Origin of the sequence: Aequoribacter fuscus, from assembly GCF_009910365.1 — a bacterium.
In the GTDB taxonomy this organism is placed as follows: Bacteria; Pseudomonadota; Gammaproteobacteria; order Pseudomonadales; family Halieaceae; genus Aequoribacter; species Aequoribacter fuscus.
Window position 1 is genome coordinate 2992678 of record NZ_CP036423.1, and the last position, 57671, is coordinate 3050348.

At 52.8% G+C, this 57671-nt stretch carries 48 protein-coding genes (2 of these 48 only partly in view); 22 read left to right on the forward strand and 26 right to left on the reverse strand.

Annotated features, from left to right (window positions below):
• A protein-coding gene (locus EYZ66_RS13740) for a sarcosine oxidase subunit gamma (protein ID WP_009574350.1) crosses the window boundary here: on the forward strand, positions 1–448 show its 3' portion. It extends 233 nt beyond the left edge of the window; 448 of the gene's 681 nt are visible here — the last part of the coding sequence; its start codon lies off the left edge, out of view; the stop codon is at positions 446–448.
• On the opposite strand, the gene EYZ66_RS13745 is transcribed toward EYZ66_RS13740, so the two are convergent.
• The 5 genes from EYZ66_RS13745 to EYZ66_RS13765 all read right to left on the reverse strand — a co-directional run bounded on the left by EYZ66_RS13745 (position 445) and on the right by EYZ66_RS13765 (position 5689).
• Entirely contained in the window at positions 445–1425 is a 981-nt protein-coding gene (locus EYZ66_RS13745) for a GlxA family transcriptional regulator (RefSeq protein ID WP_009574351.1), read from the reverse strand. The two genes, EYZ66_RS13740 and EYZ66_RS13745, sit on opposite strands and share 4 nt — an antisense overlap.
• 119 nt (positions 1426–1544) lie before the next feature.
• Positions 1545–2789 (reverse strand): MFS transporter, encoded by a 1245-nt coding sequence (locus EYZ66_RS13750; protein ID WP_009574352.1) that lies wholly within the window; start codon positions 2787–2789, stop codon positions 1545–1547.
• A 6-nt stretch (positions 2790–2795) separates the two neighbouring features.
• Positions 2796–3833 (reverse strand): beta-keto acid cleavage family enzyme, encoded by a 1038-nt coding sequence (locus tag EYZ66_RS13755; protein WP_009574353.1) that lies wholly within the window; start codon positions 3831–3833, stop codon positions 2796–2798.
• Positions 3834–3853: 20 nt separating this feature from the next.
• Positions 3854–4699 carry a TauD/TfdA dioxygenase family protein gene (locus EYZ66_RS13760; protein ID WP_009574354.1) on the reverse strand — a complete coding sequence of 282 codons (846 nt, stop codon included), beginning with the start codon at positions 4697–4699 and terminating at the stop codon, positions 3854–3856.
• Between the two features lie 9 nt (positions 4700–4708).
• Complete coding sequence (locus EYZ66_RS13765; RefSeq protein WP_009574355.1) at positions 4709–5689, reverse strand: quinone oxidoreductase family protein; 981 nt, start codon at positions 5687–5689, stop codon at positions 4709–4711.
• A gap of 125 nt (positions 5690–5814) precedes the next feature.
• On the opposite strand from EYZ66_RS13765, the gene EYZ66_RS13770 reads away from it, so the two are divergent.
• A complete protein-coding gene (locus EYZ66_RS13770; RefSeq protein WP_009574356.1) occupies positions 5815–6861 on the forward strand; it encodes an AraC family transcriptional regulator in 1047 nt (348 codons plus the stop codon).
• Here EYZ66_RS13770 and EYZ66_RS13775 read toward each other — a convergent pair.
• Both EYZ66_RS13775 and EYZ66_RS13780 read right to left on the reverse strand, forming a co-directional pair.
• Positions 6844–8172 (reverse strand): nucleoside recognition domain-containing protein, encoded by a 1329-nt coding sequence (locus tag EYZ66_RS13775; protein ID WP_040815690.1) that lies wholly within the window; start codon positions 8170–8172, stop codon positions 6844–6846. The genes EYZ66_RS13770 and EYZ66_RS13775 overlap by 18 nt on opposite strands.
• A gap of 79 nt (positions 8173–8251) precedes the next feature.
• The gene (locus EYZ66_RS13780; RefSeq protein WP_009574358.1) at positions 8252–9034 is read right to left on the reverse strand and encodes an SDR family oxidoreductase; all 783 of its coding nucleotides are present in this window, start codon (positions 9032–9034) and stop codon (positions 8252–8254) included.
• 124 nt (positions 9035–9158) lie between these two features.
• Between EYZ66_RS13780 and EYZ66_RS13785 the strand changes: the two genes are divergently transcribed.
• Positions 9159–9668 carry a nuclear transport factor 2 family protein gene (locus EYZ66_RS13785; RefSeq protein ID WP_009574359.1) on the forward strand — a complete coding sequence of 170 codons (510 nt, stop codon included), beginning with the start codon at positions 9159–9161 and terminating at the stop codon, positions 9666–9668.
• Here the strand turns inward: EYZ66_RS13785 and EYZ66_RS13790 are convergent.
• Positions 9665–10492, reverse strand: a complete 828-nt coding sequence (locus EYZ66_RS13790) for an ATP-grasp domain-containing protein (protein ID WP_040815704.1) — start codon at positions 10490–10492, stop codon at positions 9665–9667. The genes EYZ66_RS13785 and EYZ66_RS13790 overlap by 4 nt on opposite strands.
• Before the next feature lie 257 nt (positions 10493–10749).
• On the opposite strand from EYZ66_RS13790, the gene EYZ66_RS14320 reads away from it, so the two are divergent.
• Positions 10750–10848: a hypothetical protein gene (locus tag EYZ66_RS14320; protein ID WP_235714587.1), complete on the forward strand. Its 99-nt coding sequence runs from the start codon at positions 10750–10752 to the stop codon at positions 10846–10848.
• Positions 10849–10856: 8 nt separating this feature from the next.
• On the opposite strand, the gene EYZ66_RS13800 is transcribed toward EYZ66_RS14320, so the two are convergent.
• The 3 genes from EYZ66_RS13800 to tviB are packed head-to-tail and all read right to left on the reverse strand — an operon-like array spanning position 10857 to position 14050.
• Positions 10857–11654, reverse strand: coding sequence for a polysaccharide deacetylase family protein (locus EYZ66_RS13800; protein ID WP_040815692.1), 798 nt, complete (start codon positions 11652–11654; stop codon positions 10857–10859).
• Entirely contained in the window at positions 11651–12751 is a 1101-nt protein-coding gene (locus EYZ66_RS13805) for a glycosyltransferase family 4 protein (protein ID WP_160195708.1), read from the reverse strand. Before EYZ66_RS13805 ends, EYZ66_RS13800 begins: the two co-directional genes overlap by 4 nt.
• Before the next feature lie 18 nt (positions 12752–12769).
• Entirely contained in the window at positions 12770–14050 is a 1281-nt protein-coding gene (gene tviB / locus EYZ66_RS13810) for a Vi polysaccharide biosynthesis UDP-N-acetylglucosamine C-6 dehydrogenase TviB (protein WP_009574363.1), read from the reverse strand.
• A gap of 244 nt (positions 14051–14294) precedes the next feature.
• Here tviB and EYZ66_RS13815 point away from each other — a divergent pair, with 244 nt between their 5' ends.
• From EYZ66_RS13815 to EYZ66_RS13835, 5 genes are read left to right on the forward strand one after another with little or no spacing between them, the layout of a single operon-like run.
• Entirely contained in the window at positions 14295–15137 is an 843-nt protein-coding gene (locus EYZ66_RS13815; protein ID WP_009574364.1) for a sugar phosphate isomerase/epimerase family protein, read from the forward strand.
• A gap of 9 nt (positions 15138–15146) precedes the next feature.
• Positions 15147–16154, forward strand: coding sequence for a fatty acid desaturase family protein (locus tag EYZ66_RS13820; RefSeq protein ID WP_009574365.1), 1008 nt, complete (start codon positions 15147–15149; stop codon positions 16152–16154).
• A 10-nt stretch (positions 16155–16164) separates the two neighbouring features.
• On the forward strand, positions 16165–16977 hold the full coding sequence (locus tag EYZ66_RS13825; RefSeq protein WP_009574366.1) for an ABC transporter permease: 813 nt from the start codon (positions 16165–16167) through the stop codon (positions 16975–16977).
• A gap of 27 nt (positions 16978–17004) precedes the next feature.
• A complete protein-coding gene (locus tag EYZ66_RS13830; RefSeq protein ID WP_009574367.1) occupies positions 17005–18024 on the forward strand; it encodes an ABC transporter substrate-binding protein in 1020 nt (339 codons plus the stop codon).
• Complete coding sequence (locus tag EYZ66_RS13835; RefSeq protein WP_009574368.1) at positions 18024–18839, forward strand: ABC transporter ATP-binding protein; 816 nt, start codon at positions 18024–18026, stop codon at positions 18837–18839. Before EYZ66_RS13830 ends, EYZ66_RS13835 begins: the two co-directional genes overlap by 1 nt.
• Here EYZ66_RS13835 and EYZ66_RS13840 read toward each other — a convergent pair.
• Positions 18836–19447, reverse strand: a complete 612-nt coding sequence (locus EYZ66_RS13840) for a TetR family transcriptional regulator (protein ID WP_009574369.1) — start codon at positions 19445–19447, stop codon at positions 18836–18838. The genes EYZ66_RS13835 and EYZ66_RS13840 overlap by 4 nt on opposite strands.
• A 55-nt stretch (positions 19448–19502) precedes the next feature.
• Positions 19503–20855 carry a type III glutamate--ammonia ligase gene (gene glnT, locus EYZ66_RS13845; RefSeq protein WP_009574370.1) on the reverse strand — a complete coding sequence of 451 codons (1353 nt, stop codon included), beginning with the start codon at positions 20853–20855 and terminating at the stop codon, positions 19503–19505.
• Between the two features lie 107 nt (positions 20856–20962).
• Here glnT and EYZ66_RS13850 point away from each other — a divergent pair, with 107 nt between their 5' ends.
• The 8 genes from EYZ66_RS13850 (at position 20963) to EYZ66_RS13885 (ending at position 31547) form a co-directional block, all read left to right on the forward strand.
• Complete coding sequence (locus tag EYZ66_RS13850) at positions 20963–21964, forward strand: alpha/beta fold hydrolase (RefSeq protein WP_009574371.1); 1002 nt, start codon at positions 20963–20965, stop codon at positions 21962–21964.
• A gap of 90 nt (positions 21965–22054) precedes the next feature.
• The gene (locus EYZ66_RS13855) at positions 22055–23449 is read left to right on the forward strand and encodes an aminotransferase family protein (RefSeq protein ID WP_040815709.1); all 1395 of its coding nucleotides are present in this window, start codon (positions 22055–22057) and stop codon (positions 23447–23449) included.
• Between the two features lie 9 nt (positions 23450–23458).
• A complete protein-coding gene (locus EYZ66_RS13860) occupies positions 23459–24442 on the forward strand; it encodes a YeiH family protein (protein WP_050793341.1) in 984 nt (327 codons plus the stop codon).
• A 24-nt stretch (positions 24443–24466) separates the two neighbouring features.
• Positions 24467–25987: an alanine/glycine:cation symporter family protein gene (locus EYZ66_RS13865; RefSeq protein ID WP_009574374.1), complete on the forward strand. Its 1521-nt coding sequence runs from the start codon at positions 24467–24469 to the stop codon at positions 25985–25987.
• A 37-nt stretch (positions 25988–26024) separates the two neighbouring features.
• Positions 26025–27491 (forward strand): MocR-like pyridoxine biosynthesis transcription factor PdxR, encoded by a 1467-nt coding sequence (gene pdxR / locus EYZ66_RS13870; protein WP_009574375.1) that lies wholly within the window; start codon positions 26025–26027, stop codon positions 27489–27491.
• 97 nt (positions 27492–27588) lie between these two features.
• On the forward strand, positions 27589–29352 hold the full coding sequence (xsc, locus tag EYZ66_RS13875; RefSeq protein WP_009574376.1) for a sulfoacetaldehyde acetyltransferase: 1764 nt from the start codon (positions 27589–27591) through the stop codon (positions 29350–29352).
• A gap of 85 nt (positions 29353–29437) precedes the next feature.
• On the forward strand, positions 29438–30580 hold the full coding sequence (locus tag EYZ66_RS13880) for a citrate/2-methylcitrate synthase (protein ID WP_009574377.1): 1143 nt from the start codon (positions 29438–29440) through the stop codon (positions 30578–30580).
• Between the two features lie 10 nt (positions 30581–30590).
• The gene (locus EYZ66_RS13885; protein WP_009574378.1) at positions 30591–31547 is read left to right on the forward strand and encodes a phosphate acyltransferase; all 957 of its coding nucleotides are present in this window, start codon (positions 30591–30593) and stop codon (positions 31545–31547) included.
• 52 nt (positions 31548–31599) lie between these two features.
• Here the strand turns inward: EYZ66_RS13885 and EYZ66_RS13890 are convergent, their stop codons facing one another.
• From EYZ66_RS13890 to EYZ66_RS13915, 6 genes are all read right to left on the reverse strand, one after another.
• Positions 31600–32040, reverse strand: a complete 441-nt coding sequence (locus EYZ66_RS13890; protein ID WP_040815696.1) for an allophanate hydrolase-related protein — start codon at positions 32038–32040, stop codon at positions 31600–31602.
• A gap of 121 nt (positions 32041–32161) precedes the next feature.
• Positions 32162–33718 carry a sodium/sugar symporter gene (locus tag EYZ66_RS13895; protein WP_009574381.1) on the reverse strand — a complete coding sequence of 519 codons (1557 nt, stop codon included), beginning with the start codon at positions 33716–33718 and terminating at the stop codon, positions 32162–32164.
• 17 nt (positions 33719–33735) lie between these two features.
• Positions 33736–36177: a glycoside hydrolase family 3 protein gene (locus tag EYZ66_RS13900; RefSeq protein ID WP_009574382.1), complete on the reverse strand. Its 2442-nt coding sequence runs from the start codon at positions 36175–36177 to the stop codon at positions 33736–33738.
• A gap of 30 nt (positions 36178–36207) precedes the next feature.
• Positions 36208–37566 (reverse strand): family 16 glycosylhydrolase, encoded by a 1359-nt coding sequence (locus EYZ66_RS13905; RefSeq protein ID WP_158026989.1) that lies wholly within the window; start codon positions 37564–37566, stop codon positions 36208–36210.
• Positions 37567–37678: 112 nt separating this feature from the next.
• Entirely contained in the window at positions 37679–38449 is a 771-nt protein-coding gene (locus EYZ66_RS13910; RefSeq protein ID WP_009574384.1) for a LytR/AlgR family response regulator transcription factor, read from the reverse strand.
• Positions 38446–39594, reverse strand: a complete 1149-nt coding sequence (locus EYZ66_RS13915; RefSeq protein ID WP_040815698.1) for a sensor histidine kinase — start codon at positions 39592–39594, stop codon at positions 38446–38448. The genes EYZ66_RS13910 and EYZ66_RS13915 overlap by 4 nt, the downstream gene beginning before the upstream one ends.
• Before the next feature lie 169 nt (positions 39595–39763).
• On the opposite strand from EYZ66_RS13915, the gene EYZ66_RS13920 reads away from it, so the two are divergent.
• Complete coding sequence (locus EYZ66_RS13920) at positions 39764–40483, forward strand: SIMPL domain-containing protein (protein ID WP_009574386.1); 720 nt, start codon at positions 39764–39766, stop codon at positions 40481–40483.
• Here the strand turns inward: EYZ66_RS13920 and EYZ66_RS13925 are convergent.
• From EYZ66_RS13925 to malQ, 7 genes are read right to left on the reverse strand one after another with little or no spacing between them, the layout of a single operon-like run.
• On the reverse strand, positions 40480–42018 hold the full coding sequence (locus EYZ66_RS13925) for a glycogen synthase (protein ID WP_009574387.1): 1539 nt from the start codon (positions 42016–42018) through the stop codon (positions 40480–40482). The genes EYZ66_RS13920 and EYZ66_RS13925 overlap by 4 nt on opposite strands.
• Before the next feature lie 10 nt (positions 42019–42028).
• The gene (locus tag EYZ66_RS13930; RefSeq protein WP_009574388.1) at positions 42029–43669 is read right to left on the reverse strand and encodes an alpha-D-glucose phosphate-specific phosphoglucomutase; all 1641 of its coding nucleotides are present in this window, start codon (positions 43667–43669) and stop codon (positions 42029–42031) included.
• Between the two features lie 17 nt (positions 43670–43686).
• A complete protein-coding gene (gene glgC / locus EYZ66_RS13935) occupies positions 43687–44949 on the reverse strand; it encodes a glucose-1-phosphate adenylyltransferase (RefSeq protein ID WP_009574389.1) in 1263 nt (420 codons plus the stop codon).
• Positions 44950–44966: 17 nt separating this feature from the next.
• The gene (locus tag EYZ66_RS13940) at positions 44967–47423 is read right to left on the reverse strand and encodes a glycogen/starch/alpha-glucan phosphorylase (protein WP_009574390.1); all 2457 of its coding nucleotides are present in this window, start codon (positions 47421–47423) and stop codon (positions 44967–44969) included.
• 20 nt (positions 47424–47443) lie between these two features.
• Positions 47444–49522 (reverse strand): glycogen debranching protein GlgX, encoded by a 2079-nt coding sequence (glgX, locus tag EYZ66_RS13945; protein ID WP_083814303.1) that lies wholly within the window; start codon positions 49520–49522, stop codon positions 47444–47446.
• Positions 49474–51651: a 1,4-alpha-glucan branching protein GlgB gene (glgB, locus tag EYZ66_RS13950; protein WP_009574392.1), complete on the reverse strand. Its 2178-nt coding sequence runs from the start codon at positions 51649–51651 to the stop codon at positions 49474–49476. The genes glgX and glgB overlap by 49 nt, the downstream gene beginning before the upstream one ends.
• Positions 51652–51666: 15 nt before the next feature.
• Positions 51667–53718 (reverse strand): 4-alpha-glucanotransferase, encoded by a 2052-nt coding sequence (gene malQ, locus EYZ66_RS13955; protein WP_160195709.1) that lies wholly within the window; start codon positions 53716–53718, stop codon positions 51667–51669.
• A gap of 165 nt (positions 53719–53883) precedes the next feature.
• Here malQ and EYZ66_RS13960 point away from each other — a divergent pair, with 165 nt between their 5' ends.
• From EYZ66_RS13960 to EYZ66_RS13975, 4 genes are all read left to right on the forward strand, one after another.
• Positions 53884–55512, forward strand: a complete 1629-nt coding sequence (locus tag EYZ66_RS13960) for a S41 family peptidase (protein ID WP_009577096.1) — start codon at positions 53884–53886, stop codon at positions 55510–55512.
• Between the two features lie 63 nt (positions 55513–55575).
• Positions 55576–56220 (forward strand): guanylate kinase, encoded by a 645-nt coding sequence (gene gmk, locus EYZ66_RS13965; protein WP_009577095.1) that lies wholly within the window; start codon positions 55576–55578, stop codon positions 56218–56220.
• A gap of 55 nt (positions 56221–56275) precedes the next feature.
• Entirely contained in the window at positions 56276–56533 is a 258-nt protein-coding gene (gene rpoZ / locus EYZ66_RS13970) for a DNA-directed RNA polymerase subunit omega (protein ID WP_009577094.1), read from the forward strand.
• Between the two features lie 10 nt (positions 56534–56543).
• Positions 56544–57671: the 5' portion of a RelA/SpoT family protein gene (locus tag EYZ66_RS13975; RefSeq protein ID WP_009577093.1), read on the forward strand. Its footprint extends 981 nt past the window's final position; the window shows 1128 of its 2109 coding nt (coding positions 1–1128); the start codon lies at positions 56544–56546; its stop codon lies beyond the right edge, outside the window.

The window sequence follows — 57671 nt, forward strand, 5'->3', positions numbered from 1 at the left end:
TCTACCGCTGCGTCCTCTCACCAGTGTAGAAGGGGCGGATGTTGTCATTCGCTGGATAGCACCCGACGAGTGGCTTATCTCGCTGCCCAACGACAAGGTGTTTGAGCTTGAAACCAGGTTTCGCGCTGAGATGACAGGCCATTATTCTCTGGTCAATGGCAGTGGTGGGATGACGGTCTTTATCCTGAGCGGTGAACATGTCGTCGACGTTCTCAAGAAGTCCACGCCGATCGACGTGCACGAGTCTGTTTTTCCTGTAGGGAAAGTGGTTTCTACGGTGTTTGCCAAATCGAGTGCTGTAGTTCGCCGGTTGGGGCCCCAAGAGTTCGAGCTGGTAGTGCGTCGTAGCTTTGCCGATTACCTCTGGTTGTGGCTGCAAAGTGCGAGCCAAGAGTTCGGACTCGCGATAGCCGATGCGGGCACCTCTACACCACAGCGGCAATTTTAAGATTCTGCTGCGGTCTTGCCGGCGACAGATCGTGCTCGGCTGGCACCGGGGGTCATGCCAAAGGAATCTTTAAAGCAGTTGTTAAAATGGCTAATGCTGACAAAGCCACAGGCAATAGCAACGTTCGTTATCGATTCATTAGTTTGCGTAAGCAGCCGTTTCGCGTGCCTCAAACGTAACTCTAAATAGTAGCGTGAAGGGCTACTATCTAGGTGAGCGTGAAACAGCCGTTCCATTTGCCGCCGTGATACCTGACTGTGATCGGCGAGCTCTACTAAGGTTAAAGGTTCTTCAATATTCTTGCGCATCAGCTCTAGAACTTCGCGCAGCGGCTCAGGCAGCGTGGGGTCATCGGCCATCTGCAGAGGAATAGCGTCCTGATCGGCACTGGTAATATCGCAGCTGAGAATTTCGCGTATCGCGCGGACAATTTCAGCGCCTCGATAACGCGCAATCAGTTTCAACATCATCTCGAGCGCGCTCGCGGGCCCGGTGCACGTTGCACGATGCTGGGTGACGACCAGCGTGTTTCTAGACACCCGCACCTGGGGAAATTGCTCTTTCATCAGCGCGTGATTGTCGGGGTGTATTGCGCATTCTTGATGACTGAGTAAGTTGGCGTGTGCCAACGCTACCGCGCCATTCCACAATCCACCCAATAAGCCACCTTGCTTGTCAAACGACTTAAGAATGTGACTGAGTGGCGAGTACTCTGACAACGAACAACGCAGACCGCCACAAACGATCAACACATCAAAGCTTGAAAAATCGGTCTCTAAGGATTTAAGAGTTCCGTTTGCAGCAATTTCAATACCGACGTCGCTCATGGTAACAGCGGATGATAAACCGTAAGTCTGATACGCAAACACGGGCTCGGGGGATACCAAATTCGCCGTGACAAGCGCATCGAGCGCGCCCGTAAAAGCAACCAACGAGAAGTTGGGTTGCAGGATAAAACCAACGTTAACCTTAGCCATTGACGTCCTAGCGAGCCACGGCATCGGCGCGGTTAAGCGCTTCGCCTTCAATCAAACCACTACTATACACTGAGCCGTTAGCCACGCGCGATGTTTACGCCCGACAAGATGGCGCACCGCTACAAGGATGAAACTCGAGCGGCCCGCGCCATACTTTTGCGGGCAACGCCGCAAAAAGCAAATGCCGACAGCAAGCTCATTAAGGGTAGCAGAACCACGAAAGCCGAGCGCAAGCCAACAATATCAGCCAATACGCCCGTCAAATACGGCCCGGGCGCAAGCCCCAACAAGTTGTTCATCAGAGTCAGCATGGCAAAGGCTGTACCGTGTATGGCGGCCGGCGTGAGTGCTGCAACTAAAGCACCGGCAGGCCCCGTGGTCGCCGCGCAAAAAAACATAGCAATCGCTATGCTAACCAGTTGGACTGCGCCTGCGGGTACGCTAAACGCAAGCAGTAAACCAATGGCTGAACACAGGCAGTACGCCATGGCAATCTGCTCAGCTCGATAACGCCCCTGCTGCCTGATGCGATCTGCTACGTAACCGCTCACGATCATGCCGATGCCGCCAATGAATACAAGGCCGCCCGCGGTTAAACCCGCAGTTGCCGTGTCCCATTGGTATTGTCGGTTTAAGAAACTGGGCAACCAAGCCATTAACGACGCACTGACAAACAGCTGCAAACCGCTGCCAAAATAGACCCACGGTAATTGAGCACCGCGCCAGACAGATTTAAACGCCACCATCATCGGTGTAGCGGCTTCGATGGCTGATTGTGGGCGCGGGTCACGCACTAACAATGGGTAAATCAAGGCCAGCATTAGGCCAAACAATGCCATGGCCCCGAAGGCGTAACGCCAGCCTAAAACGTTGGCAAGCACCCCACCCAAGGCCAACCCAAGAACTGAGCCCATCATACCACCGGCCATAAAAGCTGCACTCAGTGTCGCGCGGAGCCGCTCTGGAAAGGCCGATAACACCAAGGCAATACCCACACTGCCATAGGCGGCTTCGCCGATACCAACCATGAACCGACCCGCAAACATCTGCGCGAACGACTGAGAGTAGGCACACAGCAGGGTGGCGAGACTCCAAAGCACGGCCATCAAGGTTAAGCTTTTTACTCGGCCCCAGCGATCTGCTAAAAATGATAAAGGCACCGTCAGCAAACCAACCATTAACGCAACGATTCCCGACAAAGACCCCAACTGCGCATCGGATAACGCCCATTCCATTTTTAACAAGGGAAAGACGGCATTCAGCACTTGCCTCGACATATAGTCCGATATCAGCAGACCGAAGGTCAGAGCGAAGATGACCCAAGCATAACGATCGTAATCTGGCGTGATGGCGCTGCGCGACATCGACGTTTACGCGCGCAAACGGTGTAGATTAGGCGCAAAACCATTGCGCGCGAGCGTCTCATCGGCCGAGCTATAGAATTCGCCCAAGCGATAGATACGCCTTGCTTCTTCGGCGGTCGCAACCTTGCGGCCAAACTCTTCGGAAATACGCACAAGTTGCTGAATTTGCTCGACCGAGGACATCTTGCGATCGCGCCGCTGAGTCCAGATATTGTCCTCAATCCCACAGCGCACATGAAGCCCCATGGCGATGGCCATCATGTTAATAGGCAGGACGTTCAACATCGATGATTCCAGCGTTAACACCGAACCGTCGGGACAAGCTCGGACAAAGTTCGCCAAGTTATAGATATTAGGCGCATCAAAGCCACCACCAATCGCCACCCACGTCAAAATCAGGGGCACGTTGGCCGCGCCGCGGCGCATCATACGCTCCACAGTTTCGAGCTGCGATACACCCGACAATTGGAAGTGCGTTTGAATACCATTGGCCGATAATCGACGAATATGTTCCTCGACCCACTCAGGGCCCGCGGGTATCGTCATTTCTTGGTAAGCGTACTTCAACTCGGGATCGGCGAGCGAGGTGCCGGCAATATCTGCATCGCACATCTGCTCGATGATGTTCATCTGATTCGTGTTAATCGCAATGGTAACTTGATCGGGCACGGGCGTAAGTTCGGCCAACATGTGGCGAGTATCATCAGACAGCCACTTCGCCGCCTCACCGTCGCTTTCAGGTGCAAACGAAATCGACCCCCCAACTTGAATAATCATTTCAGGGACCGCTTCACGAACACCAGCAATTAGCTCGTTGAACTTTGACAATCGCTTCGAGCCTTTGCCATCGAGTTCACGCACATGCAGATGCAAGACCGTCGCACCCGCTTCGTAACAATCTACGGCCTTTTGTATCTGCTCTTCCATCGTGATCGGAATGTCCGCCGGGAAGTCCTCTGGCTCCCACTCAGGGCCATAGGGAGCACAGGTAATGACCAAATCTTCTTGGTTTTCTGGAAACATCGATCCATCTTGAAAATGCATAAATCACCTCGGTTATTGTTTTAGTTCGAGTCGCCCATAATGCCGGCGCGTTCCATTTTGCGGTGGCAGGGCGGGTAATCCATGACCGCGTAGTGTTGCGTACTGCGGTTGTCCCAAATCGCAATGCTGTTGGGGGCCCATCGAAAGCGCACTTGATATTCGGGGATCATTGCTTGGCTAACTAAATACTGCAAAAGCTGGGCGCTACCCGCTGTAAAGTCCTGACCAACGCGCACGCGGTTGGGCTGGTGGTAGTTTGTGAAGTGGGTTGTGAAACTATTCACGTTCAAAATTCGTTCGCCGGTTTCTGGATGTGTACGAACAACAGGGTGCTCGGCGTCGGGGTACTGCTGGTGCAGCGCTAGACGTTGCTCGCGTGACATGGCAGCACCAAACGTTGCCTCTATTGAGTGCCGCGCGCACAAATCCTCAATCTCATCTTTAACGGCTTCGGGTAATTTGTCATACGCCAGGGCCATGTTGGCCCACAGCGTATCGCCTCCCACTGGCGGGCACTCGATACAGCGCAAAACACAACCTTTGGGTGGGATCTCACGCCACGTCGCATCGGCATGCCACGCATTTTCATAGCGGCTTGGGGGTGCATCGGGTGTTTTGTAAATTCGCACTAAACCTGGGTAATCGGGATCGGAACCCGCCACGGGGTGATCCTCTAAGGGACCTATACGCTTAGCAAAAGCGACGTGTTCGGCGCGTGTAAGATCTTGGTCTCTTAAAAATACGACCTTGTGTTCTAATACCGCTCGATAAATCTCGTTGAACAAGACTTCACTGTGAATTGCGTCTTTCAGCTGAACGTCGCTCAGCTCGGCTCCAATAGCGCATGTTAAGGGCAAGATGTTCATGTGCTTGCTTTACGCCACAAAAATCGAACAACCGGTGGTGCTTCGACTTTCAAGATCTCGATGGGCCTGCGCGGCATCCTCTAAACGATACACTTGGTTCACATCGATTTTAATTGCGCCCGAACGCACATGACCAAATATCGCATCAACCAATGCCTGTTTTTCGGCAGGGTCTGCAATATAGTCGGCCAGTGCTGGACGCGTCAGGTACAAAGACCCTTTCATCGCTAACAGCTGCGGATCAAAGGGCGGGATAGTACCCGACGCAGTGCCTACACAAACCATCAAGCCGCGTCGCCGCAAGCTATCAAGAGATTGTTCGAAAGTGGTTCGCCCCACACTGTCAAACACCACATCCACGCCTTGACCACCGGTCAAGTCACGCACTGCAGACACTACGTCAGATTCGCTGTAATTGATCACCTCAGCACAACCCGCAGTCAGCGCCGCTTGGCGTTTTGCCTCGGTTGAGACGGTGCCGATAACCCGAATTCCCAATAATGCTGCCCACTGACTGACAATCGAGCCCACACCGCCGGCGGCAGCGTGCAGTAATAGCGTATCTCCGGCTTTAAAGGGATGTATCTGGGTCATTAAATAGGCTGATGTTAAGCCTCGCATGGTCATCGCCGCCGCTGTCGTTAGCGGGATATCATCGGGTACTTTTATCAGCACAGAAGCATCGATCAGGCGCTCGGTAGAGTAGGCGCCCAGAGTATTAATGAAACCGGTATAGGTCACGCGATCACCGACCGCGACGCATTCGACGCCCTCGCCCAAGGCCTCCACCACGCCCGCGGCTTCCACGCCCAAACCGTTGGGCATCTCAATAGGGTAAGTACCATCGCGAAAGTAGGTATCAGCGTAATTAAGCCCTATGGCCTCGTGTCGGACCTTTACTTGACCCGGGCCAGGTGCACCGATGGCAACCTCAGTACAATACAATACCTCGGGGCCACCGGCGGAATCCATTCGTACAACTGTCGCCATGACGTTCGCCTTTGTTATGCCTTATGGCCACAATGTAGTACTGGATTCGAGCAGAAACTTGATTATTCGCGACAAAAACTTATCATATCGCGACGATGTATCGATAATTGTCCTTGGAGCTCTCTATGCCGGCCATGGTTCGCGCCGCCTTGCTCGGCAACTATGCCGCCACAGCCAAGCGTTTAGGGTTGGACCCGAGGGTGTATCTGGCGCAGTACGACCTGCCCATCAGCGTGTTAAACCACCCCGATAGGCGAATCCCCGCCAGCATTGTTGGTGCCTTACTTGAGCAAAGCGCACTGGACTCGGACTGTACGACCTTTGGCTTGGAAATGGCGAGCACGCGCCAAATGTCGGACTTTGGGGTCGTGGGCTTACTGCTAACACATCAACCTAGCCTACGTGCCGCACTAAAAATTACCCAAGACTACCGCTATCTGCTGAATGACTCGCTAATTATTGATGTTGAAGAAAGCGACAATCTCGCAATTATCCGAGAAGAAATCGTATCCGATAACCAACTCTCGAACCCCCAAACCAGCAACTACGGCCTGGGCGTTTTATTCAAAATGTTTCAGGCCTTTTTGGGGCCTCAGTGGCATCCTCACTCGATGTATTTTAGCCATCAAGCGCCCTCGGACCTCAAGCCCTTTCGAGACTTTTTTGGCTGTCGCTGCTATTTTGGCGCTGACTTCAATGGCTTGGTGTGTACCTCGCAAGATCTAGATACGCCCAATCAAGTCGCCGACCCAATCATGCGAAACTACCTTGAGCGATTCTTAGAGTCGATGCGCAGCGACTCGCCACTCTCACTCAGCGACGAAATACGCCAGGCTATTGCCCTACTGTTACCTTTGGGTCGTTCATCGATAGACCAAATTGCGCCCACTCTGGGGGTGCATCCGCGCACCTTGCAACGGCGCCTGCGCGAACAAGGCCTAAGCTATTCGAATCTGCTTCTGGAAACACGGGTAGAATTGTTAAAGCGGTATATGGCAAATGGTCAGTATTCGCTGGGCTCGATTGCTGAGCTCCTAGGCTACGCGTCTGCACCGGCATTTACACGTTGGTTCCAGGGGCAATTTGGCGAAAGCCCTCGCGCCTACCGTCAGCGCTTGCACCCCTCCATACACCCAGCACGCGCTGTGCCCAGCCTAGCCCGTAAAAAATAAATTGCCCCAGAATACCGCCGCGAGAACGCCAGTGAGGTCTGCGAGCAAGGCAACCACTATCACATAGCGCGTGCGCACAATACCGACGGCGCCGAAATACACGGCTAAGACGTAGAAGGTAGTCTCAGTGGAGCCCTGCATGACACTCGCGATAAACGCCGATAGCGAGTTGGGGTCTTGGTTCACGATGTCACTCATAACCGCAAAGGCACCCGAACCAGACAACGGCCTTACCAAAGCCATAGGCAGAGTGTCAGCAGGCATGCCAATAAGATTGGTCAAAGGTGCGAGTATGTTAATTAACATATCCAGTGCCCCTGAGGATCGAAACAGCGCAATCGCCACCAAGATCGCCACCAGAAAAGGAATAATGCGCAGCGCAACGTCAAAGCCTTCTTTGGCCCCATCGCACACCGACTCATACACGGCCACCTGGCGACTCAGACCATAGGTCACCAACACGCCCATCAAAAATGGAATCAACCACGTGGGCAGTACATCAATAAAAAAGGCGAGCGGGGCAGCACCGCTTTGCGCATGAGCTACAAACTGAAAGACCGCCGCACCCAAAAACACCAGTAAGTACACAGGCAGCATAAAACGGCGCCAACCCTCTGCTTGCATCTCGGGCACGATCTGATACTCGGGCTGGTCCAAATCAAGTTCAACGCTCGATGGAGAGACGCCTCCAGAATGAGCGACAGGTGGGTAGGGATCTCGGCGGGCAAATAACTTTGCCAACATAACCGCCACTAGGGTAGAGCAAGCTGTTGCCAAGATCGATGGCAACAAAATACCAGCGGGGTCGTCTGCGCCGGCGCCGGCCCGAACCGCAATCGCTCCCAGTGGGAGCAACGTCACCGAACTCGTGTTAATGGCTAAAAACAAACACATGGCATGCGTGGCGGTGCCTTTGTGCTTATTCAAGCTCTCTAAAGCCTGCATGGCTTTAATACCAAAGGGCGTAGCGGCATTACCCAGACCCAGAATGTTCGACGACATGTTCATAATCATGGCGCTCATGGCCGGGTGGTCGCCAGGAACTTCGGGAAACAGCCGCGTCATCACCGGCTGTAGCTTGCGCGCAATCACGCTTAAGAGACCCGCGTTCTCAGCAACCTTCATCAAGCCCAACCACAAAGCCATAGCACCGACTAAGCTAATGGCTAAGGTCACTGCCGTTTTAGCGGCATCAAAAGAGGCTTTAGTTAAGGACTCCATACTGCCGTTAAACAAGGCCACAAAAATGCCGCCCAACATCAGGGTCACGAAGATCGTGTTAATCGCCGAACTCTTACTTGGTTGAGCCATGACGTAAACCTATTCTGATCTAAGGCCGAGTGGCTACGGCATAAGTCTTCGGGCGGGATAGCCTCATACCTGTTTAGCGTCAGGCCAGTCCGGGATACGCACCGCCATCCAATAAGACCGTTTGCCCCGTCATGTAACCTGCGTGAGTGCTGCACATAAACGCGCAAAAATGGCCGAATTCTTCGGCGGTACCAAAACGCTTGGCAGGAACTTGGTTACGGGAAAGCTCTTCAACTTCGCCCGGCGTTTTTCCCATCATGGCTGAGCGAGCCACAAAAATACCGTCTAAGCGCTCAGTAGCGTGTAAACCGGGTAACAGGCTATTGATTGTCACATTGTGTTGAGCGAGTCCCGCCGAGATGCCCTTGCAGTAAGACACTAAGCCCGAACGCATCGCATTGGACAAATCTAAACCTACCATCGGCATTTTTACCGAGGCACTGGTAATGGTCACGATACGGCCGAAGCCGCGCTCACACATGCCGGTGACGGCGCGATTAATTAGATCTGTCATTCCATACAGGTTTGAATTTAAGGCCGCGACCCAGTCTTGCTCATTCAACTGCCGAAAGTCTTTCACCGGGGGTCCACCCGCATTAACCACCAGAATATCGGGCTGAGGGCTCGCCGCGTATACAGCGTCACGGCCTTCGGCAGTCGACAGATCGGCCGCGCAGGTCGTAATAGCGACATCCGGTGCTGCTCGGCGCAGATCCTCAGCTGCAGCTTCCAAGGCATCGGCCGAGCGCGCCACCATCAATACATTGACACCCTCAGCCGCTAGGGCTTGCGCCGAGCCCAGCCCTAAACCTTTTGAAGCACCGCAAACAATCGCTGAACGACCACGTATCCCTAAATCCATTGTTACCTCACCTCTATTGACCAGGCCCCAGCAGCAGGTGTTGGGGCGTATTTATTATCAAGCCTTGAGCTTACACCGCCCACATTCCACAATACAGTCAAATTCGCGACAGTTTGGTAACCGCATGAATAAGGCCATTGAAGATCGATTACACGCTTTAGAGTGTCGACTGGAACGCGTCGAAAGCCAACTGGAGCTGTATCAAGCGCTCAGCACTTATGGGCCCGCGGTCGACAGCTTGTCGCTGGATCTAGCCGCGTCACTTTGGACCCACGACGGAGTCTATGATATCGGCGATGAGCGCTTTGACATGGCCGGGCATGCCGACATCTTAGACACGCTAAACGCCGATTATCACAAAGACTTAGTTGCCAAGGGTTGCGCGCACACCATGAGCCTGCCGCTCATTGCGATAAAAGATCAACAAGCGATTGGTTTAGGATACCACCGCCTATACACCCACGAAGACACAGGCTTTGGTCTGCATCGATTATCGGTAAGCCGCTGGGACTGGGTCAAAGAGTCGGGGCGCTGGGTGGCTACGCGTCGAACCCATCGCCTATTAGACGGATCCCCCGAGGCGCGCGAGTTAATTCGACAAACGCTTGCCGATATGCAATCGCTAAAAGGCTAGGCAACACGTCGAAGCCGGCGTTTTCGGCGAGGGGTCGTGGGTTCTATAGGACGCTCACTGATCAAGCGCTTTTCCAGATACTCCAGAATAAACCCGGTTGTATCACCGATCACAGCCGTGACTCCCTGAGTGCCAAACAGGCGATTAAACTCGATCAGATAAGGGTGCTGACCCACCATCGCCACGTCAAAACCGGCGTGATCAACACCGGTTCGTCTGGCGAAATCCTCCACCAAACGCACCGCTTCAGGAGGTAGTTGCCCAGACATCATCGTGCCGCCTTGCGCTAGATTATTATAAAAGCCTTGCGCGGCTTGTAGGCGCCAGTACCCGCCGACCACCTTCTCGCCGAGTAACACCAAACGCAGGTCGCGGTCGATTGGCAAATACTCCTGTACGTAAATGGTATCGGTTTGATTGTAATACCGAACCCAATCCGCCGAATTTTCGATCAGGAATACGCCTTCACCACGACTGCTTTTCGGGATCTTGGCAACAAAAGGATAATCAAATACCTCCAGCACATCGTTCAGCGCATTATCGGCTTTCGACAAAATTAAGGTATCGGGCGTGTTTGCAGGACAGACCGTCTGAAACACGCGTGTCATCTCGATTTTATTGTGCCCGATGCGGTAACTGGCTTCACTTGGAAATACGCGTGCACCCAGACCGTAGACAAGTGCGTTTAGCTGCCAATAGTCAGGAAACAGCACAAAGTCGGCCGCCTGTATTCGCTCTTTATGGCGCCAATATTGATCCGGTTTTAGGTGGTCATGCGCTGGGAACGACAGTGTGCGTAGCGCATCAAAAGACAGTAGTTTCATCGCCGACAAAACAAAATTAGACAGCGCAGTGTACGTCCAGTCACGCCTTTCGGAACAGTATCCTAGAGCCAAAATAAGTGTGAATTTTGACGCAAGTCAGACACCCAAAAACACCGATTTGGTAGCCTGCAAGGCACGGCTTTACGAGCAAACTGACACATGAGTATCGACCGAGCAGTCATGGCGTTTGCAGGTATTGTGGTACCCGTCAGTCTAACGCTCAGCCAGCTTCACCACGGAGTTGGTTAACCGTATTCGTGGGGGCCAGTATGCTGCAGGCTGCTTTCACGGGCTTTTGCCCCCTGGCGCTCATTCTAAAGAAAATAGGCGTACAACCCGGAGCCGCTTTTCAGTAACACCCGGCTTACTTGCGCCTGCCCGTTCGAAGGCGTAACTTAAAGCTCCACAAGCCTTCTTTGCCTGACACTTTAATGCGCTTCAACTCTAGGGGTCTGGCGTAGGGCAGGGGGTCGATCCCTTCTTTGGTCGTCACCGCAAAGTCGTACCCCGCTTGCTCAGCTAAGCGCACATCCTCGGTATCGTAAATACCAAAGGGATAAGCAAAGCTAGGTATGCTTTGATTGAACTTTTGCTGTAAGACTGTGCGACCTTGAATAACTTCATCCGCTCGCAGCTGCGGCTCAGCTGCCGGTAAATTTGCATGCGTCAGGGTGTGCGCGCCGAGCTCCCATACACCTGACGCCAACATCGTCTCGACTTCTGTATCGGTAAGCTTGGGCTCCTGCATCAACTCGCCAGAATCGTGATGTGCCTTTTTTGCGGTCGACCAATCACGATCGAAGCGGTCCTCGACCAAGTACAGGGTGGCTTTTGCGTTATAACGTGCAAGAATGGGGTGCGCGTACTCCAGGTTATCGCGGTAACCGTCATCAAACGTCAGCACAACCGTCTTGTCGGGCAACGCGTTCTTCAGCTCAGATACGTGCGCAAAGGTCCAGCCGTTCTCCGCGAGGTACGCCACATGGCGTTCAAACTGAGCAGGAGGCACCCGCAGTTTATTAAACTTGGCGCCGCGTCGATGCCCGGACACCATGTGGTACATTAAAATTCGTGGGTGCTTGTAATCAATTGTCCGGCCCCACCAGCGATACTGCGTAGACCAGACGAGCAAGAGTAGCAGGTCTATCAGCACAAAGATCATAACGAGCCCTCGTAGACCTGTAGGGTCATATCTAACATGTTGTGTTTAAGGAATCGCGTATTGGTGGCCGGTACCGTGGGATTTTGCAGTTGTGCTAACACCGACCGCAGCAGGGCCTCTTCGTCTTGTAAAGGAACAGCACCCTCGGGGAAAAGTTCGGCTAAAATCTCAGCGACGCCGCCATGAGCATAACCGACAACGGGGCGCCCCAGACTTAATGCCTCTAAGACCGTGCGCCCAAACGATTCGGGTTGACTCGAGAGTGACAGGACCACATCGGAATGCGCAAACAACTCTCGGATATCATTACGCGCGCCGGTAAAGCAGATGTTCTGGGTCAAATCAAGCTGTGCCACCAAATCCCGTAGTTCTTGCGCGTAGGCTTTGCGCTTAGGATCTTCGCCACCCACGATCAGGCCATACACCGGCAGATGCTGTTGGTGCACCAAACGAGCCATTAGCCGAATGAAATCTGTCTGGCCTTTTAAACGGGTTAAGCGACCCGGCATGGTAATCAGCTGTTTGCCATGGGCCTCTGGAAATTCCTTGCTGAAATGCGCACTCCAATCGGCTGTGGGCGCAAAGTCTGGGTAGTAGGTGGAAGGCTCTATGCCGCGCGGAATTACGACCAATTTCGCAGTATCTACGTCGGGGTAATTAGCCATTACGTAGCCGCGTGCGGCTTGCGATACGGTAACAACGCGCTCGCCCACACACATAATTTTGCTGTACGCGTTCACTGAGTATAAGCCGTGCACGGTTGAGATCAGCCGAGGTCGCGCGTTCGCCGGTAATCCTCGCCAGGCTAAGTACACCACCCACGCGGGCATGCGCGAGCGCACATCGATTACGTCGAAGGCCTGATGCGATAGCCACGTTCGCAAGCGCCAAATATGACGCAAAGTAAGCAGACTTTTTTTGCCCAAATCCCAGGCCACATGCGTCGAGCCCTCGCGTTCTAAGCGCTCGACCATCGAGCCACCTGCCGATAAGACCCAAGAGTCATGGCCCTTGTTAACCAACGCTTGTGCAACTTCGAGCGTGCCCGTCTCGACACCCCCGCCATTCAGAGCAGGCAGTACTTGTAAAACTTTCACGACGCCATAACCATGCGCTTATAACCGCAGATCAACCAAATCTTTCGGCAGGACGTACTTCAAGTCGTAAATGACGCGTTCGGTTTGCAACCAAGTGTTTAACTGCGACTCGTCGAGCTCGTGAAATTGCTCGTGCGCTACCGCTAACAGCAAACCTTGATAAGCATTAGCATCGGGCTCATCGACCAAACGACCATGGCTTAGTTCAGTAGTTTCGATATCCACCCATGGGTCATAGACATCAACCTCGGCACCGTATTGCGCCAGTGCGGCAATAATATCCACCACTCGCGTATTGCGAACATCGCGGCAATTTTCTTTAAAAGTAAAGCCCAGAACCAAAATTCGAGACCCAGCGACGTGCAAGCGTTTGCGCAACATGGCTTTGACCAGCTCATCGGCCACATAGGCACCCATGTTCGAATTAATGCGACGACCCGCCAGAATAACGTCCGGTATGTAACCCACTGCCTGCGCCCGATAAGTTAAATAATAGGGATCAATGCCAATGCAGTGCCCGCCCACTAAGCCGGGTCGAAAGGGTAAAAAGTTCCATTTCGTACCCGCCGCTTCAAGAACTTCTTGAGTATCGATGCCGAGCCGATTGAAGATAATCGCCAACTCGTTCACCAACGCGATATTCAAATCACGCTGGGTATTCTCGATCACTTTTGCGGCTTCGGCTACCCGAATACTGCTCGCCCGATAGGTACCCGCACGAATGACAGACGCGTATAGCTGATCAACAAAATCGGCGATTTCCGGTGTCGAACCCGAGGTGACTTTGACAATGTCAGGTAACTGTCGCTGCTTATCACCGGGGTTGATACGTTCGGGGCTATAACCCACCCAAAAATCCTGATTAAAGGTAAGGCCTGAATACTGTTCAAGTACTGGGACACAATCGTCCTCGGTAGCACCGGGATAAACCGTTGACTCATAGATCACGATCGCACCCTTGGGCATGTACTTGCCAACCGTTTCAGAGGCGGCAACTAAAGGGCTCAAATCCGGCTGTTTATCGGCGTTTATCGGGGTTGGGACCGTTATGATAAACACTTGGCAAAGCCTCAGTTGCTCGGGATCAGCACTCAATGACAGCTGCGACGCCGACGCCAAAGCCTCGGCACTGGTTTCGCCGGTAACATCATGGCCTTCGGTTAACTGGGCAATCCGTTTGGGGTCGACATCAAAACCCACAACGGGCTGCTTAGTTCCAAAAGCAACCGCCAAGGGCAAGCCCACATAACCTAGGCCAATAACCCCTATTTGAACAGATTCAAGCGCCGGCAACGTCACGCAAACATCCTCGATAACAAACTGCGCCTAGTGTAACACGCTGTATCCCGAGGTCGCGCCTAATCATTTTAGGGCACTCGCTCGCACCAGCTTTGTGCCAACGGCATCGCTATGGTGCAAGGCGCACGGCAGAACACTTCGAGAAAATCCCTATATTTTTATGAAAAACAACAGCTTACAATTTACATGCTGTTTGGCATGGAAAATGCAATGCGGTATACAGCGCTTAACCAAGGAGCCAATCGTGGAACTTTTGCTGTTTAAAACATTGTGGGGACACACCAGTACTCCGAGCAGTGGCGGCGATCTTGCCGTGACTGCTGGCTTTGACGGCATTGAAGCACCAGCCGTTGGCCCACACGGACATTTGGCCGAGTTGGAATACACCCTAGACGCGAATGGGCTCGAGTGGATTCAAGAAATTTGCACGGCCGGAAGTTACGTGCCGGAACGACACGCGACGGTACGAGAGCACCTAAAGGATCTGGAAGCCCAAATTCGACTGGGTGCTGCAATACAACCGCGTTTTATTAACGTCATGGGTGGTTGCGATGCGTGGCGGATTTCGCAAAGTGTCGCATTTTTCAAAGACGCCCTAGAACTCGGTGAAAAATACGGGGTGCAACTGAGCTTCGAGACACACCGAGGACGCAGCATGTACTGCCCGTGGAATACGGTAGACATATTAGAGCAAGTCCCGGAAATGCGTATTACCTGCGATTTTAGTCATTGGGTGGTCGTCGCAGAACGTTTGATGGACAGCGAGTGGGATGCCATTACTTTAGCGGCGGAACACGCTCACCACATCCACAGCCGTGTTGGCTACGATCAAGGTCCCCAAGTACCACACCCGGGTGCGCCAGAATACGCCGAATGCCTTGCCAGTCACCAGCGCTGCTGGGAGGCAATATGGCAAGCACAGGTCCGCAGAGGCTATTCCCAGACGACCATGACCCCCGAATTTGGACCCGATGGCTATTTACATCACTTGCCGTTTACCAACGCACCCATTGCCGACTTATGGGACCTCAATCGCTGGATTGGGGCAACAGAAAAAGAGCACTTTGCTCAGGTCATGAATTCATAGGAGGTTAAAGTGGCCAAAGTGACTTTACGCGACCCTCAAGGCTGGTACTACACCGCTGGCGCTCTTGCTTACATCTGCGTGATGTACGCGCTGGGATGGTGGTCTGTTTTTCAGGACAACATAGCCCTCAATAGTCTTGGTGTGATTGCTCTCGCACACAGCATGGTTATTGCGTCGTACTTATTGCACGACTGTGGGCACAACGCTGTCTTCGTGAACGCCGAGCACAACACCAAACTTGGGTATTTTTTGAATGCCATTGCTGGCAGCAACTATGGCCGCTATGAAGATATCCGCTATAAGCACATGCGTCATCATGTCGACAATTGCGACCCCGTTAGCTTCGATTACCGGACCTTTTTGCGCGCCCATCCACTGTTAGAGCGCATCGTCTTTGCACTTGAATGGGCCTACATTCCAGCGGTCGAATTCATGATGCACGGCATGTTGATCTTGGCGCCCTGGGTGTTCCCATCTAAAGCCGCACAAAAGGCTCGCGTATTACGAGTGGTGCTCGTGCGGGGTGCTCTTTTGATCGGAGTGGGGATCCTAAGCTTCAAGGCTCTACTGCTGTACGCTCTCAGCCAAATCCTATTGCTGACCGTCTTGCGTTTCATGGATTGCTACCAGCATAACTACGAGGTCGTCTTTAACTTAGACGACAAAGATGCCAAGTTCCCTCATCGAGGTGACGCCCAATTTGAACAAGCCAATACCTACACCAACTTAATCAGTCATCGGTGGCCCATACTAAACGCCTTGGTATTAAATTTTTGCTATCACAATGCGCACCACGAAAAGCCCATTCTCGGGTGGCATCGACTACCGGCCCTATATCGCGAGATGGGCGAAAGCCCGGCTCAAACGCTCACATTTTGGGATCAGTGCCGCTGTTTTCATAAGCATCGATTAGGGCGAATTTACGCCGAAGAATACGGCAACGACGAGGTGCAGCAGTCCGTACAGCAGGGGCGCGCTGTTGGGGTCAACGCGCTGAGCTTCTTGACAGCATTCTAGCGAGACAGCCATGACAACAGCCACCGAAAAATCCAAACCACCGCGTTTCGGCAACGCCGTGCTTATGGGTCGCCTAAGCACCTTCGGACTCGGGTTGTTGGGTTGGCTCTTCTTTCTGGGCGCCTGGTATTGGGCCGCAGAAGCGGATATTGCGCCGGACCGCCTATTTCCGGGACCGGACACAGTGATCGCAAGCCTTTATGAACTGCTGGTCGAAAAGAATTTTGCCGCTGATATTTGGGCAAGCACGAAACGCATTCTAACCAGCTTTGCGATTGCCATTGCGATTGCGCTTCCTCTGGGGCTGCTGATGGGCGCACTCAAGGTTGTGGATCGAGTGCTCAGCCCGCTTGCAGGCGCGTTTCGTTACCTCCCCGCTCCCGCTTTTATTCCCCTGTTACTGATGTGGCTAGGCACCGGCGAAGCGCAAAAAATTGCGCTGCTGGTGATTGGGGTTATTTTTTTCTTGATCATCATGATTGCAGATACGACGCGGCAGGTGCCCAAGGTATTCCTCGAGACCGCGAAAACACTGGGGCTTCCAAATTACAAAATTCTGTGGTCTGTAATCTTTCGTTATTCATTACCCGCCTACATCGACCTATTCCGCCAAATGCTCGCCGTCAGCTGGACGTATTTGGTGATCGCCGAAATCGTTGCGGCGACTGATGGGATCGGCGCCATGATGATGCGCGCAAAACGGTTTGTGCACGTCGACGACATCATGGCCGGCATTTTAGTGATTGGCATTTTGGGACTGTTATTCGATGCCTTATTTAGGCTCCTGCATCGGCTGGCTTTTCCTTATCTCCACCAACGATGACATCGTAAACTCGAAAGGAGTAGTTGTATGAAATATCTGTTAAGCGTATTAGGCCTTATGGTGGCACTGACCGGCATGCCGGCAACAGCGTCCGAACCCGTTAAGTTGTCCCTTTTTTCTTGGCCAGGCTACGGATTTTGGTTTATCGCCAAAGAAAAGGGGCTCACCGAAGGGTTAGAACTCGACATCAGCATTATTGAAGATCCCTATCAAAGTTTTGGTCTCATGACGGCCGGTGCCTTGCATGCGACTTCCAGTACGGCCGAATACGGGCCCATTGCAGCGGATAAAGACGTCGGCATTAAACTTGTGACTTACACCAACCCATCGTACGGCACCGATAAAATCATCTTGGCCCCAGGTATTACCGCAGCCGAGCAGCTAAAAGGTGAAACGGTGGCCGTGCTCGAAGGCGGTCTCACTCAAATCTTCATGGCCGAGTGGTTAACCGATAACGGCGTCGACATCTCGGAAGTGAACTTCACCAACCTAATCATGGACGATGCCGTAGGTGCGATGGTTGGAGGCACGGCGGCGGCAGCTGAATTCTGGGAGCCCTTTGGTTCGCAAGTGCTTGAGGCCATGCCGGAAGCGACGGTCGCGGCTGATTCGACTCAGGAAAAGTACATCACCACTGCCCTTCTAGGTGACGCCTTATATATGGCAACCGAATTCTTGGAGTCTCGACCTGAGGATGCAGCAAAGCTGACGCGCGCCTACTTTAATGCAGTGGATTTCTGGAAAGCCAACCCGACCGAGGGCAATAAAATCATTGCCAAAGGCCTCAATTTTAATGTCGCCGACGTCGAGCAAGTATTGGGTAAGGACGGCGAAATTCTCAAGGGTGGTATTTTTGTCTTTGACCGTAAACAAGCGGCCATCTTCATGGGGCTAAAGCCGGGCACATTACCTCTGAACATCGCTAGCGATGGCATGAAGGCACACTGGGACATCACCACCGATTGGTGGCTCAAATTCGGCTTTATCGATAAGCGTATGCCAATGGAAGCGGGCGTCGATACCACCCCCTTGGCAAAGGCCTTGTAATGACGACGGTAACCTCTAAGCCCGAGATCTCTGTGTCCGGGCTTTACGTTGATTCGGTGCACAAGCAATTTAGACTGCGAGACGGTACCGAGTTCACGGCGCTTAAGAATATCTCGCTGAATTTAGAAGACAACCAAATCGGCGTTTTGCTGGGGCCTTCGGGCTGCGGCAAGTCGACGCTTTTGCGCATGATTGCCGGGCTTGAGTCGATCGAGGAGGGTACAATACGTTTGAACGGGCGCGTCATTCGCGGCGCTGGGGCGGATCGAGCTATGGTGTTTCAGTCCTACAGTTCGTTCCCATGGTTGAGTGTTCGCGACAACGTAGCCTTCGGCTTAAAGGGTCGAGGCGAGGCTCTGAGCTTGCGCGAAGGGGTCGTAGATTACTATATCGATGCGGTAAAACTTACAGCCTTCGCGAATGCTTACCCCCACCAGTTAAGTGGTGGTATGCAACAGCGAGTCGCCATAGCAAGAACCTTAGCGAGCAACCCCGAGTTACTGTTAATGGACGAACCCTTTGGCGCGCTCGACCCAGAAACTCGCTGGCAAATGCAGGCCTTGCTGCTCGATATTGTCCGCAAAGAAAAAACAACGGTTTTGATGGTGTCGCACGATATCGAAGAAGCGCTGTACTTGGGTGACGTGATATTTTTTATGGGCACGAAGCCCGGGCGTGTTTGCGATGTGATAAGGCCCAACATTGAACGTAACGGTCAAGACAGAGACGCCCTACTAGAGCTTGATCGGTACCGTGAATTAGAACGTGAAATTCGCGCGAAGATGCGTTCACAAGCGCTGGAGCTGGTGGCTTAGACCGCCTTTAACATCTCTTCTAAGCGAGCGACAACGCTCGCCTTGTGCGTTGCCAAATCCAGAATATCGGGGTTAAACAACCAGCTCTGCGTCAGACCCATGAGATAGGCGTACATCGACACGGCGGCCACATCTGCAGGCGTTGCGAAGGTCGTTGAGCCTGAACTTTCGCGATACGCAACGACCAGCTTCTTAAAGTTAGCAACCAGCGATTGCGTCAGCGCGCGTTCACGCTCAATAGTCGAGGCCATTTCCTCGGTAAACTCTGTTTTGTTCAAGAAAATTTCGAACGACTGGCGGAAGTAATGGTCACTAATTAATAAGCCAAGCCACTCGTCGGCAAAGGAGCGCGCGGTAGCAATTGGGTCGTTTAGATCAAGGTCGGATACCACTAAGGCCTCTAGCGGCCGTTGTGAATACGCCAGAATTGCTTCAAACAACTCTTGCTTGTTCGCAAAGTGCCAATAAATAGGACCGCGACTGCAGCCTGCCTCTTCAGCGATAGCACGAAAGGTTGTGCCACTGTAGCCACGGGTCGAAAACAAACGAAGCGCCGCATCGATCACGCTTTGACGTGTTTTTGCGGCGTCTTCTTTGGTTCTTCGCATCAGTGGGCTCCACGTAAAACGCTAGTGTAACTGCGTGTCACCAAGCCCACAAACGCTAGCCAAACAATCGCAGGTAACGATCGAGCTCCCACTGCGATACCGTGTTGTGATAACTCTCCCATTCCGCGCGCTTAAATTGTGTAAATGAGTTAAACATAGCGTCACCAAACACTTTAGGCGCTAGCTCATCCGCGGCAAAGGACTCGATAGCTTCCGATAAATTTTTTGGCAAACATTCAATCCCCGCCGCGGTAATATCGGCATCACTGTAGTTGTACATGTTTTCGCGATGCGGCTCGCCTGGATCAATTTGTTCGCGAATACCCTCCAGACCCGCAGCCAGCATTAGCGCGGCGCCGAGATAAGGGTTGCAGGCAATGTCTGGCGCTCGGCACTCGACGCGCCCACCCGCACTGGGTATACGCAACATATTGGTTCGGTTGTTGTTGCCGTAACAGCAAAATACTGGAGCCCAGGTTGAACCGGACATACTGCCCTGACGCACCAAGCGTTTATAGGAGTTAACCGTTGGGGCGACAACTGCCGAAATGGCTTTAGCGTGACGCAGTACACCACCAATAAAGTAGTAGGCTAACTCTGACACTCCCGCATCGTAGCGATCGGTAACAGCACTTGGCTCAAACAAATTTTTCCCGGTATTAATATCCGCTAACGACATATTGTAGTGGGCGCCACTGCCGGTGCGATTGGCAAAAGGCTTGGGCATAAAGCTCGCAAAGGCGCCGTGCTTGCGCGAAATTTCATTGGCGAGCATTCGAAAGAAAATCAAGCGATCAGACATTGTGAGTGCATTGCTATAGCCAAAGTCGATTTCAAATTGGCCGTTGGCATCTTCATGGTCAAACGAATAAACACCCCAGCCTAAATCGGTCATGGCCTGAACTAACTCATCAATAATGGGTAAGTTATCCATCATGATGGGCACGTCGTAGCAGGGCTTTCCCATACTGTCGCGATCCGAGTAGGGTACGGGCTTACCCTGATCGTCGGGGCGCAACACAAAAAATTCCGTCTCAATACCTAAGTTAAAGATGAACCCCATGTCCGCAGCTTCAGCCAACTGCCGCTTTAAAATATTACGGGAACAGGCTTCAAAGGGGGTGCCATTTAAGTGCAAGTCGCTCGGGAACCAGGCCAGCTCTTTGTTCCAAGGACAAATCATCATCCCAGCGCCATCTGGCATAGCGGCCACTTCATCATCTGAAATATCTTGTGGCACACCGTCTAGAGCGGCCCCGGTAAATAGCTCAGACCCTTTAAACATTTGTCCAAAGTGGTTTAAGGGAACAAACTTACCTTTACTTGCGCCGTGCACATCGACATAGCTTGCAATACCGTATTTTACCGACTCCGCTTCGCAGATTTTTTTCACTTCGCTGACATCCATTGTTGAGCTCCTTAAATGGGAATAAAACTTGCTTGGTCTATCTCATCCAAGAAACATGCCAAGTTGTATATTTAAGTTAAAAAGCCACGGGCCAAGGAGAATATGTTATGAAATCAACCAGTTGGCACGAAAACACCTTTGATCTTGGCGACTTTGAACTTGTCTCTGGTCAGATTTTAAAAAGCGCCAAACTGCGTTACTTCCAAATTGGTGCACTCAACGCACCAAAAAATAACTTAGTGATTCTGCCGACCTATTACGGGGGTACCGCTAAAGGCGTCATGCCATGGGTAGACCAACAAAGTTCGCCGCTAGACCCGAATCGTTATTGCATCGTCATTCCCTGCTTGTTTGGCGCGGGTCAATCGAGCTCGCCGTCCTGTGCACATCCGACACAAACTGGTGCCAACTTCCCGTTGATTGATATCGCCGACAATGTGCATGCCCAAGGGCAACTAGTGGAACGCGTGTTTGACAATGCCGAGATTTGTTTAGTCTTGGGGTGGTCCATGGGCGGGCTACAGGCCTTGCACTGGGCGGCACTGTACCCAGAGCGGATCAGGAGCGCGGTTGCAGTCTGTGCCACGGCAAAATGTTACCCTCATAACCAGTTGTTTTTAGACAGCGTCACAACCGCCTTGGCAAGCGACCCTGTTTTTGCCGATGGACACTACAGCCAAGTACCCCACGCGGGCCTGATAGCGTTTGCTCGCATCTATCTTACCTGGGCTTATAGCCAGGCATTTTTCCGAGATAGCCTGTATCACGCGCTCGGGTTTGACTCGATACAAGATCTACAATCGTTTTGGGAGCAAGACCACCTGCAACAAGACGCCAATGATCTCGTTGCGGTCGCAAAAACCTGGCGCAGCGCCAATGTCTTTCGCTATCTGGGGGACGAGCCTGCCTTGAAAGTGCCTACCATCATGCTGCCGAGCCGAACCGATCTCTACTTTACTGAAGCCGATGCGCGCAGTGACGCGCAGAGTCTAGGTGCTGAGTTTCAGGTCATCGACAGTGACTTTGGCCACATAGCCGGTGGACCCGGGCGCCTAGAATCTGAAACTCAACAGGTTTTCAGAGCCGTGCGCGATGCTCTGTGTCTGTGACTGGCTGTAGCGATTTATGCATACTGGCTCTATAAGTTTTGGCCGCATGTCGGATAAGTTACGCGTTTTACTGTGCGTGAGTTTGAACCAATGAATACGATGCTCTCTGCAACGACTGCCGCCAACGACGATATTATCGCGACCGACAAAGCGACCGTATGGCACCACCTGACCCAACACCAACAATGGGAAGAGAAAGACCCCATCGTCATATCAAAGGGTGTTGGCATGCGGGTAACCGACGTCAAGGGCAAGTCTTACCTCGACGCAACCTCAGGCGGCGTATGGTGTGTCAACTTAGGTTTTGGCCGTGAGCGTATCGCTGATGCGGTGCGCCAACAACTGATCGACCTCTGCTATTTTGCAGGTAGCTACGCCACTGAACCAGGCGCCGAGTTCGCGCAGAAACTGCTCTCAAAAATGCCAGGACTTGGACGTGTTTATTTCTCAAGCTCGGGTTCTGAAGCGAACGAAAAAGGCTACAAAATGGTTCGCCAACTCGCGCACATGAACGGCGACGGCACCAAGCATAAAATTATTTACCGCGACCGGGATTACCACGGCACGACAATTGGTGCGTTAAGCTCAACTGGGCACGAACAGCGTGTGGCTCAGTACGGTCCTTTTGCCCCAGGCTTTTCCTCGTTCTCGCACTGTTTGTGCTACCGCTGCCCTTTCGGCAAAACCTATGGCTCATGCAACATCGAGTGCGCACGCGATCTCGAAACAGCGATCCTTCGTGAAGGCCCTGATTCAGTCGGTGCCGTGGTACTCGAACCTATCACGGCGGGCGGTGGTGTTATCCCCCCACCACCTGAATACTTCCCAATCATCCAGGAAATTTGCCAGCGCTATGGCGTTCTTATCCATATCGACGAAGTGGTCTGCGGCTTGGGCCGAACAGGCGAATGGTTTGGCTATCAGCACTACGATGTAAAGCCCGATATCGTCACCATGGCAAAAGGTGTCGCCAGTGGTTACGCTGCTATTTCATGCACCGTCACCACCGAGGCCTTGTTTAACGAATTTAAACGCGCCGACGGCAATCCCTTAAACTACTTCCGCGACATCAGCACCTTCGGTGGTTGCACATCGGGCCCAGTGGCAGGTATTGAAACACTCGCGATTTTGGAAGAAGAAAACCTCATTCAAAACACGCGTGATATGGGCGACTACCTGATGGACCAGCTGTATGCCCTACAAGAAAAACACGCGGTCATCGGTGATGTGCGCGGCAAAGGGCTATTCGTGGGCATCGAATTGGTCACCGATCGCGCCACAAAAACACCTGCGTCAGAAGCTCAAACGGGGCAAGTCGCTGGACACTGCCTAGAGCATGGTGTGATGATAGGCCGCACCAATCGCAGCTTCAGCGACCTGAATAACACTCTATACTTAAGCCCAGCTCTCATCACGACCAAAACTGAGCTCGACGAAATTGTGAGCGCGATTGATGCTGGGTTGAGTGCGGTATTCAAACAATAAGGGACTGTGTTGTCTGTTCTTAAAAAAGTCAGTCAGTTTTACCCCGGTACGGCGGCGGTCGCTTTAATCGCGATCGCCAGCCAGTTTCTAGCCACTAACTACGGCGCTCCGGTTCTCGTGTTTGCCCTGCTATTGGGCATGGCGATGAACTTTCTGTATCGACAAGAGCACACTAAAGCGGGCGTTGACCTGTGCGCGACACAAGTTTTAAGAGCGGGCGTCGCAATGTTGGGCGCAGGTATTGCAGTTAGCGATATCGCTGCCATTGGCTTTGCTGGCGTGGGTGTGCTGATCGGCGGCATGTTCTTCACGATCGCGATTGGACCGGTACTTGCACGAATGCTCGGTCTCAAACGCGACATGGGCCTGCTGTCCGGCGGCGCAGTTGCTATTTGCGGCGTGTCCGCCGCTCTTACACTCTCTTCCGTGATGCCCAAAAACGAAGAGCAGTCGAAGTTCACTCTGCTGACCGTCATCATGGTGACCACCATCGGTGCCATCGCGATGGTAACCTACCCCATAGCCGTTCAAGTTTTAGAACTAACACCCCAGCAAGCGGGTTACTTTTTGGGTGGCGCTATCCACGACGTATCGCACGTTGCCGGTGCTGGCTTTGCTTTATCTGAAGCGATTGGCGTAGAAGCCATGACTGTGAAGATGGTTCGAGTCGCTATGCTCATTCCTATCGCGTGGTGTTTCTTGCTGTTATTTAATCGCGAAGGTGGTAGCGGTCAATCGCTCAAACCGCCTGGCTTTTTGTTGATGTTCATCGCGTTAGCAACCATCAACAGCTTTGGGTTCATTCCTGCGGCTTGGTCAAGCGCGCTCACGAGCTTATCTAAGTTAAGTTTTCTGTTGGCGATTGTCGCACTCGGCATCAAGACCGAGCTCAGTGGCCTTATCAGTCATGGCTGGCGCCCTGTCGCGCTAGTGTTACTACAAAGTGTGTTCCTAGGTGCAACGATGTTACTCTGGGCCGTATTCGCTATGTAAAACAACAAGAGGGGACTTGCACCAATGGCAAAAATCAGTACCAAACAAAGCGTAGAACATTTTTTACTCAGCGGCCTGCTACTGATGTTGTCCCCCGCCAGCGCTTTGGCCAGCATCGACCAAGCGATTAACGAGGCCGTAGCGCCAGCGACGGCTTTTATCTCCAGTATTATTTTTTACTCTGTAGCGCTCGGTGGCGCCAAGGTGCCATTAGTGGTTGTCTGGCTTTTAGTCGCTGCTGTTTTCTTCACCGTTTACTTCCGCTTTTTAAACTTCTCGGGCTTTAAACACGCTATTGATATCGTACGAGGCCTTAACCATAACCCCAAAGCACCGGGCGAGGTGACTCACTTTCAGGCGCTCACCACGGCAGTATCGGGTACCGTTGGTATTGGTAACATCGGTGGCGTTGCCGTGGCCATTAGCATGGGTGGCCCCGGCGCCACTTTTTGGCTCATTGTTGCCGGCCTACTGGGCATGTCGACCAAATTTATTGAATGCACGTTGGGCACGATTTACCGTAAACACAATCCCGATGGCTCCGTTTCAGGCGGCCCAATGTACTACCTTGAACAAGGCTTCCTAGAAAAAGGTCTACCCAATTTAGGCAAGTTTTTGGGTAAATTCTATGCGCTGGGCATCGTCATTGGCTGCCTAGGTATCGGCAACATGTTCCAAGCTAACCAAGCCTACCTCCAGTTTGTCACCGTCACCGGCGGCGACAGTAGCTTCTTCGCCGGAAAAGGATGGCTGGTGGGTCTGGTCATGGCGATTATTGTTGGCTTGGTGATCATTGGCGGCATTAAAAGTATCGCGCGTGTTACCAGTAAACTCGTGCCCTTCATGGCGGTGTTTTACTCCGTTAGCGCCCTAATTATTATTTTAATGAATGCTGAAGCGCTGCCTTTCGCGTTCAATGCCATTATCGAGGGCGCCTTCAGCCCCGAGGGCGTCGCCGGCGGCATGTTGGGGGTTATTGTTATTGGCGTACAACGTGCTGTATTTTCCAACGAGGCCGGTATCGGTTCAGCGCCTATCGCGCATTCTGCGGTGCAGACGAAAGAGCCCATTACCCAGGGTTACGTCTCGATGCTAGAACCCTTTATCGACACTGTCGTTATTTGCACCTTAACGGCGCTCGTCATTGTGACCACGTTTTACTATGACCCCAGCTTCAACGCCGGTCTTGATGGCATTGGTATGACCTCGGCAGCATTCGAACGCAACATTGGCTGGTCACCGCTGCTCATCGCCTTTGCTGGTATGTTGTTCGCCTTTTCAACGCTGATTGCCTGGGCCTATTACGGTTTAAAGGGCTTTACCTATTTAATGGGCGAGCATGCCTGGGCGTCCAACCTATTCAAACTGGTATTTTGCTTCTTTATCGTCGTTGGCTGCAGTATTCCACTGACGGCGGTACTGGATTTTTCAGATGCACTGGTCTTCTTGATTTGTGTACCCAATATCATTGGACTGTATGTTCTAGCACCTGTCGCCAAGCAAGCGCTACAAGCCTATAATCAAAAGGTACGTAACCAAGCTTAAGTGTCCCCTGAGGGGGCCTCAACAAGGTAGCAAGCGCATGAGTAGCGAATTACTGCTGCAGTTGGACCCCGATTCCAAAGACAGTTTACAAACACAGATTGTAGCCAAACTGTCTTTGGCGATTGCCAAAGGTACTATTCCGCTGAATTCACCCATGCCTTCGTCTCGACATTTGGCGACGCAGCTAGGTGTCGGTCGCAATACCGTAATGCTAGCCTACCAGCGCCTTTTGGATGACGGTCTCATTGTGACCCACCCCCGCCGCGGCTACTTTGTAAACCCAGACGTCGAGCGCACTCGCATTCTCGAACGCTACCAGGATATAGAACCCAGTCACCACATTGACTGGAACACCCGCTTGGCCGAAAAGCCCTCGCAGTGGCAAGCCTTGCGCAAACCCAAAGATTGGCAGCTCGCACCTTACCCCTTTGTGTATGGGCAAATGAGTGCCGATTTGTTCCCGATTCAACCTTGGCGTGAGTGCGCGCGGGATGCAGTCTCGGTGCGAGCGATCAAATCTTGGGCGGTCGATCGCATCGATCACGACGAACCACTGTTACTCGAGCAAATTCGTACCCGCTTGCTGCCCAAACGTGGCATTTTTGTCGAAGACCAGGCCATTATGTTAACGGTCGGCGCTCAGCACGCGCTTTACATGATTGCTGAGCTGTTGTGGCGTAAGGCATCAGTGTCCGTGGGTATCGAGAATCCCGGGTATTCCGATCTACGCCGTTTGATCGAGCGCCTAGGTGCGCAAGCAAAACCGCTGGCTGTCGATTCGGATGGACTCATCACTGACGCACAGCTTATTGACTGCGACTACGTATGCGTTACCCCAAGCCACCAATCGCCCACCACCGTCACGCTACCACACGCGCGGCGGCAAGAGCTGCTGCACAGTGCGTCACAGCATGACTTTGTGGTTATTGAGGACGATTACGAGAGTGAATTTAACTTTCACACCCGACCAGAACCCGCGCTCAAAAGTATGGATACTGAGGGGCGAGTCATTTACGTGGGTAGCGTCTCTAAAACCTTAGCGCCTGGATTGCGTATGGGCTATATCGTAGCCAGCCCCGAGCTCATCGAAGAGCTTCGCGGCCTACGTCGCCTCATGCTCCGACACCCAGCGGCGAATAACCAACTCTCGGTGGCCTTGTTCTTGGCGCGAGGTTACCACGACGCCTTAGTGAGCAAGTTATTCAAGATTTATCAGAAACGCCGAGCGTTGCTCGTGACCTGTTTAGAGCAAGAGCTGCCCGAACTTCAAATTCAAGCATCACTGGGTGGCTCGGCTCTTTGGATTAAAGCTCCCGACTCAATCGACACCGAACAGCTAGCGCTAAAAGCCAAAGAGCTGGGGGTGATCGTCGAACCCGGTGCCATTCATTTTGCAGAACCCAATCCGCCCAAAAACTTTTTGCGGATGGGCTTTTCCGCCATTGGTGAAGGTTCAATAGCCGAGGGCGTCATCGCCCTTCGCCGAGCCTACCGAAGCCTGTAAACATCTGGCGCAGAGCAAACTCAGCATCTGGCTCTATTAAATCCCGACAAAAAACCCTAGCATTGCGTCTCTTTCATAAATCTAAGGTGAGCAAGCTATGCCTCGTATGACCCCCAGTGAAGCCTTTGTCGAAACACTCGTCGCCCAAGGCGTCAAAAAGATTTTCGGTATTATGGGTTCAGCCTTCATGGATGCCATGGACATTTTCGCCCCTGCCGGTATCGAGTTAATCCCCGTCGTGCACGAGCAAGGCGCTGCGCACATGGCTGATGGATACTCGCGCGCAAGCGGACGCCACGGGGTTGTCATTGGCCAAAACGGCCCCGGTATTTCAAACTGTGTGACCGGTATTGCCGCGGCGTACTGGGCGCATTCACCGGTGGTGATGATCACGCCAGAGGCGGGCACCATGACCATGGGCTTCGGCGGCTTCCAAGAGTGCCACCAGCTGCCAATGTTCCAAGAATTCACCAAGTACCAAGGCCACGTAAATAACCCCAACCGTATCGCCGAATATACATCTCGCTGCTTTGATCGCGCCTTGTCAGAGATTGGCCCCACACAGCTCAATATTCCGCGCGATTACTTTTACGGCGATATCAATGTCGAAATTCCACAGCCTATGCGTCTGGACCGTGGCCCGGGTGGCGACCAGAGCCTCAATGAAGCCGTAGAACTGCTAAAAACTGCTGAGTTCCCCGTGATTGTATCGGGTGGTGGTGTGGTGATGTCCGACGGTGTTGAGGAAGTCAAAGCGATTGCAGAGTTCCTGGGCGCACCGGTTGTCAACAGCTACCAGCACAATGACTCATTCCCTGCGAGCCACCCGCTGTGGTGTGGCCCACTGGGTTACCAAGGTTCGAAAGCCGGCATGAAGCTCATTTCCAGAGCCGATGTTGTGTTGGTGATTGGCTCGCGTCTTGGCCCCTTTGGCACCCTGCCTCAGCACGGCCTAGACTACTGGCCCAAAGAAGCCAAAATCATTCAAATCGACGCCGACCACAAGATGCTGGGTTTGGTTAAGAAAATTTCTGTCGGTATTTGCGGTGACGCCAAAGCAGCCTCTGTTGCTCTGACCCAGCGCCTGCAGGGTCAAACATTGGCGTGTCACGCCAATAAAGACACTCGCGCAGCCGAAATCGCAGCTGAAAAAGCCGCGTGGGAACAAGAGCTAGACGAATGGACGCACGAGCGCGATCCTTACAGCTTAGACGTTATTGCCGAAGCGGAAGCCGAGGAAGGCAACTGGTTGCACCCCCGCCAAGTACTGCGCGAACTCGAAAAAGCCATGCCCGCAGATGTCATGGTCTCTACCGATATCGGTAATATCAACTCCGTGGCACACAGCTACCTGCGTTTTGAGCGCCCACGCAGCTTCTTCGCGCCGATGAGCTTTGGTAACTGCGGTTACGCGCTACCGACGATCATTGGCGCCAAAGCCGCCTCGCCTGAGCGTCCTGCAGTCGCCTACGCCGGAGACGGTGCCTGGGGCATGAGCATGTCTGAAATCATGACTGCTGTGCGTCACGATATCCCTGTCACCGCTGTGGTATTCCACAACCGCGATTGGGGTGCCGAGAAGAAAAACCAAGTCGAGTTCTACAACCGTCGCTTTGTCGCAGCGGAACTGGTCAGCGAATCATGGGCTGGTATTGCACAGGCTATGGGTGCAGAAGGTGAGCGTGTTGACAGCCTAGACGAAGTGGGTCCCGCACTGCAACGCGCCATCGATCGCCAGATGAACGAAGGCAAAACCACCGTCATTGAAGTGATGTGTACACGCGAGTTAGGCGACCCTTTCCGCCGCGATGCCCTGTCAAAACCTGTACGTTACCTAGAAAAATACAAAGACTACGTATAAGGCCTTTAAAGCCCCGCACTCGCGGGGCTTTGCTTTAACGGCAGCGCGTTGCCAAACTCAATTCTTGCAAATAAGAGGTTAGCTTGTGACTGATACCGAAGAAAAAATTCGCGTGTTCCGTGGCCTGAAAGGCGTCTATTTCGATCGTTCACCAACCACGCACATCGACGGCCGCAAAGGCGAACTCCGCTATTGGGGCTATTCCATTCACGATCTGGCAACACACTCGACGTTTGAAGAAACTGCGTATTTGTTACTACACGGCGAGCTACCCAGCAGCGCGCAGCTTCGTGCCTTTGATCAAGCCTTGAGAAACGCGCGGTCACTGCCGCCAGCCATTATTGAAATTATTCGAACCGTGGTCGACGGCCACCCAATGGATGTGTTGCGCACCGCGGTCTCCGCGCTCGCCGCATTTGACCCACACACTAGCGACAACTCAAGCGAGGCCGTGATGCAAAAGACCCTGCGTCTGACCTCGCAGGTGCCCATGATCGTTGCAGCACACCACCGGATTCGCCAAGGTTTGGCGCCCATTGAGGCCGACGCCTCGCTCGGGCACGCCGCGCACTTTTTATACCAACTGTCAGGCGAGATCCCAAGTGAGGACGCCGCGCGACTGATGGATCTTGATTTTATTTTGCACGCCGAGCACGGATCCAACGCCTCGTCATTTACTGCCCGTGTAGTCACGGGTACTGACGCCAACTTGCATGCGTCAATCACTGCAGCAATAGCGGCCTTGTCGGGTCCGGCGCATGGCGGTGCAGCAGAAGACGTAATGCATATGGCCCGAGAAATTGGCGACCCAGCCAACGCCGCAGAGTACGTCAAACGCAAGCGAGCCAATAAAGAAGCGATTATGGGTTTTGGTCACCGCGTATACCGCGCGGAAGATCCACGAGCGCGCCACTTGCGCGATGGCGTCGAGCGCCTTTCGATTGAAAAAGGCGAGCCCCACTGGAACGATATTCTGAAGGCCCTGGTCGAAGCCATGAAGCCCTACTCGCGACTAGGCGTCAACGTTAACGTCGACTTCTACTCGGGCGTAATTTATCACTTAAATGGTATCCCCGAAGATTTGTTTGTGCCCATTTTCGCCATTGGTCGCGTGCCCGGCTGGAGTCTTCAGATCATGCAACAAATGGAAAACAACATCCTCATTCGCCCGCTTCTCGAGTACAACGGTCCCGATTTACGCGAGTATGTTCCGCTAGAGCAACGATAAACGATTCGTCATGAGTGAACTCGACCGTCAACGCGTTATTTTTGCCGAGGGTGAAGAGCCACGAATCATCGCCGCCGCGACACAGCTGCGCCACGAGCACGGGATCGAATGCCTTCTCGTTGGCGAGACGAACATCATTCGTGACGTCGCAATCAGCCAAGGCTTGACCGTGGATGGCCTAAAGTTCGTCTCGCCATCAGACCCACTGCTGTTAGACCAGTGTGCCGAGCACGTGCAAGGGCTACGCCAGTTCAAGTCGATCAGCATGGCCGAACGTCTGGTGAAGAAGCCTCTACCTTTCGCAGCGGCTATGGTGGCTATCGGTGAGGCTGACCTCATGGTAGGTGGCGCAACCAGCCCCACCAAACGCGTTATTGAGGCCGCGGCCATGTGCATGGGCTACGCCAAGGAAGACGGTCTGGCGTCGAGTTACTTTGTCATAGAGATTCCAAATCGTGCGCAGCGGATGTTGTTTGCCGATTGCGCCGTTAACGTTGACCCCAGCGCCGAGCACCTCGCATCCATTGCTGTCACAACGGCACAACAGGCTACAGCCCTACTGGCAGAGCCACCACGTGTTGCCATGTTGTCGTTTTCAACGCAGGGTAGTGCTAGCCATGCCAGTATCGACAAGGTCAAACATGCATTAGAACTTGCCCGCGCTATGGACCCAAGCCTCTTGATTGACGGCGAAATGCAAGTGGATACGGCGCTATCAGAGCGCGTCGCCGCCACCAAATGGCAAGGAGAATCGGCCGTCGCCGGACGCGCCAATGTACTGATATTTCCTTCGCTCGAGGCGGGGAATATCGGCTACAAACTCGTTCAGCAGTTCACCGGAGCACGAGCCATCGGACCGATGCTTCAAGGCTTTAAGCACCCAGTGGCAGATCTGTCGCGCGGCGCAACGACCGATGAAATCGTAGAAGTAACGCGTCTGGCGCTGCAGTCTTCAGCGTCGGGCTAGTCAGTACCCTAAACCAGCCTCAGCACAACGTCGGCGCAGCTCTTTGACAGCGCTATTCCGAAGCCAAGTACGCTCGCCAATCCCCAAACTTACTGACATCCTGAGCGCTGGCATCAACGCAGCCGGCGGCTGCAATAAAACCCCTCACTTCGCGGCCATCCGCTAAGCTCACGGTGCCCAAACCCAGCGGCGCGGGAATGCCCTGCAAAAAAGAACCCACCGTCTCAATTGGCAAACGCCAAAGCTCGGCGCCAATGGAGGAGCCATTTTCCAAATCACCGACCAGCGCCGGACGTTTTACGCCCCCACCCGGAAGCGCAAACAAGCGATAGGTCGGCGCCGTTCTAACCACCTCTAACAAGTATCCACCCCGCTCTCGCAATTGGGGGTTTAAGGGCAAACCCTCCATGTGCGCCCCGCAGACCAACAGATCGAAATAGCGACTGTCTACAACCGGTTTATCGCGAGCCTCAGTGACTGTGCCGACAGTCAAGCGCCGAGCGTGAGTTTTGCGCCATATTGGTGCGCGAGGTTATGGTAACGACATCGCCTGCGTCAGCTCAAATGAGAGGCACAAAAAAGGGGCCTTAGGCCCCTTTAGCAAGGATTTTGTGTTACCACCAAGTAGCGTACAAGGCGGCCAAAATTAGAGTCACCGCCAGTGCAGAAATGTTAAACCCTGTTGTCGTCGCAAATTGGATTTCATCCAAATGAATGGCGCCTTCTTGCTCACGATTCTGCAACATCGACACGACAACGGCCAAGCCGGTGGCGATCAAGAAAACGAGGCCTACGCGGTCAATGAACGGCAATTCCGGCCACAACATTTTGAAAGCAAAAGACAAGACAACCGAGCCAATTGCAGCCGCTAAAGCGCCCGCAGCCGTGGTTTTCTTCCAGAACATACCCAACAAGAAAATCACCACGATACCGGGCGTAAAGAAGCCCGTAAATTCTTGGATGTACTGGAAGGCCTGATCAAATTTACCCAACAGAGGTTCCGCCGCGATCATCGCCAAGATCATGGCAATAACCGCTACCGTTCGACCGACAAAGACGGGGTCTCCTTGCTTGTCTGCCGGACGAATTGAGGGCATTAAATCCATCGTAAACAGCGTCGATATGCTGTTCGTCATAGACGCCAAAGAAGAGACGATAGCTGCCAGCAAAGCCGCAAACACTAGGCCTTTAAGACCAGAAGGTAGCAGTGTCATTGCCTGAGGATAAGCCTGATCAGGCGAGCTCAGGTTACTGTCTAGCGCGAACAAGGCGATACCGGGCAAGACCACAATCACAGGCATAAGCAGTTTCAAGAAGGCGGCAAACGCGATACCTTTTTGCGCTTCCTGAACACTTTTCGCCGCCAGTGCGCGCTGGATGATGTATTGGTTAAAGCCCCAATACGAGATATTCATAATCCACATTCCACCGACCAGAACCGACAGACCTGGCAGGGCCATATAGTGCTCATTGTCAGGAGTGAATATCATATCGAATTTTTCGGGCGCCACACGGGTCAACTCGACAAATCCAGCAACCACACCTTCGCCACCAGACACTTTATCCAGCATCAAGGCCACGATGATAAGACCACCCAACACCAACAACACAACCTGAATGATGTCAGTAAAAGCGACCGCCTTTAGGCCGCCATACAAAGAATAGGCTAACGCGAAGACACCCAGAACGATCAAGGCGGTTTGCACCGGCACACCAGCGACCGTATTTAAAGCCAACGAACCCAACCACAACACGGCAGTTAAGTTCACAAACACGTACACCGCCAACCAGAAAATAGCTAAGACAATGCGCACTCGATGGTCATAGCGCTGCTCCAAGAACTGAGGCATGGTGTAAATGCCGTGCTTCAAGAAAATAGGCAGTAAAAATTTACCCACCAAGATCAAGGTGATTGCGGCCATCCATTCGTACGAGGCGATCGCCAACCCCATGGCGTAACCCGAGCCCGACATACCAATGATTTGCTCCGCCGAAATATTGGCAGCGATCAAGGATGCACCGATAGCCCACCACGGCAGGGACTTCCCCGCTAAGAAGTAATCTTTGGCGTCTTTGTGGTGACCCGCTTCCTCGCGCGACACCCACTGAGCAAGCACAAACAAGCCCAGTGCGTACGCCACAACAATCGAAATATCCAGTGTAGATAACATAGCGTTTCCTTATTTTATTATTGGCAGTTCACTACCGATTCTGGTGTGGCCTCAGAGCTTATCGCAACACGCTTCAAGGTCATAGTTAAAGGTTTGGCGCTGGCAATGACCAAGGGAGCATTAATTTGCGACAAGTCCGCACCGCGGTCTGCAAAGCACGCTAAAGGAATCGAAGCCTCTTGCCATTCTCCAACTGTTGCCGCCGCTAACACGTCGGCAAACGGCACTTCACCAGTACAGGGGTATTCGCAATCCATGCGAACCGCAACGTCTCCTTCAGGCGCTTGATCAACTCGATAGTTTAGCGTCAGGTAAGCGCCACTATCACCCCAAGAGCTGAAATCAAGGGGCGCCTGCGAGTACCAATAGACTTGCGCTACACCAACAGAGGCGTTCCCGAAACGAACCTGGCGAGCGTCTTCCTGCACATTCACGTCGACTGAACGCACTTCGACTGCGCCCTCGGCACTGCGCACAAATTTGGAGTTCACCGGGATTTCCCAGTCGCTGTTGTCGCCCACGGCCATGAGCCATGGATCAAAGGTCCGCGCATCAAAGATAACCTGCTCTGCCTGTGCACGCTGCAGCAAGGGTTGTTCATTGAGATCGTTGCGCAGGAATTCTTTACTCTCTAAGGTCAAACCGTAGCCATACGGAAACAGTACGCTCGCGACCGGCAAGTCAGGGTTAGTGGGGTGAACATCAATAGCGGGCCAGTTAAACGAGAGTCGACCTTTAAAATCGAAGTCACTGCCGGGTTCTGCAAACAAAACGTCAGCAACCCCGATACCCTCTGTACCTGGGAGCCAAGCCACAACAAAGGCGTCGCTCGCGTTCAATTCGGGGTTGACCCACATTGGCCTACCGGTCAAAAACACCGCAACAGTGGGAATACCCTCTGATTGCAGAGCCTGCAGTAGCTGCTGACCCGCCGGATGCTCAGCACCAAAGTTTAGACTGTCGATATCGCCTTGGCCTTCGGCATAGGGGGTTTCACCGAACACCACCACGGCTACATCAGGGCGCTCGCTGTAGTGACCACTCGGGCTGTAAGTCACTTCGGCACCTTTTTCTGCTGCGACAGACTCAATACCCTGCAATATAGACTGTGCACCCGGGAAATCAGAGTTTTGGTTGCCCGTACCCTGCCAAGTAATCGTCCAACCGCCCGATTGCTGACCGATATCGTTCGCCGCACTGCCCGCGACCAAAATCGACTGGCCGCGCTTTAGGGGCAAAACTTGGTCGTTGTTCTTAAGCAGCACTAATGACTCGCGCACCGCCTGTCGCGCAATTTCGCGATGTGAGGCCTGACCGATGACCGACGCATCTAAAACCGCCGATGAGGGAAGCGGTTTATCCATGATTCCGGCCAGAACTTTAACGCGCAGGATGCGACGCACAGCATCATCAATACGAGACATCGGAATGTCGCCATTCGCCACTTGATCTAACATATTGTGGTACAGCGCTTCCCAGTCTTCAGGGACCATGACCATGTCCATACCCGCGTTTATCGCTTGCACGCAGTCACTGTTTGAACAGCCGGCGACCTCGCCAATACCATTCCAGTCAGAAATAATAAAGCCATCGAACCCCAAGCGGTCTTTAAGCACGTCAGTTAAGATCGTTTTGCTACCGTGGATTTTCTTACCGTTCCAAGAATTGAAAGAGGCCATAACACTCATAACGCCTTCACGGAGCGCCGTCTCATAGCCACCCGCGTGCTGCTCGAGCAGCTCTTCAAGTGACAAACGTGTGTCACCTCGGTCGATACCCCTAAATGTTCCGCCATCGCCCACGAAGTGTTTCGCGGTCGCCACCATGTTTTCAGACTGCAAACCGCGCACAACGGCCTCGGCGTAGTCCGCCACAATGTCAGGACGGTCGCTGTAGCTCTCGTAAGTACGACCCCACCGATTATCTTTAACAATAGCCACCGTCGGCGCAAAAATACCATCGATACCCGTGGCGCGCACTTCACGCGAAGTCGCCGCGCCTATTTGCTCGATCAACTCAGGGTTGCGTGCCGCACCAAGCCCAATATTGTGAGGGAATATCGTTGCACCGACGACGTTGTTGTGACCGTGAACGGCATCGGTACCCCACATGATTGGGATTCCGGCGTTACCTTCGCTGGTATCAATAGAGGCAAGGTAAAGTTCGTCAGCCAGAGCAACCCACTCGGCCACAGTGGCCTGCTTGTTTTTGTTGGGGAATGAGCCCCCACCATTGAGGACTGAGCCGAAGCCATACTTGCGCACTTGGTCAGGCGTCACGTACTGTATCTCTGGCTGAATCATCTGAGCGATTTTCTGTTCGAGGGTGAGCTTACTCATAATCCCGTCGACGCGCGCTTCCACCTCTGGATCTATCAAATCTTTCGCCGCGTACGACACCCCAGCGAAAGCGACCATAACACCACAGCAAATCGCTTTTAATGATCGTGTACCTAACATAACAAACCTCTTACTCGCTTTGTGCAGACTTTATTCTGCTATTTGATTCATATCGTAGATGCGGACATAGTCCACCATCATACGCTGTGGAAAAATACTGTCATCGATGGGCCCACCGGCGCGGCCCCACATGCCACCCACTGCCAGGTTCATGATCACGTGAAAAGAATGATCAAAGGGCCACTGGCGCCAGCCTTCGTCGTCGCGGGTGTACGTAAAATAACGCAAGCCGTCCACCAGCATGTCCATACGATCCGGTGTCCACTGCAAGGTATAAACATGGAAATCCTCAGCCAAATTCGGAAGTACAATACTGCCTTTACGCTGGTTGCCCTCGACCCAATAGTACCCCTTGGTATGGACGGTACCGTGTACAACGCCCGGTTCAAATCCTACGTGTTCCATCAGGTCGATTTCACCCGAATTAGGCCACGCATCGCAGTTGGCATTACCTTGCCAATCCGGTGTTCTCGCGTCACAAATGGTGGCATAGCGATAGGGGTGTGTGGGCAATAGCCAAATCGCGGGCCAAACGCCTTGTCCCCGAGGAAGCTTGGCTCTGACATCCAAACGTCCGTACATGAAATCGAGTTTGCCCGAGCTGTGAATTCGGCCAGAATGGTACCTAGCATCGCTGCCGCTGACCTTGTGTGCTTCGATAATCAGCTTACCGTCTTCCAAGCGCAGGTTCTCGAGCGAATTAACATAGGCCTGATCCTCATCGTTTACTTTGCGAGCAGGCCACTCATCGACGCTCCAGAATCGAGAATCCAGCGCCGTGCCATCAAACTCATCGGCCCACCGTAAAGTCCCAAGCGCCTGCGACTGAACGGGCTCTAAGCGAAAAGCACTAATTAAGGGCATATCAGGTGCTGCGCGAAACTCAAGCACAATGGAACCATTGGTGGTATGGACGGGTAAAGTTCTAGCTAAGGCAGCTTCAGTAAGCCCATCGCGCGCTTTTGGAATATTAAAATCGGCCAGCCGCTCTTTACCACCAACCCAGACGCTGAAGCGCCGGTTCTCAACCCCCGGCCGTTCGGCAAAGAACAAGGTGAGCGCGTATTGACCAGGAGCGACCTCTAATTCGTAGCTCTGAGGTCCTTCACGGAAACTTTGATACAGTGCTTCTTGCTGGCTTCCTTTTACCTTGTCGATGGTTCCGCAAGTGCTGTGCGTCTGCTCTGCGCATGAATCTTGCAGATAAACCGTACCGTCCGGGCCTTTGAACAGGCTACCGCCGAGGTTTACCGCGACGACATTTGAAGGGGATGCTCTAACGGCTATGGGATCTGACGCTGCCGACATCCCAGCCTGACTCACGGTCACCGTACAAAGCGTCAGCGCAGAGATACACCCCAGTACTATTGGACCCAGTTTTAAGCGCAAAACGCCACCTTTTTTCATTATTAACAAACCGCAGAGGGTCTAGGGTCACACAGCGATTTCAAGGGCAACAGACCCACTGCGATAAGGTGGATTAATAAACAGCTTAGTTGGACTAATTCAACAAGTGAACGATGGACTGACGGTAGTTTCGGCTCACTTTCAAAGTGGTGTCTCCCTCGAGGTGCAACAAAGATTCACCTTTTGACAGAGGCGTTATTTGCGTCACCTTATCAAGGTTTACCAGCGTCGAACGATGAATGCGAGCAAATGGCCCGGAACTTAAACGCTGCGACAGCTCTGTCATAGTGCAACGCATAATATGCGTCACCGGACCCACATGCACACACATGTAATCGCCCGCTGCATCCACCCAATCAATATCGTTAAAGTCAACGAGCTGAATTTGACCATTGTCGCGGATGGTCAGTTTCTGCACAGCACCAGATGCCGGTGGCTGCAATTGAGTGTCACGCCCCAGCGCTTTATCGACGGCACTCATAAGTTCACCCTTAGACACAGCAACATGGCGTTCTCTGGCCCGTTCAATGGCGCGAGCTAGGCGCGAAGCCTCTAAGGGTTTCAGCACGTAGTCTACTGCTGCTAAATCGAAGGCCTCGACCGCGTAGTCATCATAAGCCGTTGCAAAGATGAACAGGGGCATGGCGTCGTCTTCTTGAATCGCTTTCACGACGTCAAAACCGTTCATGCCTGGCATCTGAATATCTAAAAACACCAAGTCAGGTGATTCACCGCGGATGGCGGCAATGGCTTCCCGACCATTTTTGCACGTGCCAATGACTTCAATATCGCCGTGGTCAGCGAGCAATGACAGCAGATATTCTCGTGCTAGGGGCTCATCGTCGACAACTAACGTGCGCATCATGAGGCTTTCGCTCTTTCATAAGCATAAGACAAGGGCAAGCGTATCACGACCATCAATCCACCTTCCCCACGGTTAGCAATATGCATTGTCGCGTTGTCACCATAGGAGCTGGACAGTCGTTCGCGGATATTGCGCAGACCGACACCAGTGCCAGAGGGTTGCGGCAAATCTTTCGTATCCGCGAGTCCAGGTCCGTCATCACTTACCGTTAATACCAAAGAGTTTTCCTTATTCGTTGCGCTGATTTCGATAGTCCCGCCGTCTTCATTTGGCCCGACCGCGTACTTGATGGCGTTTTCAACCAAAGGCTGAAGCAGCATGCTTGGGATTTGTGCCTCTGTAATACTAGGATCGACATCCACCCGCACCGTCAGCCGTTCACCGAAACGCGCCTGCTCGATACTCAAGTACATTTCTAACGCTTGTATCTCTTGTTGTACGTCTACTGTCTGTAATGGATCGCTTTGTAAGGAATATCTCAGAAAATGTCCGAGCTCAGAAATCATAGTCCCAGCGCGCGCTTTAGAACCGGTCGCTACAAGACCCTGCAAGGCGTTTAACGTATTGAATAAAAAATGCGGGTTTAACTGATAGCGAAGCATCGTCAACTGCGCCAAACGAGCCGCCGTCTCGGCTTGAGCTAAGCGCATGGATTGTTCGTTGCGGTCAGCCGCCATTTTCATCAATACGGCATGCTCGTACTGTGCAAGCTGGTAGTACTTAATTCCGTGATACAAGGCGGTCCAACACAGAAAAATAAAAATAGAGGGGAATAGCCAACCTCCAAAATCACCCCACAGGTTCGACTCTTCCGTTAGCAGCAAAAACAGCGACAGGCGCATAACTGACCACAAGGTCGCAAACCCTAAGACCACAAATGCGACGATCGCCAAACGCTTGACTAAGGGCATATCCCAGCAACGTTTGAGCACATAGCGCATCGGCCACGTGAGTAGAATACCCAGTACTGACTGAAGAATGTTGTGCCCAATATAGCTTAGCTCTGGCTGGTCGTACCACAGATTCAAACTGAAATAACTGACGAGCGAAAGTCCTGACCATCCCAAAATCTGCAACAGCCAAAATTGCGAGTTTTGGCTCTCGATGAGGTGTTGCACGAGCGAGTGTCGCTGTTGATTTGGCATGGGCACGCTTCTTACGCTGGGATTATATGCGTTATGTACTGTCAAGCTTGCCTGCTGTTTTATTTTGGTGCAAGTGCCCATGGTATTCTTTGCTTTGCCCAGCCCTCTACTTGACTTAGGATAAGGCGGACTGATCTCTCGTTTAAGTGGCTAAGCCCGAGGAATGACCATGCTCAGACAACCCCTGCTGTGGGTCGCACTAGTCTTACTGGCGACTCTCAACGCCTTACCGGTTACTGCATCGGATGGTGCGCCCGCGTACATTGCGGTCTCTGGCAAGGCGAGCCTGACGACTACCCCGAACCGGGCCGAACTCACACTGAGCGTCGAAAAAGATGCGAATCAGGCTGCTCAGGCTCAAAAACAGGTACAGCGCATAGTTGAGAAGACCCTTGCGTTTCTGTCGCAGCAAGGTATTGAAACGAGTGATATTCGCTCAACCACCTTGTCGATTCAGCCTCAGTACAGCTGGGACCGAGATCAGCAGCAGCAACGCTTGAATGGCTACCGCGCCTCGCAATCGATAATCGTGATCTTAAAAGACATCGGTTTGTTACAGCCTATTATTGAGGGTGGTTTAACGGCAGGGGTTACGCGATTGTCTCCCCCGCGTTTATTTCACAGTGAACAACACGAACTCGAACGTAAAGTGCTAGCACTCGCCGTAAAAGATGCACAAACAAATGCCCAAGCAGCGGCAACAGCTTTGAACGTCAGTATCGGAAGCCCGCTGGCCATCGAAGCGCAAAACAATAGCTCAACGCCAAGACCTGAGTTTCGGGCGGTCGCCATGATGGCATTAGACGGTGCCGAGTCGGTAGACACTCAGCTAAGCGGACAAATTGAAATTGCCCTGCGCGTCACCGCACGGTTTGCACTGATCCCCTAAACATAAATCGACTGTCGGTACTGTTTAGCGATCTTCGACCACTCAAATCGCACCTTTGATGCCGCTTCTCGAATAAGTCGATAGCGGCTTGGATTCATGTAAAACAGCTCCATTGCATAGGCCACCGTACCCACCAGTTCCAGTGACTGGGCGCGTGGGTTGGCGCCGTTAAACAAAAAACCTGTTTCGTTGTCGATAATGGTGTCACGCAAACCGCCAACGGCGTGCGCTACCACGGGCTGGCCGGCGCGCATTGCAAGCAGCTGACTAATGCCGCAAGGTTCGAACGAACTCGGCATTAAAAACAAATCGCCACCGGCATACAAAATGGTCCCGAGCGCTTCAGAGTAGCCTCGCAAGAACAGAAAATTATCATGCGTTTTGGCAGTTTCGAATAAAAACGTCTCGTAGGCCGCATCACCACTGCCGGTCATAATCAGCTTGGCGTCCGGTGGCAGTTGGTTCAAAATTTGTGCCAACGATGAGGTCTGCGGCGTCAGACCTTCGCGCAAGATTCTTAATTTTTGGTCCGTTGCGCGACCCACAGAAGTCAGCACGCAGGTCGGACTTGGTTGCGACTTCCATTTCGCGATACGCGACAGCGCCAACGTGTGAACGTCAGCAGCTTCGGCTAAACTCCAAGCCGTTACTGCCTGCTCCGCTACCGCAAGCATCCGCTTCCAACTCGGTATCTTTTTAGGGGTGTCAGCATAGTCGCAACCATTTAGGACGCCAACTAAGCGATCCTCCGCTGCGGCCGCCCGCAGATCGCGATCGAGCCCTTCACCACCATAAAACCCCAATTTTTCATTGGTAGGCTCTTGAATCTCTAAAATGTAAGACGGCGAGACCGTATGAATGGTGTCGCACAGATTGATCGCTGCACGAACAGGATTAATGCAATCGGGATACCGCAAATCCATAATTTGATGATCAACCGCACCAAAATCAGGAAACCAGGTTTTCAGAGCGCTGGGATTGCCATCGACTGGCCGAATACCCTGCAAAGCCAAATTGTGAATGGTATAAACCAGGCGCTGTGTGCGCTCTGCTTGATAGCGTGAATGGTAACGCAGAAGCATCGCAACAAAGGCGGCGTGCCAGTCATGCAGGTGTACAAAATCTAAAACGCCAAAATGGCGGTGCAATAACAATTCACAGACCGCGGCCGAAAATAGCGCAAACTTGGTAGCATCGGTAGCAAATGGCTGAGAGTCAGGGTCGTGGCAATACACTCTGCCCGCGCCTTGTGGTGCCAGCAGAGGACTATCGATAATCCACAAGTCGACGCCATTACCTGTGTCAATTTTCACCAGAGTTACGGTCTCGACTGTGCCGCCAAAGGGCACATCTAAGTGCCCCACTAATTCTGCTTGCTCAAGCTTTGAAAACACTTGATAGCCTGGCATAACCACTTGAATTGACGCACCTGTCGCCGCCAATGCCGGCGGCAGATCTCGCACGACATCGCCAATACCTCCAACCTTACCACCAGGCAAAGTTCCGTTCTCGGCGGCCACCATCAAAATATTCATTTGCGTGTACTCAAGTAATGACGTCCGGCGCATCCCGACCAGTAAAGTGTTGTATGTTTAATATGGCCTCGGATGCTGCAAACAAGGGCTCCAAATACCGCTGAGCATACACACTGAAATACGCGGGGTCACGCTCGTGCTGGTCGTAATACACTCTGAGTGTAGCGCCCGATGTGCCCGTACCAGATAGACGCACGACAATACGCGCATCATTTTCAAACACGATGCGAATACCCTGATTGTAGCTTTCGCTATCATCCACGGGGTCGCGGTAGGAAAAATTATCAGCACGAGCGACCACCAAATCACCGAACGTCTGTCCAGGTAAACTCTCAAGACGACTGGTGAGCGCTTGCATCAAGGCATTGGCCTGGTCGCTATCGATGCCTTCATAATCATGCCGCGAGAAAAAATCGCGCCCGAAGCGTTCCCAGTGATCGCGAACAATCGAGCGAGCCGGCTGTGCTCGCACGGCGATCAAGTTTAACCAGAATAATACCGCCCACAGGCCGTCTTTTTCGCGGATGTGGCTTGAACCCGTCCCAAAGCTTTCTTCGCCACACAGCGTAATGCGACCAGCGTCCATGAGATTACCGAAAAACTTCCAACCCGTGGGCGTTTCAAAAAACTCGATGCCCAAATACGCAGCCACGCGATCAACCGCACGTGAGGTGGGCAGCGAGCGCGCCACACCGGCCAAACCCCCAGAGTATCCCGGCACTAGGTGCGCATTAGCGGTCAACACCGCCAGCGAATCGCAAGGATTAATGTAAAATCCAGTGCCCAACACCATATTGCGATCTCCATCGCCATCAGAGGCCGCACCAAAAGCGATCATTTCATCGCCATTGAGCAAATCGACCAAGTCTTTGGCGTGGACCAAGTTCGGATCGGGGTGTTCACCCCCGAAGTCTTCTTTAGGCTCAGCATTCATTAAGCTAGTCTCGGGCGCACCGAGACGGTTCACTAAAATCTCACGCGCATAGGGGCCTGTGACTGCGTGCATGGCATCAAAGCGCAGCTGAAATCGAGGATTCGTCAACAGCTCTTTAATCGCTTCAAAGTCAAACAGACCTTCCATTAAGTCAGCGTAAATAGCAACCGGGTCAAGCACTTCGATCACCGTGCCCGCAAGCGAAGTTTCACCAAGAGTGTCCAAGTCGGTTTCAGCGGCGTCCTGAAGCGTGCAATACCGCTGAAGCACTTTGGTTTCTTCAAAAATGGCATTGGTCATCGACTCGACCGCTGGACCACCATTAGCACCATTGAACTTAATACCAAAGTCACCGTTGGGACCGCCCGGGTTATGACTGGCCGACAGAATCAAACCGCCATCGGCGCCTCGGGCGCGAATCACCGCCGACGCCGCAGGTGTCGACAAGATTCCGCCTTGCCCGACAATAACGCGTGCAAACCCATTAGCGGCTGCCATGTGAATAATGGTTTGTGCTGCGGCTCTATTGTAGAAGCGTCCATCGCCGCCCAGGACCAAGGTTTTACCTTGGCCACCGCCAATCACGTTAAACGTAGACTGCACAAAATTTTCTAGATAATGCGCTTGCTGAAATACGCTCACTTGTTTTCGTAAGCCCGAGGTGCCGGGCTTTTGATCAGCAAACTGTGTCGTCGTTACGTCCACAACTTGTGTCATTACTGTATCCTCTTAAATTAGGCGTAGCCTTCGGGTTGCCCTAGCATTCCACGGGTAATCAACACTCGACCTTTCGGCGACACCCTAAATCCATTGGCTTTGTCCTGTTCAATATCAAAGCCCACCTCTAAACCGTCTGGCACACGGACGCCTCTGTCCACGATAACGTTGCGCAATTTAACGCCACGGCCAATATCAACGCCTGGCAATATCACGCTTGACTCAATCATCCCGTGGGAGTGTATGTGCACATTAGAAAACACAACCGATCGCCGAACCGTGCTGCCTGAGATAATACAGCCACCAGACACAACCGAATCGATCGCCTCACCACGTCGACCATCGTAGTCATGCACAAATTTTGCGGGGGGCAGCTGCTCCTGATAGGTCCAAATCGGCCAGTCGGGATCATACATGTTTAGTGCCGGCGTGGCATGTACCAACTCCATATTGGCTTCCCAAAACGAGTCCAAGGTACCCACGTCGCGCCAGTAGCCCTGCCCGCCGGTCTGTGAATCCCGAAAAGGGTAGGCTTGCACGTGAGCCCGCTCAATCATCGACGGAATAATATCGTTACCAAAGTCATGACTCGATTTGGCACTTGCGGCATCTTCTAGCAGCAAATCAAACAGCATCCGGGTGTTAAAGATGTAGTTGCCCATCGATGCCAAACAGATCCCGGGGCTACCCGGAATTTCAGCGGGCTCGGCGGGTTTTTCTTGGAAACTCTTCACGCGCATAGTTTCATCGACTTCCAACACGCCAAAGGCGCCCGCAGCCTCTTCAACCGGCACCTCCAAACAGCAAACTGACATATCAGCACCGCTTTCAACATGGCGGACCAACATGGCACCGTAGTCCATCTTGTAAACGTGATCGCCCGACAGAATCAGCACGTACTCGGGCTTTTCCGCACGGATAATATCCAGATTCTGGTAGATGGCGTCCGCGGTCCCTTGATACCAATCATCCGAGTAACGTTGACTCGCGGGCAAAATTTCGACGAATTCGCCCAGCTCTTTCTTAAAATGGCTCCAACCGCGAACGATGTGACGCACGAGAGAATGTGATTTGTACTGAGTTAAGACACCGACGCGGCGAACGCCAGAATTAATGCAGTTAGACAAAGGAAAATCGATAATCCGATATTTGCCCCCAAAATAGAGCGCCGGCTTTGCTCGCCAATTGGTGAGTTCAAACAAGCGCGAGCCGCGCCCTCCGGCCAGCACTAAAGCCAGCGTATTTTTTGTTAAACGGCTAACGTAACGAGGATTATCCATTCCTATTGCTCCATTGATTAACTCACTTTGCGCACAGCCTCCGGCGCCCGATACCAGATGTCGTCGCGGTATTCAGAAATTGTGCGGTCACTTGAGAAGCGGCCACTGGTAGCGGTGTTGAGTACCGCCATTCGCGCCCACTGGGTTTTATCTTTATAAGTACATGCAGCTTGTTCTTGCGCTTTACAATAATCACTAAAATCTGCCGCTGTCATCCACGGATCGGTGGAAGCGGTCAAGGCTGCGATAATCGGGTCAAAAATGCCCGGCTCGAACAATGAAAAATGCCCACTTTGCAGCAAATGCATCACCGCTTGAAAGTTGGGGTCAGCTTCAATGTACTGCTGCGGGTTATAATTCTGACGTGTTTGGGCCACTTCATGTGCCTCCAAACCAAACAGGAAGAAATTATCAGCACCAACGGCGTCTCGGATCTCGATATTGGCACCGTCTAACGTGCCGATCGTCAGTGCGCCATTCATCATAAATTTCATGTTACCTGTGCCAGAGGCTTCTTTACCTGCGGTCGATATTTGCTCAGATAAATCCGTTCCAGGACAGATAATTTCCATCGCTGAAACGTTGTAGTTCGGCAAGAATGCCACCTTCAACCACTGATTAGCCTGTTCATCTTGAGCGATGGTATGCGCCACATTATTAATTAACTTAATAATTAGCTTTGCCATGACATAACCCGGGGCGGCCTTACCGCCAATCAATACGCATCGCGGCGTCATAGAGGCAGTATCGCCTTTGCGAATGCGGTCGTACAGTGAAATCACATGAAGAATATTTAACAGCTGGCGCTTGTATTCATGAATGCGTTTTACCTGCACGTCAAACATCCAAGAGGGGTCAAACTCGATGCCCGTCTTGTTTGCGACTAGAGTCGCGAGTGCCTGTTTATTCGCGTATTTAACGTCCATGAAGCGCTCGCAGAAAGCGGTATCGTCAGCATAGGGGACTAGCTGATCAAGCTGGCTTAGATCACGAATCCAGCCATCCCCTATAGTTTCAGTGATCAGGTCTCGCAAGCCAGGATTACAGTTCGCCAACCAACGGCGCGGCGTTACACCATTGGTTTTGTTGTTGAACTTGTGCGGCCATAACGCATAGAACTCAGCAAACAAACCTTGCTTGAGCAAGTCCGTGTGCAAGGCGGCTACACCGTTAACCGAATAAGAACCCACAATGGCCAAATGCGCCATACGCACAGCGCGCTCGGGGGTTTCCTGGATAATAGACAGACGCCGCTGTTTATCCACGTCGCCAGGCCAGCGTTGTGCCACCACCTGCAAAAAGCGCGCATTAATTTCGTAGATAATGTCCAGCAGGCGCGGCAGCAGATGCTCGAATAAAGATACCGACCAGGTCTCCAGAGCCTCGGGTAGCAGCGTATGGTTGGTATACGCCATCGTGGATTCTGTCAGCGCCCAAGCTTCCTGCCACCCTAGACCGTGCTCATCCATCAACAGACGCATAAGCTCAGCCACAGCGATAGTAGGGTGCGTGTCATTGAGCTGTACCGCATGCTTTTCGGCAAAGCCTGTAAAGTCATGGCCTTTGCGGCTAATCCAGCGGTGCAGGATATCCTGCAGGCTCGCCGAGGCTAAAAAATATTGCTGTCGTAGACGCAAGACTTTGCCGGCCTCGCTCGCGTCGTTTGGGTACAGGACCATGGTAATCTGCTCGGCTTCGGTCTTCTTGCTGACCGCATCGGTGTACGAGCCCGAGTTAAATTCGCCCAAATTAAATTCTTCGGTCGCCGAGGCCTTCCAAAGGCGCAGCGTATTCACCGTGTCGTTGTTGTAACCCGGCACAGGAATATCATAAGGAATAGCTAGGACATCCTCAGTACCGACCCAACGGCGACACTCACGGCCCTGCGGATCGTGCTCGACGACTACGCGTCCAAAAAAAGGCACGCGGCGCGTATTCTCAGGACTTTCTACCTCCCAAGGGTTTCCATCACGCAACCACTGATCTGGCGCTTCTTGTTGGTATCCATCGACGATTTTTTGGTGGAACATGCCAAATTGATAGCGAATGCCGTAGCCCGTAACGGGAATTTCGAGTGTTGCGCAGCTGTCCAAAAAACACGCCGCTAAGCGCCCCAAACCGCCATTGCCAAGACCGGCATCGAGTTCTTCTGTCTCTAAAGTTTCCAAATCGCAGGCGTAGTCTTGCAGCGCCGCTCTGGCTTGATCTTCCAAATCTAGGTTAGCCAAAGCATTGTGTAGGGTCCTACCCATTAGAAATTCTAAAGATAAGTAGCTCACGCGCTTGGGCTCTTCCCGGCGATAACGCTCGCGCGTTTCGCGCCAGCGGCTCACGAGCTGATCGCGCACCGCGAGCGCCATCGATTGATACAGATAATGACGACTGTAGTTCGTATCGCCGCGCCCCAAGGTCAAATCAAAGTGGCGTTTGAGGTCTTGTTTTAAATCCAGTGCTGAAGGTTTCGAAGTAGCCATTGTTTAGTCCATCGTATTCTTTAATCAATAGTCGAGTGGCTAGCCGCATTAGGCAACCACCATAGCTGTAGAGTTTTCGGGGTAATTTGTGTCAGCCCGCGGCGAGTTCGCACACTGGGCTCGTGGGAGTTTAATAAACATTGCCAGTCACCAGTCCGCGGCAACTGGGCACTCGATAATTCGTTGGAGGCGTTGATGACAAAACACAGCTCGCCGCCATCAAGATCAGGCAGCGTGCACTGCAAGCCATGTAAATGCGGCTGGTGCCACTCAGCATCTGTTAATACCTTTCCGTCTAATGTATACCAACACCAGTCGTCATGATGATAACTGTCTTGTCGCAAGGCCTTGAAGCGTTTTCGGCACGCAATAACATCCCTCACCCACTGCTGCATATCCCGTTCTGCGTCACTCCAATCCCAGCTCAACCAAGTCGTTTCGTTGTCTTGGCAGTACGCATTGTTGTTGCCATTCTGTGTATTCAAACGCTCATCGCCCGCCAAAAGCATCGGGACACCTTGCGCTAACAAGGTCGTCGCTAACAGATTGCGAACATGACGTCGCCGCTGTTCGATAATCTGTGGGTTATCAGTCGCACCCTCGACACCATAATTCAACGACAAATTGTGACGATGACCATCGCGGTTGTTTTCTAAATTCGCGAGGTTATCTGGCTCGGCATAAGAGACGAGATCGAGTGCGGTAAAGCCATCGTGGCTGGTCACAAAATTCACCGATCCGCTCGAGTTTCGCCGAGAGCTTTCAAAAACCTCCGCTGAACCGTGCAAGGCCTGAGCGAAGGCAGAGGCCGAGGCAGGATCACCTCGCCAGAATGCTCGCACCGAATCGCGAAAGCGGTCGTTCCACTCTGAAAAATAGCGCGGAAAGCCACCCAACTGATACCCCGAGGGCCCGATATCCCAGGGCTCTGCAACCCAAACACCCGAGCGCAGCACAGGGTCCTGGGCAATGGCTACCAACAGTGGGTGGTCCGTATTAAACCCGTGCCGATCACGCCCCATCACCGTCGCCAAATCAAAACGGCAACCCGCGACACCAATATCCGTCAACCAGTATCTGAGCGCGTCACACGCCAACTGCACCACTCGGGGATGTGCAAAATTTAAGGTATTACCGCAGCCGGTGTGGTTGTCGTAAGCACACGAGTCAAGGTTTAGTGTGTAGTACGCGCGATTATCCAACCCGCGCCAACTTAGCGTTGAGCCCTCGGCATCACCCTCTGCAGTATGGTTAAACACCATGTCGACCAGAACGTCGATGCCGGCTTCACGCAAGGTCCTGACCGCCTGCGTAAGCTCTGCCTTGGCGACACTCGGTTCGCTGGCGTAGCCTTGATGCACCGCAAAAAAGCTGTAGGGGTTATATCCCCAATAATTGCGTAACCCTTTGGCTGTCAAAAATGGTTCATCCGCAAAGCACTGTACTGGCATCAACTCTAAAGTGTTTACGCCCAAATGTTGCAGATAGGCAATACTGGCTGGGTGGGCTAAGCCAGCGTAGGTGCCACGCAAGGCCTCGGGCAGATCCGGATTCTTGCAGGTAAACCCTTTGACATGGGCTTCATAAATAATCCTGTCTGTCATAAGCATAGGCATTGATGCCGCGCTTATGGAAGCATTTGGCGGAGACTGGAATCGACATTTTGGCGTGCTATCCGCCGTTTCGAACTCGTGAATGGACAGATGTTCTGGCGCAATAACCAAATCGCAGGTGAATTCTTGCGCGTAAGGGTCCAATAGCGCCTTGTTCTGATCAAACCATAGCCCACTGCTCTGATCACGCGCGCCGTGAGCTCGGTAAATATAGGTCCAATTCTGCGGGACATTATTAAGCTTGGCACACCAAACGCCCGACACATGCCGAACCAACTTAACGCGCGCTTGCGACACATGTCCTGTAGCGTCAAAGAACTCAACCTCGACCGCCGAGGCATCATCCGAAAATACTGCGACATTTAACCCATCCGAGCACCAAACAGCCCCCAATTGCAAAGGGTTGCCAGATTCAATGCTCAAGGCGCCAGTCATACTCAGCGCACCACCAGCCAGACAGTGGCCAAAGGTGGCAACGTTAAGCATATCGATTGTTCACAGCCATCCCATGGCATCGACTCAAGGCGTGGGCTTGGGTTGACATCAGAACCCCCAAAAGACGCTTCATCGCTGTTCAAAAGCACCTGCGGTTGCCCCATGCTCGGCGTACCAACCCGATAGTCGTGCACGACGTTCGGGGTATAGTTACACACCACGATCACTTGCTGCGCATTGGGTGCCGAGCGCACCCACGCCAAAATAGATTGGTCTTTGTTGTGGGCTTGCAGCCAGCAAAAACCCTCAGCATCTTGGTCGCCCTGATACAAGGCAGGGTGTTGGGTGTAAACCTGATTCAATCGAGCGACATAGTCCATTAACTGGCGATGCTCTGCTCGCTCCAGCAAGTACCAATCGAGGCCGTGATCGTGATTCCACTCGCGATACTGACCAAATTCCATCCCCATAAACAGAAGTTTCTTACCTGGATGGGCCCACATATAGGCCCAATAGGCGCGCAAATTGGCGCGCTTTTGCCAATCGTCGCCGGGCATTTTATTCAGCAAAGAACCCTTGCCGTGAACGCATTCATCGTGGCTGATCGACAAGATAAAGTTTTCGTCGCGGGCATAGACCATGCTAAAGGTCATATCATCATGGTGATAGGCTCGGTGGATCGGGTCTTTGCTCATGTAGCGCAGCGTATCGTTCATCCAGCCCATGTTCCACTTGTAGCCAAAACCCAGTCCACCTTGGTCAACAGGGTGACTCACGCCTGGCCATGCCGTGGACTCCTCGGCAATCATCATAATGCCGGGATGATTGGCGTACATCAGGCTATTTAGCGCCTGCAAAAACGCAACTGCCTCCAAATTTTCTCGACCGCCGTGCTCATTGGGAATCCACTCGCCTTCACCACGGCTATAATCCAAATACAGCATCGAAGCGACCGCATCGACCCGCAGACCGTCGATGTGGCACTCGCTCAACCAAAAATCGGCATTGGATAACAAGAAGCTACGCACCTCATTGCGGCCGTAGTTGTAAATGTAGGTGTTCCAGTCGGGGTGAAACCCTCGACGCGGATCGGCATGCTCGTACAGGGCTGTACCGTCAAATTCGGCCAAGCCATGCGGATCGGACGGAAAATGTCCCGGCACCCAATCCAGCAAAACCCCCAAACCCGCCTCATGGCAGCGATTTACGAAGGCTTTAAAATCGTCCAGCAAGCCAAATCGCGACGTCGGTGCGTAAAGACCCACCGGTTGGTAGCCCCACGACCCGTCAAAGGGGTACTCGGATACCGGCATTAACTGGATGTGCGTAAAGCCCAAAGCTTTAGCGTGGCTTATGAGTCGCTCGGCAAGCTCCTCATAGCTCAAGTAATGATTATCGTAATCACGCATCCACGAAGCGAGCTGACACTCGTATATGCTGATCGCGCTACTCGGCGTGTGCTGTGCGCCGCGGTCTGTCATCCACTGCGTATCGGTCCACTGAAAATTGGTATTAACTGGCACCAGCGATGCCGTGGCTGGGGATCGCTCCATTTGGCGCGCGTAAGGATCTGCCTTTTCACGCACCACACCATCGGCGCCCAACACATGAAACTTATAGGCCTGCCCTGACTGTGCCTCGGGAATAAAAATTGCCCAGATACCTGCATCGGGGTAGTGTTTTAAACCATGTCTAGACGCGTCCCATCCGTTGAAATCGCCAATCACTGCAACGCGCTGGGCATTGGGCGCCCAAACACTAAAGCGCACCCCCGGTACACCGTCAAACTCGCAATGATGCGCACCCAACCAACGATACGCATCAGTCTGCTGGCCTTCGGCATAAAAATACTGGGCCGTCGGGTCTAGCAAATCACCATAGGCATAGGCATCTGCTACGGGGTCGCCACCATCAAAGCTGAGTCGATAGTCGATAAGCCGACGGCGATTTCCCAGCGTTTTCTCAAAAAAACCGCTGGGGTGACTCAGAGTTAAGCGCGTGATTTTACGACCCGTTTGAGCGCAGATGACATCGATTTGCTGAGCACCGGGGGCCCAAACGCGAAAACTTAAACCCTGCTCAGTTACATGTTGCCCAAGCCAAGCAAAGTGGTGATTGTAGCGCGCGTCGGCGAGCGCCTGAATGCTGGCATCAAGTTCACTGGTAGATTTGTTTTTCATAAGGAGTTCCCAACCCTAGACTGACGCTCGATCCAAAGCCAATTGTTCGAACAGTTTCGACCAAGGCCCTTGTATATCGGCTAAATCCAGCCCAGGTAACTTTCTGGACCAATTATCATATTCAAGAAATGTGCCAGGAATATTAACGGGGGTGTCGGCTCCCACTAAGTCATCCAGCTGCAAAATGACCCACGGACTTGCGCCCTTGGCACAGAAGCGATAAATCGCTAGGCATAGTGCTTCGTCACAGGCCTGTGGCACCGCGAGATCAGGCCATACATCATGGTCGTGCAGCAGCGCGATTAATTGTTGCTTTTGTACTGCTCGACTGTGCCGCTGCGACTTGGCCGAGTGCTCATCGACCAAACCGTATTGTAGCCGCTGATCAATATCCAAACCCTGCCACCACGCCCGCAGTGGCGGAACATCATGATTGGCCACCATTAATAGGGCGTCGTCACGCTGTGCTTGGGCCGGCAAAAAACAATCAGACACATCTGTGGCAAAGTAAAACAAAGCGTTACCCAACATACCGTAATTGCGCATCATTGCGCGAAAATCATCGGGCACAACCCCCAAATCTTCGCCAATGATCTGGCATTGATTGCGCTGCGACTCAAGCGCGAGTAAGGCCAGCATCTCTTCGACGTTTTGATACACATACAAGCCGCTGGGTCCAAGCTCTGTTTGCACACACCACCATACGCGCTGCAGCCACATCGCATGATCCAATCGCAAAGCACCTGCGCCGCACATGGCGCTTCGTAGCAGAGAGATAAAATGGTCATAATGTCGCGCACGCAACACGCTGGGGTTTAAAGGCGGCATTCCCCAATTTTGGCCGGTGTCGGAGAACGGGTCAGGTGGAGCGCCGATATCGGCGTTTTGAACAAACAAATCGGGGTTAGTCGCTATTTCGTGACCGCTCCCGACCGAGGCTACCGGCAGATCGGCCATCAAACCCACGGACATACCCTGCTCAATAGCGAAAGCTTGGCAAGCCTCAAGTTGCTGTGTCGCGAGCCATTGCAAAAAGCCATGAAACTCGGCGTCACCGCTGCAAGCCTCACCAAAAGGGTTGTATTGCACCTCAAAGTCGCAGAATGACCGCAGCAAAGCCCCATTGTGACCCATGAAGTCTCGCCAATGATCTAACCAAGCCGAATCTTGAGCAACAAACTCTTGGTACAGCGCGGCCAACACAGCGTATTTAAACTTTGCCACTTGGCGCCACTCGACACTGGAGGTCTCTCGCAATTCGCGCGCACGCAACTCAAAGTCAGGCACAAGCGCATCAGCGGGCTTATCGATACCAAGAGCATCGCAGGCGCCAGCAACATCAATGTACAGCGGATTCAAGAAGCGGCGATCAGACGGGGCATAAGGGCTTTTACTGTGCTCGTCTTGCCAAGCCAGAGCGGCCAATGGGTTTAAACCAATAAGATCAAGGCCCAAGGGCGCCAGGTGCTTAATTAATGCGCGCAGATCGGCAAAGTCGCCGACCCCCAAATTCTCTGTCAATCGCAGGGTGTACAGCTGTAAGTTAAGACCCAAGCGTCGCGCGGGTTGCTCACCTAGGTAGCAACGATCGGGGCAAACCGCCACGTCTCCGACGTAGGTGCGTTCGTCATCTAACATCAACCAAACGCGATGATAACCCACTGCAAGACCCTCGAGTGGCAGCTGATACCGTACATAGGTGACGTCTTGGTATTGATAATTACCCGATAGGGTCAGCGATGCGATCGGTAAATCTTGTGTTTGAAACTCACCACCGGACTCAAGTTCAACACGGCAAGTGACCTGATGATAGTGATGCTCAGCAGGCAAATAAAAAGATAAGCTTTGGCCTCGCACCACCGAAAAGGCGGGCAGGGGATACAACCACGGGGCAATATCGAGCTGATACTGCTTATCTCGCCGAGTGCCTTCGTCATCGGCCACACCCATCAGCCCCAATGCGTGCTCGCGCACGAAAGCTGGGATTTGACGAGCCTGACCTCGGTAATCCAAATAATCCCCCGAAATACCCAGATGGTAATACAGGGTATCCAAATTCAAATCCATACAGGCACAGGGCTCCGCGGTGAGTTGTCTTATAACCGGCCAACCAGTGTAGAGTAGTCCTAAGCCGAGAGCACGGAGCTACATACCTATTCACAGAAAAATCTGACCGTTTCCGATGTTCGTATTACACTGCAATACGCCCTTAGGTATTGTGGAGCACAGACCATGCAAGCGCTACGGACATTGATCATTTCTGCCGCGTCTATCGCCCTGTTGAACGCGTGCGGGGGCGGGGGCGGCTCTGGCGGCTCGAATCCTCCGGTGAATTCGCCCGATGATGGATGGGTGGCTGGCGTGTACGATGACGCGAGCCAATTTGAAAATCAGTGTGCCAATCCGCGATCAGGCACCGATCCAGACACTGGTAATTTATATCCAGACCGTCAAGGCAGCGCAATAGACGAAAAAAATTGGTTGCGCTCATGGAGCAACGATACCTATCTCTGGTACCAAGAACTCCCCGATTTAAATCCAGAAAACGACTATTCCGAGTTCGTCACAGAACGCTTCCCGACCGAACCTAACGGCTATTTCAGCCAACTGAAAACAACCGCAACCACACCGAGCGGAAAACCCAAGGACAGCTATCACTTTGTTCTTGACTCGCAGACTTGGTACGAACTTTCACAAGGCGGCGTCTCGTTTGGTTACGGCATTGAATTTGCGGTCTTAGTGTCATCGCCTCCGCGCGACGTCCGCATCGCCTACTCACAGAACACCTCGCAAGCGGCTCAATTAGGCATGACTCGGGGTACAAAGATAATCGCTATCGACGGCGAGCCTGTCCTAGATGGTGACCCCGACATACTGAACGCCGGCTTGAGCCCTGATGTCGCTGGCGAGGAGCACGACTTTGAAGTTTTATTGCCCGGTGCGATAGAGACGCAGACATTTACACTGACGGCAGCCGAAGTCGCAATAGACCCTCTGCAAAATGTCAAAGTCATTCCCACCGCGACAGGTAATGTCGGTTATATGGCCTTCCACGACCACATAGCGCCGGCCGAACTCGCGTTAATTAACGCCGTTCAATCGCTCAGTCAGCAGGGAATCAACGACTTGGTGATTGATCTTCGCTACAACGGCGGCGGTTACCTTGATATTGCATCTGAGCTGGGCTACATGATCGCAGGCAACGCAACCTTAAACCGAACCTTCGAACTGCTGCAGTTTAACGACAAGTATCCCAATGTGAACCCCGTCACCGGTCAAACCATCAGACCCATTCCCTTTCACACCCGAGCTCAAGGTTTTTCGGCACCCGAGAATCAGCCTTTACCCACGCTTGGCGACAGTTTAAATCGCGTATTTTTATTGACCGGCTCTGGCACGTGTTCTGCCAGCGAAGCTCTCATCAACGGTTTGCGCGGCATCAACTTCGATGTGATTCAAATTGGTGCGACGACCTGCGGTAAACCCTATGGCTATTACCCCACACCAAACTGCGGTAGCACCTATTTTACAGTGCAATTCAAAGGCGTTAACGCCGCCGGATTCGGTGACTACCCTGACGGGTTCACACCCAGTGTCGGAGGCGACCTAGGCGCCACTGAAGTCACCGGTTGCTCTGTTGCCGATGACTTCAATCACGCCTTAGGCGACCCAGCGGAAGCGCGCTTGGCCGCGGCCTTATATTATCGTGATAATGGCTCGTGCCCACCCGAACTGGGCGTGCAATTTGTGCCTAGCGGTGGCAATGGTGGCCCCTTAGGAACAGGAGGAGAGGCAACAAGGCTCCCGCCTGCAGAGCCCAACATACTCAAAACGCCAGCGCGGCGTATGCGACTGCTTTAAGCGCTTGAGACCTGCGAGAGCTTCAGCCATACTGAGGCTCTTGCGAGAATTCCTGACGTTGCTATGCAAAATTCCCACACCGGTTGTTTATTTACAGTCTCCGCCCCCAGTGGTGCAGGCAAAACGAGCCTTGTAAAAGCCTTGCTAGAGCAGGACTCACACCTTCAAGTGTCGGTCTCACACACCACAAGACCCATGCGACCGGGTGAAGCCGATGGCCTTAACTACCACTTTGTCAGCCAAGCTGACTTCGCGGCCTTGCGCGACCAAGGCGGCTTTATCGAGTGCGCGGAGGTATTTGGTAATTGGTACGGCACCTCAAAGGCTTGGGTCCAAACGATGCTGGAATCAGGCTCGGACATCATTCTGGAAATTGACTGGCAAGGCGCCGAGCAAATCAAAGCGTGGTGGCCGGACACTTGCGCCATTTTCATTTTTCCACCCTCGCACGCCACGCTTAAACACAGATTGATAGGGCGCGGTCAAGACAGTGAAGATGTGATTCAGCGGCGCTTGTCGGAAGCCGAACTGGAGATGCAGCATTACACCCTCAGTGACTATCTCGTCATTAATGATGACTTTCAGATAGCACTGCATGATTTACAAGCCATCGTTCGTGCAGAACGGTTAAAAACGGGACGCCAGAGCCAAGCTCAACGCGCTTTAATGTGTGATTTAATACCCAGCCTTGCGCTACGCAAGCCTTAGAAAATCCTTTATACTGTCGGGCTCTGTAAATAAACCCTGTTATTAGGTATTAAAAATGGCTCGAGTCACAGTCGAAGATTGTCTAGAAAACGTGGACAACCGTTTTGAATTAGTTATGGTAGCGACCAAGCGCGCACGCCAAATTGCAACGGGCGGCAAAGACCCTTTAGTTGCCGAAGAATCCGATAAACCTACCGTTATCGCATTGCGCGAAATCGCTGACGGCTTGGTCAGCGCTGCAACTCTGTCGCAAGAGGAACAACGCCAAGCTGAAGACGAACTCGCCGAAGTCATGACGGGAGTCACTCTGTAGGTCAAACCGCATGGAAGCGCTTGCTCGTTTAGACCAAACCCTGTCGGCGTACTTAAGCCCCGAACAGAGTCAAAACGTCAAGCGCGCCTTCTTTTACGCCGAACAAGCCCATTTTGGCCAAACACGTCGCAGTGGAGACCCTTACGTCACACATCCGCTAGCGGTTGCATGTATCCTTGCAGAAATGCATATGGATCCGCAAAGCATCATGGCGGGCCTTTTGCATGACGTTATCGAAGACACGGGCATTAGCAAAACGGCCCTGGCCGAACAATTTGGCGACACCGTTGCCGAACTGGTCGATGGTGTTAGCAAACTAACACAAATCGAATTTAACTCTCTCGCTGAGAAACAAGCCGAGAACTTCCAGAAAATGGCGTTAGCCATGGCGCGCGACATTCGCGTAATTCTGGTGAAGTTGGCAGACCGGCTGCACAATATGCGCACACTAGGGGTGTTAAACCCCGCCAAAAGCCGCCGCATCGCCAAAGAGACGCTCGAAATCTATGCACCTATCGCTATGCGCTTGGGCATGAATACCGTGCGTATGGAATTCGAAGACCTAGGCTTTAAAGCCCTGCACCCGATGCGCTACGAGCGTATCATGGCAGCGCGAGCTAAAGCCCGTGGGCACCGCAAAGAGCTCGTCGAAAATATCCGCAGTCAGATTGAAGCCGCCCTACACCGCGAGGGGCACAGCGCTACCGTCACAGGGCGTGAAAAACATCTGTACAGTATTTACCAAAAAATGAAAGAAAAGCGTAAGTCCTTTGCCGAGATCATGGACATTTACGCCTTCCGAATTATCGTGGACTCGGTCGATACCTGTTACCGCGTGTTGGGCTGCGTTCATAGCATTTACAAGCCCGTTCCCGGCGAGTTTACCGATTATATCGCCATGCCCAAAGCCAATGGCTACCAGTCCTTGCACACGGTGTTGCGTGGTATGCACGGCGTACCCATTGAAATCCAGATTCGCACACGCGAAATGGAGGACATGGCGAACAACGGTATCGCGGCACATTGGCTCTACAAAAGCGACGATAAAGCCACCAATGTCAGCCAAGCCCGTGCGCGTAAATGGGTGCAAGGCTTACTCGAGATGCAACAGGTCGCAGGTAACTCTTTAGAATTTATC

Bases quoted from the DNA above. Each gene is read 5' to 3' on its own strand.
- EYZ66_RS13745 (WP_009574351.1), bottom strand. From the start codon at position 1,425: ATGGCTAAGGTTAACGTTGGTTTTATCCTGCAACCCAACTTCTCGTTG.
- EYZ66_RS13750 (WP_009574352.1), bottom strand. From the start codon at position 2,789: ATGTCGCGCAGCGCCATCACGCCAGATTACGATCGTTATGCTTGGGTC.
- EYZ66_RS13755 (WP_009574353.1), bottom strand. From the start codon at position 3,833: ATGCATTTTCAAGATGGATCGATGTTTCCAGAAAACCAAGAAGATTTG.
- EYZ66_RS13760 (WP_009574354.1), bottom strand. From the start codon at position 4,699: ATGAACATCTTGCCCTTAACATGCGCTATTGGAGCCGAGCTGAGCGAC.
- EYZ66_RS13765 (WP_009574355.1), bottom strand. From the start codon at position 5,689: ATGGCGACAGTTGTACGAATGGATTCCGCCGGTGGCCCCGAGGTATTG.
- EYZ66_RS13770 (WP_009574356.1), top strand. From the start codon at position 5,815: ATGCCGGCCATGGTTCGCGCCGCCTTGCTCGGCAACTATGCCGCCACA.
- EYZ66_RS13775 (WP_040815690.1), bottom strand. From the start codon at position 8,172: ATGGCTCAACCAAGTAAGAGTTCGGCGATTAACACGATCTTCGTGACC.
- EYZ66_RS13780 (WP_009574358.1), bottom strand. From the start codon at position 9,034: ATGGATTTAGGGATACGTGGTCGTTCAGCGATTGTTTGCGGTGCTTCA.
- EYZ66_RS13785 (WP_009574359.1), top strand. From the start codon at position 9,159: ATGAATAAGGCCATTGAAGATCGATTACACGCTTTAGAGTGTCGACTG.
- EYZ66_RS13790 (WP_040815704.1), bottom strand. From the start codon at position 10,492: ATGAAACTACTGTCTTTTGATGCGCTACGCACACTGTCGTTCCCAGCG.
- EYZ66_RS13800 (WP_040815692.1), bottom strand. From the start codon at position 11,654: ATGATCTTTGTGCTGATAGACCTGCTACTCTTGCTCGTCTGGTCTACG.
- EYZ66_RS13825 (WP_009574366.1), top strand. From the start codon at position 16,165: ATGACAACAGCCACCGAAAAATCCAAACCACCGCGTTTCGGCAACGCC.
- EYZ66_RS13830 (WP_009574367.1), top strand. From the start codon at position 17,005: ATGAAATATCTGTTAAGCGTATTAGGCCTTATGGTGGCACTGACCGGC.
- EYZ66_RS13835 (WP_009574368.1), top strand. From the start codon at position 18,024: ATGACGACGGTAACCTCTAAGCCCGAGATCTCTGTGTCCGGGCTTTAC.
- EYZ66_RS13840 (WP_009574369.1), bottom strand. From the start codon at position 19,447: ATGCGAAGAACCAAAGAAGACGCCGCAAAAACACGTCAAAGCGTGATC.
- glnT (WP_009574370.1), bottom strand. From the start codon at position 20,855: ATGGATGTCAGCGAAGTGAAAAAAATCTGCGAAGCGGAGTCGGTAAAA.
- EYZ66_RS13850 (WP_009574371.1), top strand. From the start codon at position 20,963: ATGAAATCAACCAGTTGGCACGAAAACACCTTTGATCTTGGCGACTTT.
- EYZ66_RS13855 (WP_040815709.1), top strand. From the start codon at position 22,055: ATGAATACGATGCTCTCTGCAACGACTGCCGCCAACGACGATATTATC.
- EYZ66_RS13865 (WP_009574374.1), top strand. From the start codon at position 24,467: ATGGCAAAAATCAGTACCAAACAAAGCGTAGAACATTTTTTACTCAGC.
- pdxR (WP_009574375.1), top strand. From the start codon at position 26,025: ATGAGTAGCGAATTACTGCTGCAGTTGGACCCCGATTCCAAAGACAGT.
- xsc (WP_009574376.1), top strand. From the start codon at position 27,589: ATGCCTCGTATGACCCCCAGTGAAGCCTTTGTCGAAACACTCGTCGCC.
- EYZ66_RS13885 (WP_009574378.1), top strand. From the start codon at position 30,591: ATGAGTGAACTCGACCGTCAACGCGTTATTTTTGCCGAGGGTGAAGAG.
- EYZ66_RS13895 (WP_009574381.1), bottom strand. From the start codon at position 33,718: ATGTTATCTACACTGGATATTTCGATTGTTGTGGCGTACGCACTGGGC.
- EYZ66_RS13900 (WP_009574382.1), bottom strand. From the start codon at position 36,177: ATGTTAGGTACACGATCATTAAAAGCGATTTGCTGTGGTGTTATGGTC.
- EYZ66_RS13910 (WP_009574384.1), bottom strand. From the start codon at position 38,449: ATGATGCGCACGTTAGTTGTCGACGATGAGCCCCTAGCACGAGAATAT.
- EYZ66_RS13915 (WP_040815698.1), bottom strand. From the start codon at position 39,594: ATGCCAAATCAACAGCGACACTCGCTCGTGCAACACCTCATCGAGAGC.
- EYZ66_RS13920 (WP_009574386.1), top strand. From the start codon at position 39,764: ATGCTCAGACAACCCCTGCTGTGGGTCGCACTAGTCTTACTGGCGACT.
- EYZ66_RS13925 (WP_009574387.1), bottom strand. From the start codon at position 42,018: ATGAATATTTTGATGGTGGCCGCCGAGAACGGAACTTTGCCTGGTGGT.
- EYZ66_RS13930 (WP_009574388.1), bottom strand. From the start codon at position 43,669: ATGACACAAGTTGTGGACGTAACGACGACACAGTTTGCTGATCAAAAG.
- glgC (WP_009574389.1), bottom strand. From the start codon at position 44,949: ATGGATAATCCTCGTTACGTTAGCCGTTTAACAAAAAATACGCTGGCT.
- EYZ66_RS13940 (WP_009574390.1), bottom strand. From the start codon at position 47,423: ATGGCTACTTCGAAACCTTCAGCACTGGATTTAAAACAAGACCTCAAA.
- glgX (WP_083814303.1), bottom strand. From the start codon at position 49,522: ATGCTTAACGTTGCCACCTTTGGCCACTGTCTGGCTGGTGGTGCGCTG.
- glgB (WP_009574392.1), bottom strand. From the start codon at position 51,651: ATGAAAAACAAATCTACCAGTGAACTTGATGCCAGCATTCAGGCGCTC.
- malQ (WP_160195709.1), bottom strand. From the start codon at position 53,718: ATGGATTTGAATTTGGATACCCTGTATTACCATCTGGGTATTTCGGGG.
- EYZ66_RS13960 (WP_009577096.1), top strand. From the start codon at position 53,884: ATGCAAGCGCTACGGACATTGATCATTTCTGCCGCGTCTATCGCCCTG.
- gmk (WP_009577095.1), top strand. From the start codon at position 55,576: ATGCAAAATTCCCACACCGGTTGTTTATTTACAGTCTCCGCCCCCAGT.
- rpoZ (WP_009577094.1), top strand. From the start codon at position 56,276: ATGGCTCGAGTCACAGTCGAAGATTGTCTAGAAAACGTGGACAACCGT.